Source organism: Hymenobacter arcticus (assembly GCF_054779975.1).
The window spans coordinates 57672-113475 of record NZ_BAAGXF010000007.1; the positions used below are offsets into that span (position 1 = coordinate 57672).

Consider the following 55804-nt stretch of genomic DNA (forward strand, 5'->3'; position numbering starts at 1 on the left):
AGAGAATTTTGGCGGCCTTGTCCTTATTCATGCCCGTGACCTCGATGAGTAGGTTGACTATCTGGCCGGTGGGGGCGCGCACGCGGGCCAGGAAATCGGGCAGGTAGTCATGCTTGCGGCCTTCCTTTAGGTAGGGGATTCGGAGGTCGAGAAAGGCGTTTTTGACGTAGCTCAGCACCTCGGGCAGGTCTTCGAGCACCTTGGCGCAGATTTGCTCCCAGCTCTCGGTATCGGCCACCACGTAGTTGATGTGGCTTTTGGTGGTGGCAAAAACGGGGCGCGTGGTTTGGCCGTGCACGAAGCGCGTGCTGCCCAGTGGGTTGTAGTAGTTGGGCACCGGCCGGATGCGGCGCTCGGCCGCCGGCTGGCCCACCGTAATGGCCTGAAAAATGTGGCTGGCCACGGCCTGCGCATCCCAGTACTTCACCAGCCGCTTGAAGGCCGGGTCGGTTTGGTGCACCAGCGTGAGGCACTGCTGGTACCACTGCGCCACGATGCGCTGCACGGGCCCGAAAAACTCAATTTTGGGCTCGCCCGCCACGTTGGAAAAGTGGTAGCGCAGCACCTCCCGCGTGAGGTAGTACACCACCTCGCCGTCGCGCAGCAGCTCGTGGGCTTGCAGCGTCATCTGCTCGGTGCTGCCCGAAAACGCGGAGGCCAGCTCCGTGTGGGTGGGTATTTTGGAGAAGTCCAGCTCAAACTTGCCCACCGCCGCGAAGTCGGCCACCAGCTCGCCGGGCCCCAGCTCCTCGCGGTAGCCCAGCAGGTTGGGAAAGCTGATTTCCAAGGCACTACGCTCGGGTAGCGCCCGAATAGCCGTCACTTCATCGCCCTCGGGCCCCGCCCCGCCGCTGGCCTTACCGCGCTGAAACGCCTTGAATGGAATGCCGATAATGCGGGCGTACTCGGGCGGAAACTTGTACTCGGTGATGCGCGCTTTGTCGGCCTTGGTGGTGCCGGTTACGGCCTCGCCGTGCTTGTCGTAGGCCACCAGCTCGTAGTAGCGGCGGCGCAGGGCGCGGCCGGCCACCTGCTCGCACAGCAGCTGCGAGCCAAAGGCGCGCAGGCCCACGATGTGGGTCACGGTGTTGGCGTCCCAGCCCTCGGTGAGCATGCTCACCGATACCACGCAGCGGATGTGCGCGCCCAGCTTGCCGGGCCGGCCCACGGTGTTCACCACCTCGCGCAGCAGGTCTGCCTCGGTGAGGTCGTCGGCGGGCCGCTCGGGGTAGAGGCGGCGGTACTCCTGCCGAAACTGCGCGATTTCGTCCTGGAAAACCCGCCGGAACTCCTCGTTCACCTGCCCGCTGTTTTCGAGCGCATCGGAGTCGATGAGCAGGGTGGGGGGCCGCTGCCGGGCCGAGCCATCGGGCAGGTAGTTGGAAAACACGGCGTGGTGGCCCTGCGCCACCCGCCGGCCGTGCTTGGGGTCGTGGTACTCGTAGCCCGCCAGGTGCTTGTACACCTCCTTCGAAACGCCGGTGTTGTTACACACTACAATGAGCACGGGCGGGGTGCTCAGCAGCTCGGGCCGGCGCTCGCCGCGCGCGCGCATGCCCTGGTCATAGTCCTCATAATGAGCTACTAGCTGGTCGAGGGCCGCTACCAGCAGCTGCGGCAGCTCGGGCTTTTTCTCCACGTAGGCCGCGCCCTGCTCCTTGCGCTCGGTGGCCTTGCCCATCTTGGGCAGCTGCGCTTTTACGTGCTCGTAGAGGTTGCGCAGCACCGGCATATCCAGTTGCTGGGTGTCGTCCTTTTCGGGCAGGTAGGGTATCTTAACCAGCCCACTCTCAATGGCTTCCACCAGGCCGAAGTCGGTGGCAATCCACGGAAATAGGGTGTAGGGCTTGTAGCCCGAGCCCTGCAAGTAGTAGGGTGTGGCCGACAAATCGTACACGGCCGTGAGCTGGTAGCGCTGCCCCAATTCGCGCAAGCCGCTGAACCACACGGCGGCGCGGGCGTTTTCGTCGGGGCCGGCCTCGTCGCCGTTGCTGGCTTTGGCTTTTTTGCCAGGACTGGCCTGCGGCAAGTAGCAGTGGTGGGCCTCGTCGTTGAGCACCAGCAGGCGGCTGCCGGGCCGGAAGCTGCTCAGCAAGCGCTTGAAAACCTGCGCGTAGTCTTCGTATTCGTCCTGCTTCTTACCGTCGGCCCCGATTTTGCCGTCGAACACGCCGCGCTTGTTGCCTTGCAGCGTGCGGGGCTCAAACTGGTGGTAGTTGGCGATGGCCAGCCGGGCATTGAGGCCGTCGAGCAGGCTCTCGTAGGCCAGCGGTACCAGCTTGCGCTGGTGGTAGTAGTCCTGGGCATAGTGGCGGTCGGCGGTGGTATCGGCGCGTAGCACGCCCAGCCGGTCGCGGATGGTGACGCCGGGAGCCACCAGCAGAAAGTAGTCGGCAAAGCGCACGTCCTGGCGGTACTGCTGGCGGTTGAGGTAGTGGTAGAGGATGAGGGCAGCCATTACCACGGTTTTGCCCGAGCCGGTGGCCATCTTGAAGGCGATGCGCGGCAGGTGGTCGGCCGGGTGGGGCGATACCGACTGCTGGCCCGCGCGCAACTGGTTGAGGATGTGGCTGCCCGCGTTGGAGCGCCCGGCCACCTCGTTGAGCCAGATGGCGGTTTCGACGGCCTCGCGCTGGGCAAAAAACAGCTTCTTCACCGGCGACTCGTCCTGGTCGGGAAACCAGTGGGCCAGCAGCTCGCGCGTGACGCGGGTGGCGTCGGGGTAGTCCGCGGTGCGCCACTGGCCCACCTCCCGCCGCAGCAGGTTGATTAGGTGCGTGCCGTAGCTGGGGGCCGCCAGCTCGTTGAATTCGAACACCTCCTTCTGGCCCTGGTGCTTGCCGGGCATGGCCTGCACTTCGGGCACGAATAGTCGCCGGCCGGTCGCTATCTTATCATAGTCGAGGTTGCCCAGCAGGTCGGTGGCGTAGTGGCGCGCCGGCGCCTGGTAGGGGTTGTTGAGGATGGGGTTGCTCGGGGGCTGCGCGGTGGGCTGGTCGGCCGGAAAGTCGTTGACTTGCACTTTTTGAGACTGAATCATTACAAAAATGATTCAATAACCCGAAAGTAGGGCTAGAAAAGCCAAAAAACCGGAAATCTTGCCGAGACACAAACGTGCCACTTTTGTCTCACTCCAACTTAGTGCGTTATGGCCAAGCAACACCGGGGCGAAATCGTAGCCGCCGCCATCACCAAAAGCGGCATGAAGCTGGCTAAGCTGCACGCCGCGCTGGGCATCAGCCGCCCCACCCTCTACCGCCGCCTCGAAGACCCCAACCTGGATTTTGACTTCATCAAGCAAGTCGGCCAGCTCATCTACCACGACTTCGGGCAGGACTTCAAGGAGCTGGCCGCGCCCGCCTACCCCGTGGCCGCCGAGCCCACCGCCAGCTACCAGCTCGACTCGCTGGCCGACTGCAAAAACAAGCTCCTGCACGTGTATGGCCTCTACACCGAGCTGCAGGAAAAGTACAACGCCCTGCTGGCCGAGCGCGGGCGGTAGCCACTCCCTTTCTGTCAGCCATGAATTTCTACGTCGGCGTTACGGACTACAACTGGTTTGATTTTTTGCGGCAGGAGCCGCGGGAGGACATTAATTTTTGGAAGCCGCTGGGCGGGGGCACCCGGTTTGGGGCGGTGCCGCCGGGTGCGCCATTTCTGCTCAAGCTCAAGAAGCCGCACCACTGCATTGCGGGCGTTGGCTTTTTTACCAACCAGATTGACCTGCCCATTGCCACGGCCTGGGACATGTTTGGGCCGCGCAATGGGGCCGCCGACTACCCCGCTTTTGCCCACACCATTCAGAAGTACCGGGCGGCCAACGGCAAGCCGCCCGAACCCAATCCGCTCATCAGCTGCCTGGTGCTGAACGCGCCCATTTTTTTCCGCAAGCCCGACTGGATACCCGCCCCCGAAAGCTGGGGTAATTCCATCGTGACGGGCAAAGTGTATAGTACGGCCGAAGCGGTGGGCGGCCAGCTGTGGGCCGCCGTGAGCGCCACCATGCTGCGCTACCAGCAAGATGCCTTCACCCAGGAGCTGGCCACCGACAGTGTGGCGCTGGAGTCGCCGGGCATTTACCGCGAGGCGCTCACCAAGGTGCGCGTGGGCCAGGGGGCTTTTCGGGCAGTTGGTAACGCAGGCGTACGAGAAGAAATGCGCTATTTCGGGCGAGAAAACCCTGCCGGTGCTGGAGGCGGCTCACATTCAGCCCTTCTCGCAGGCTGGCCCCAACTCGGTGGGCAATGGCCTGCTCCTGCGCTCCGACCTGCACAAGCTCTTCGATAAGCACTACATCACCATCGACGCCACCGACCAGGTAGTGCGCATCAGCTCGCGCATTCGCGAGGAGTTTCAGAATGGCAAGGAGTACTACCGCTTCGATGGTAAGCCGCTACAGGTGCTGCCGAAGCTACTCGGCGACCAGCCGGCCAAGCAGTATTTGCAGCACCACAACGGGCTGTTTATGCCGTGATATTTTTAAAAGCACACGCCGCTTGAGTAGCAAAAAGCGCCTTTATAAAAATTTGCGCAGCTTGTCAAGCAACGTCTTGCCGGGGTTTTCGCCAACGCCACTGCCGGGCGGTGGCGGCAGTAACTGCCTGGCTACTAAGTCAAAGCCCGCTTGTTGAAATGCGTTTTGCAACTGCTGCTGAAACCCGGCCAGGGTGGCGGGCAACTGCGTGGCATCCGTGATGTGGGCCGCATCGTCGGTCGTCCCTATCTGGTAGCCGCGGTCGGTGGGTGGCCCGTGCCGCCACCATTGCCACGTGGTAGCCACGGGTTCTTTGGCAAACAGGGGTGCCAGGTCACCGGCCAGCAGCCAGCGCAGGCGGCCTGGGTCGGTGCCGTCGGCGCGGCACTCTTTGCGCAGGGCTTGCAGGGCCTGCTGCTGGGCGGTGGCGGTGAAGTTGGGGTGCCGCACCAAGTGCAGCAGGTCGAACAAGTCTTTGAAGCGGGGGCGCACCAGCGTTTGGTGCAGCTTCCAGGCTACTTGCAGGGCCAGGGGCGTGGTGTGGGCTACCAGAAAGGCATCGCCCTGCAACGGCCGATATTCCAAGAACTGGCTGGGGAGGTCGATGGGCAGGTTGAACGAGATATCAAGCCAGAGGCCATCGAAATGCTCCCCGTTTATCCAGCATTCCACATCGGTGCTCACGGTAGGAAAATCATCGGCCATAGCATAGTCGATGGAGCGCCAAAAGGCGTTTTCCCGAAAGCTGCGAAACACGATGCCATCAGGCATGGGCAGCTCCGTGATTTTGGTTACCCAGTCGTCGAACAAGGCGCGGGCAGTCGCCACGTCCGCAATCGGCTCCAGGTAAACCCAGTCCAAATCGTTTGGCACGCGGTCAGCTGGGTGCTCAAAGTATTGCCGCGTCACGTAGCTGCCCTTGAGCATAAAAGGCTGGTCGAGCTCGGCCGCCCGGCGAATAAAAGCCTCATAGGCCAGTACTTCGAGGCGTTTGTAGGGGCTGATGTTCATGGCGATTTAACGTGCAAGCCAGCCGGCATCCAGGGCTTGGTTGCTATCATACAAGCAGCATTCTGACTCTTGTTTCAGCAGCGGCCAGCGCGTCTGCAGGGCGGCGACGAGGGCGGCCACCCGGCGCTCAAACCCAGCCGCCGGGCCAAACTCGCGCAGCGTAACGAACCGGGTGCCCGACTCGCCACGCAATGCGTTGGCCGACAGGTGCGCCCCGTGCTGCTCGCAAAGCGCCCGCAGCTCGGCCGGCGCGTGGTAGGGCACCTTGCCGTGCCACTCGAAATAGGGGCCGAAGCCCGGCCCGGCCGCTGGCGTGGCCAGCTGCGGGTGGCGGGCGTCGGTTTCAATTTTGGTGCGCGTGGTGGGCAGCCCCTGCTGGCGCAGGTAAGCGGTATCGGCCTTCGCTGCGGCCAGGGCGGCGGCCAGGCTGGGGGCGTGTACCACCTTGCTCAGCATGGGCTGCGTGGGGCAGGCCCCGCGCGCCAGCTCAATCAGCAAGGGCTTGGCGTGCAGCTGCCCGCACGCCGCCACGAATGCGGCCAGCTCGGCGGGGGGCAGCACGGCCGTAGTAAGGTGAATCTCAAATGGATACATAAGGTCTTCAAAGCTACGTTGTTTCCGGGGTGGGCCCTGTGCAGGTGCAGCCTCTAACTTAGCGGCCTTACCACCTATCCGAGCTTCCCATGCCTGCTCCCCGCCCGCGCCAGCTACGCCGCGATAAAACTCTTTTTGCCCTGGCCATGAACGCCGTGCGCTTGCACCTGGAAGAAGCCGACCGGCTGCACCAGCAGCCGGAGCTGCGCGAAACCCCCGATGCTGGCCTGCAGCTCGTGCAGCAGGGCATCGACCAGTGGGTGGGCTTGGCCACGGGCTACGTGATGCGCAAGTTTCGGTGCCCCGCCCCGCAGGCCATGCAACTGCTGGGCGAGCTGCTGGCCGACTTGAAGTCAAGCATTCCGGTGGCCGAGCTGCGGCAGGTGCCGTTTCAGGAGGCGCTGCGCCTGCCGCCCGGGTTGCTGGAGAGCCAGCCGGAGCCGGCGGCGGCGTAACGCTGCTGTTAGAGGCCGGGCCAAGGCTTCTAATGGGGTGGGCTTAACCGAGGCGGGCTGCCGGCTTTTTACCGGCAGCCCGCGCAGAAATACCAACCTGGAAATCGACTAGTACAGCACCCGAAACTTGATGGTGTGCTCGACCTCGCGCAGGGCCTGAATCACTTCCTGGTCGTACTCGCGGTTGATGTCCGTAATTACGTAACCAATTAGCTCATTGGTTTTTAGGTACTGACCCAGGATGTTGACGTGGTGCTTGGCCAGCACGTTGTTGATGTTGGCCAGCACGCCGGGTACGTTGGCGTGAATGTGGATGAGGCGGTGCGCCTGCTGCAACGGCAGCTGAATGTTGGGGAAGTTGACGCTCTGCTGGGTGTTGCCGGTATTGATGTACTCCATGATGCGCTCGGGCACAAACTCGGCGATGTTGCGCTGGGCCTCGGCGGTGCTGCCGCCAATGTGGGGCGTGAGCAGCACATTGGGCAGGCCGCGCAACTCGTTCTCGAAGCTCTCGCTGTTGGTTTTGGGCTCGTACGGGAACACGTCCACGGCCGCGCCGCCGAGCTGGCCGCTGCGCAGGGCGGCCGCCAGGGCCGGCACGTCCACCACATGGCCGCGGGCGTTGTTGAGAAACAGCGCGCCCGGCTTCATGAGCGCAAATTCCTTGGCCCCGAAGAAGTCCAGGTTGTCGGGGCGGCCGTCGATGTGCAGCGTCACCACATCGGCCTGGGGCAGCATTTCCTCAAGGGTTTTGCACTTCACGGCGTTGCCGAGTTGCAGCTTTTCGGCCACATCGTAGTACACCACTTTCATGCCCACGGCCTCGGCCACTACCGACAGCTGCGAGCCGATGTTGCCGTAGCCAATGATGCCCAGTGTTTTACCCCGAATCTCGAACGAGCCGCTGGCTGACTTGTCCCACTCGCCGGCGTGCATCTTGGGGTTTTTAACCGGAATGCGGCGGGCCAGCATAATAATTTCGCCCAAGGCCAGCTCCACCACCGAGCGGGTGTTGCTAAAGGGTGCGTTGAACACAGCCACGCCCTTTTTCATAGCGGCGGGCAGGTCAATCTGGTTGGTGCCGATGCAAAATGCGCCGATGCCGATGAGGCGGTTGGCGGCGTCGAGCACGCGCTGGGTTACCTGCGTTTTCGACCGGATGCCCAGGATGCTCACGCCCTCGATGCGGGCAATGAGCTCGTCTTCGTCGAGGCCGCCCTTCACTTCTTCCACCTGGTAGCCTTCGTGGCGAAACAGCTCGGCGGCGCGGGCGTCGGGGTTTTCCAGCAATAAAACCTTGATGCGGTTTTTGGGGTAGCTCAGCGTCATGGGTAGTTTCAGTTGGTATAAAAACTCGTCGAAAGTGGGCAGCACCTCGTCGGCGTGGGCCACCACGCTGGGGCGGCTCACGTTTTCGGTGTAGGCGTAAAAGCGGTGGGCCAGGCCGGCCTCCCGAATCTGGTAGTCGGTGTAGCCATCGCCGAGCACGTACACCGGCCCGGCCAGGTCGAGCAGCACCAGCTGGCGGATTTTGCCGCCGTCGCGGCTCAGCACGTTGGCCGGGTCGCAGCCCGTGATGTTGCCCTCGGCGTCGAAGGTGAACGTATTGGCCAGCACGTGGTCGGCCCCAATGCCAAACTCGGCCACCACCGGCTCAATAAATTCACGGAAGCCGCTGCTTACCACGTAGATGCGGTCGGCGTGCGCCCGAAAAAAGTCGCCGTTGCGCCGGATGCTCTCGCTCACTTTGGTTTGCAGGTGGGCCACCAGCGGGGACAGGTGCCGCCGGTGGGCACCCAGCAGCGCCAGCCGCTTGGCCAGCGATTCTTGGAAGCCGATTTCGCCGGCCATGCCGCGGTCGGTGAGGGCTTTTATTGCGCCCACGCGCTCGGTGCGGTCGGGCTGGCCTTGCAGGGCAATATCGGCCAGCTCATCGAGGCCTTCGACCTGCGTGAAAGTGGAGTCGAAATCGAAAACGAGGTAGGGTAGGGGGGCGACGGCGTCGGGCATTTTGGGGTAGAGTTACATTGCCGTTACATAAAAAAACGGCTAACGCAGCGAATTAAGAAGGTTTTCTGAGCCACCAGTTACATAGCCGTTACATAAGAATTAACTCAGGACTGGTACATAACGGGCCTGCTTCTTTGACTTGTTATCGGGGTCGTAAGGTTTTATGAGACCTGCTTCCAGCGTATCGGCAATAATTCGGGAAGCCATAGGGTAGTTCTTTTCAGCAATACCCATTCGTTCCCGAAACGACTGGTTTGACATCGCTTCTCCGTTAGCAAACTTGAGGCAAGCATGCTGATAACAGGCCCGTACCTTATCACGGGAACTCATGTCGCGCAACGGTTTAGGGGCATATAAAATGGCTTGCGTGGAATTATCGCCTCGGATGAAGTCTGGAGCTGGTAGAAAGTGCTTCTCACACTCCTCCACGATACGGTCAACCCCGCTTCCGCGACGTTCACAGAAATTCAGCGTTTTCATAATGTCTGCGATATCTTCATTCCGACTGATTGGGGTATGATTTAAGAATTGTAGCACATTTATCAAGGGTGCACCAGGGTTAGTTACTTCAATTCTGTTGTCAAAAACTTCTACCATTGGCGACGAGCCCGAAGTGGTAAAGTCCTGGTGTATCAGCGCATTGGCTACTAGTTCACGAATAGCTTTTACTGGATAAGTAGGCGATTCTTCCCGGCGTGTTGCGGTAATCTCTTCTCGACTTGGTAGGCGCTCATTCAACCAGGTAAGCGCTTTTACAAAACCTATAGCGTAACCTAAGCGGCCCGTCTGTTCGCGCCCGCCATTTGTTCGGCCCGTACCGTTATAAATAATAATTCTTATACCCTTATACTCTAGGTGAGCAAACTGCTTAAGGTCTCTGGCAAAAAGAACAGCACCCATATTAGTAATATGAAATGTTCCTTGTTCGCGCACTACTACTTTGTCTTGTAAGAAATGGGCTACTATCGCTTGCGCATCAATCGGAGCTGGATAATCAAATAGCTTAAAATACTCTTGCCAGTCAAGTAATTCTAATATGTGTGAAGTACTGGCATTAGCAAACGCGATTGCTCGTTCAAAATTGACAATAGGCTGACCTTGGCGTTCAATACGGTGGCGCTCGTCAGTGTTAAGAGGACCGATACTTTCGCCATCGCGGCCGTAATAATGTCCTTTCCACGCAGTTGGTTGACCTAGTGTAGCCGGTGGAATCTCAAACAGTAGCACGCGCTTACCCTCGTGCGCAGCTTCGTGAATATCGCGAAAGGTCAGGCGATTGGAAGCGTGGTCGGCTATTTCTTTCTTAAGATTTTGCAGCTTGACCGGGTCGGTGCGGAAGGAAGTGCCAACCGCTTTTTGAGTGTCGTTGATACCAAAAACAAGCCAGGCCTCATCAGCTCCTTTCAGGTTGGCTTCATTACTCAAGGCACTGAAATATTCCCCCAATTTTTCGCTATCAAAGCTGTTTTTGGCCTCTTTGAATTCTACTAGTTCCGATTCGGCAGGCATTGCTAATAGCTTGCGCAATATCTCTGTCAAATCGTAGGCGGTCATTTGCGTATCAATGAAGAATGCGTAAAGGTATAGGCGAGCGGTAGTGACTGAGAAAAAGGCTAGGAAGCTTTTGGTAATACGGTAGCTGATAAGATGCGAGACCCTAGTGTGGATACACTTAGGTCTCAAAAGTACTTGGGTAGAATACTCTTGCCTCTAACTGAGACAACCAGTTTAATTTTACTTGTTAAAACAATGTGGGTACATGAAATGTATGTACATTTGTAGCGCGCCAGCTAGTAAGTAGCTGAGCGCCTCCAACACTACCCGCATCTCACCGGCCCCGTGGCCACTTCCTTTTTTACGATGAACATTCTCAACGTTATCTCGAGCCCGCGCAAAGGGGCTTCGGCCAGCATTCAGCTCGCCGACGGCATCATCGACAAGCTGCAAGCCGCCAACCCCGGCAGCAACGTAGTGGTGCGCGACTTGGCTACCAACCCATTCCCCCACCTGGAGGAAGCCAAGCTGAACGCCCTCTTCACGCCGGCCGAGAGCCGCACGCCCGAGCAGCACGCCGCCGCCAAGCACTCGGACGACGCCATCCAGGAGATTATGGATGCCGACGTTATCGTGATTGGCGCGCCCCTCTACAACTTCGGTATTCCTTCGACGCTGAAGGCCTGGGTAGACCACATTGCCCGCGCCGGCATCACGTTCAAGTATGTCGATGGCGCTCCGAAGGGCCTCGTTACCGGCAAAAAAGTGTACGTGGCTATGGCCAGCGGCGGCATTTACTCCGAAGGCCCGTCGGCCGGCTACGACTTCGTAGCACCTTACCTGAAGGCCGTTCTAGGCTTCCTGGGTATGACCGACGTGACCGTAGCCCGCGCCGAAGGCCTGGCTATCCCCGGCGTGCAGGACACGGCCGTGCAAAAAGGCCTAGACAGCGTGACTATCACCGCTTAGTTTAGGTAATTATCTGATTTATATCTAGTTATATTATAAAAGCCTTCCGCAAAAAGGGCTGCTGCTGAATGGTAGCAGCCCTTTTTGCGGAAGGCTTTTTGCGTATTATCTAGCTGGGTAGCTTAGCGCGACTTCGCTTCGCGCCAGCTAAACTCAGGCTCGTAGCCCAGCACGCGGCGGGCTTTGTCAATCGAGAGCAGCGTTTCGTGCTCACCCAGTGCCTTCTTCACGGGCACTTGGGGCAAGTATTTCTGCATCAGCTCGGTAGATGATTTTGTCATCACCGTATCGGCATTGGCGATGATGAAGGGGTGCATGCCGGTGGCCTCCCACTCAATGGCCTTGCGGATGGCTTGCGAGCCGTCGCGGGCGTCGATGTAGGCCCACATGTTCCACTTGCGCTCCTCGGGGTCGTCGTCGTAGGCCGGAAACTTGGCGTAGTCGGCCGGCTCCATCACGTTGCTAAAGCGCAGGCCCACGAGCTTCAGGTCGGGCGTTTGGTAGCAAAACTGGCGGGCCATGTCCTCCATCAGCACTTTGGCCAGGGCGTAGGCGCTTTTGGCGCGCAGCGGGTAGTCCTCGTCCACGGGGGCATAGGGCTCGCGGCCATCAAAGGGTTCGCCCAGCGTGGTTTCGCTGCTGGCCCAAATGACGTTGTGAATTCCTAATCGCCGCGCTGCCTCAAACACGTTGTAGGTACCCATGATGTTGTTTTGAAACAAGTGGGCATCGGGGTACTGGCGCGGGGTGGGGAAGGCCGCCAGGTGCACAATGGCGTCGAAGGCCGGGCCGGTGCCCACGCCGGCGTGAATATCGAAGCCCACCGACGAGAAGGCATCGAGCGTTTGGCCAAAATCGGAGAGGTCGGCGATGATGTGCGGAATGCCCTTTTCGGGCGGCACGGTATCGACCACGAACACGCCGTAGCCGTGGGCTTGCAGGTCGGCCACGCAGGCGCGGCCCAGCTTGCCGGTACCGCCAGTCACGAGCACGCGCTTGGCAGAAGGGGAGGTAGTTGGCATAAAGTAGGGCTTACTAAGAAGGGGCGGCCGGGGCCACCTGGCCCGCCGGCTGCGCCCCGTGCCCCTACTACGGCAGAACGTGGAAGGCTGCTACCGTTATTTTGTAAGTAATTACTGGTAAGTCAATAAATTAGCCTATTGTTGAGGTTGGCTCCAGAACTGGCCTTTTCCCCAAGCCCACTTTTGCCGCCACCGGCGCGCTAAAACCGGAAGCCCGCCGATATATACGGGTACACGCCTTCCTCCGAAAAGCCCACTACGGCCTGCACCAGCAGCAGTTGGGCGGGCAGGAAGTAGAGGCCGCCGCCGTAGCCGTTGTGCCACTTCTGCGACTGCTCGCCCGGCGACCACACCCGGCCAATGTCGTGAAACGCCACCACGCCCAGCGTGCCCGGCAGCAGATAGGACGTAAAGTCGAGCAGCTTCAGGCGCAATTCCAAGTTGTTGAACGCCATGCTCTTGCCCGTGAAGCGCCACAGGTAGTAGCCGCGCAGGTTTTGGGCCCCGCCCAGCTTGAGCTGCTGAAAATAAGTGGCGTCGCCGAGCGTGGTGCCGCCCCCGGTGCGGTTGGCAATCACGAGGCTGGAGTCGCGCAGCGGGTTGGCGTAGAACGTAAACTCGGTGAGGGCCTGCCCAAAGGTGTGGCGGTTGGCATCGAGGCGGTTGAGGCCGGTGAGGGTGGTGGCCCAGTACACGCCGCGGTGCGATACCAACTCCTTGTCGCGGGTGTCGAGGGTGGCGCTGGCCACCAGGCCGCCGTAGGCCTGGCGGGCGAATACCTCCTCGGTGGGGTGCTCCTGGGCGTAGAGGCCCAGGTAGCGCCGCTCGTTTTTCTCGTCGTCGGCGTTGTAGTACTGGGCCACCACGCCGGCGCTCACCCGCCACTGCTGGTAGGTGTGGGCTAGGCGCACATCGGCGCTAAGCAGGTTGTACACGCCCCGGTAGTAGCGAATGCGCCGGTCGCCGGAGTTGGCAAACTCGGTTTGGTTGCCCACCCCGAAGAAGTTGTTGTTGTAGTTTGGGCCTTTTGATAATATGTTCACCAGCAAGTCATTACCTGCTACGGCGCGCTTAAAGTCGCCGGTGTAGCCCAGCAGCAGCGAGTTGTTGCCAAAGCCGTAGTTCACCAGCAGGCTCTGGCGGGCGGCATACGGCTCTTTGCGAAAGCCCTGCTTTACATGAATAAAATTGCCAATCAGCTGAAAGCCATAGTCTTTGCTGTAGCCGGCCAGCAGCAGTGGCTGCAAGTAGCCGTAGCGGAAGCTGGTTTTGTTGAATTGGTTGACGGTGGTATCGCGGGAGGTGCGCAGGCGCGCCTGGCTGCCGGCGGGCAGCTGGTTGGGCTCGTCCGAGCGGTCGTACACCGTTAGCTTGCGGCGTTGCGGTACCTCGGGCGCCACCGCAAAGGCGTCGTTGCCGGCGCCCCCAATAAGGCGCACCCGCATGGGCGAGCGCGCCGCGCCCGCTACCGCAAAGCTGTCGGCCCCGCCCAGGCCGTAGAGACGCAGCTCGTGCGTGTCGGCCGGGTCAAAAGTGCGCTGGTAGCGCACATCGCCCAGGCCGCCGTCCTTCTTGCGCTTGCTGATGGTAACCGCGATGCGCCCCTCGGGCTGGCGCACCACGGCCACATTTTCCCGCTTGTCGGAGGCCGGAATATCCACCGTTTTGGCCAGAAAGCGGTAGTATTTCAGCGCCTGCGGCTCCAGGTGGTCGCGGCGGGCGCGCAGGTTTTTGGCCAGCTCGGGGCCGCTGAGCTGGTAGATGTTACGCGGCATGCGGGCCAGCGCGCTAGCAAGGAGGCTGTCGGGCAGGTGCTGCTGCACATAGGCAATCTGGGTGCGCCAGTCGGCCTCGCTCAGCTCATTAAGAAAGTAGCGGTCGAAGTACTTGGCCTTGTCGTTCCAGCGGTTGATGGACCGGATGTGGTCGCCGTAGCCCTGCACATTGGACTTGAATATGTGCCGCGACAAAACCCACGGCAGCGCCCCCGACGGCTTATAAAACACGTGGTCGCGGTCGCGCGGCACGGGCTCATACAGGCTGCCTTTGGCACCCTCGGTGCGCTCCCAGCGCCACTGGTCCTCGTGGCGGTCGTAGTCGCCGAGCAGCATGTCGAGTAGGCGGGCGCGCAGCACCGTCACCTGGTCCACGCGGTTGTCATTGTCTTTTTGCAGCCGGCTCTGGGCTTTCTCGGTGTTGTCAGTCTTATCAGCGTCCAGCGGCTCGCGCTCCTCAAACAGAAATACTTGGTTGGCGAAGTCCTTGCGGTACTCGCCCAGCGCGGGGTCGTCGGGCACGTACACCACCTGGGGGTTGGCGTGGGGCACGCCCAGCGCCTGGGCCAGCGGCGGCACCACCAGCGCGGCGTAGGGGTGGGAAGTCGATACCTGGTCCTGCAAAATATCCTTGGCAATGGTGGGCCGCAGGGCGGGCGGCAGGCCCCGCTCGGGATACTTCTGGATGGTGCGCAGCACCCACTGCTGGCCGCTGGCATCCTTCATGCGCAGCGACTTGGTTTGCAGGCCGCCGCCGCGCTGCACAATGGTGAGCCCGCCCTTGGCAGTGACCAAGTGAAATATGGGCAGCTTGACCGGCGCCGCCCAAAGCGCCCGGTAGCTTTCGCCAAAAATGCGCCGGTGCGCCTTCGATACCTCATTGTAGGTGGGCTCGATGGCCACCGTAATGCTGTCGGCGCGGGCCACGGTTTGGGCCGCCGCCCGCATCGAAACGAATAAAGAAACAGCTAATAGCAGACGGCGTGGCAAGATAGAATAACTGATAATAAAGGACATAAGAACAAGTTGGAAGCCACCAAAGTAGCGCTTATTGCGGAGCGTAATAAGCGGAATATGGGGTAGCCAAACAGGCTAATTTGAAGGCATTATGAAGGAAAACTGTGCAAAATTACTAGCTTCTCCCCACTCCCCAATTTATTATAAGCTCGCCACCGGTCAGGCCGGCCCCCCTGTGCGGCGTAACTTTGGCAGTCGATTGCTAGTGCTTTTGCCCTTCTTATGAAAAACCTGCTGTTCGCCGCTACTGCGCTGCTGCTCACGGCTGCCGCCCCAGCCACTGCTCCGGTTGCGCCGCGTAGCCGCACGTTTCAATTATTGTGCCGGGCCACAGTGCCCGTGCCGGCGGCCGGCACCAAAACGGTGGAGCTATGGATGCCCGTGCCCCACTCCGACAAAAGCCAGGACGTGCGTGACCTCCACATTGAGGCCGGCGCGCCCTACACCGTCGAAACCGACCAGTACGGCAACCAGATGCTGCACCTGCGGCCGGCCGCCGTGCCCACTGCCCCGCTGGTAGTCACGCTCACGGCCCGCGTCACGCGCCGCGAGCACCTCAACCTGCGCGCTACCGATGATCATGCCCCCGCCGAAACCGAGGCCCGCGACCCCAACCTCGCCCGCTGGCTGGCCCCCGACCGCCTCGTGCCCCTCGATTTCAAAATCAAGGCCCAGGCCCAGGAAGTGGTGGACAAGGCCGGGGCTAAAACCGACCTGCAAAAGGCCCGCGCCATCTACGAGCACGTGGTGAGCACCGTCACCTACGACAAAACCGGCCAGGGCTGGGGCCGCGGCGACATCTACTACGCCTGCGATGCCCGCCGGGGTAATTGCACTGATTTTCATGCCATTGTGATTGGCTACTGCCGGGCGCTGGGTATTCCGGCGCGTTTCAGCATTGGGCTGCCGCTACCCACTGAGCGCGGCAAGGGCGAAATAAAAGGCTACCACTGCTGGGCCGAGTTCTTCACCAAGCAAACCGGCTGGGTACCCGTCGATGCTTCTGAGGCCGCCAAAAACCCCGATAAGCGCAACTACTTCTTCGGTGCGCACGACGAAAACCGCGTCGAGTTTACCCGCGGCCGCGACCTGACGCTGGTGCCCAAGCAAGCCGGCCCGCCGCTCAACTACTTCGTGTATCCCTACGCCGAGGCTGACGGTAAACCCATGGACGATGTGGCGCGCACCTACACCTTTGAGGACATAGCCGCCAAGTAAGGCTGCAAGCACAAGGCAAGAAAAGACCGTCAGGCTCAGCCTGACGGTCTTTTCTTGCCTTGCTTCAGTGGTGAGAGGCCTACTGGCTAGCCTTGCAGCTCGGCCACGTCGGCGGTGCTTAGTTGCACGTCCATGGCTTTGGTCAGTTCCTGCACCTGCTGGGCGCTGGTGCCGCTGGCAATGGGCGCCGTGATGCCAGGGGCCTGCATGAGCCACGCCAGCGCCACCTGCGCCTGGCTGATACCATGGCGGTCGGCTACCGCATCGAGGGCTTTCAGGATTTGGAAACCCTTGTCGTTCAGGTACTTCTTGCCGATGCCGCCACCGCGCTGGCTTTTCTTCAAATCGGCTTCGCTGCGGTACTTGCCGGTGAGGAAGCCCGCGGCCAGCCCAAAATACGGGATGACGCCGATGCCGCTGGCCTGCACAATGCCGAGGTCGTCTTTTTCAAAAGTTGCGCGGTCGTAGAGGTTGTACTCGGGCTGGAGGCTTTCGTAGCGCGGCAGGCCGTTTTGGGTGGCATCGAGGGCGGCTTGCAGGCGTGCGGGCTTGAAATTAGACGCGCCGATGGCCCGGATTTTACCTTCTTTCAGCAGCTCGGCGTAGGCTTCGAGCGGCTCGGTTACGGGCAGGGTTTCGTCGTCCTGGTGGCTCTGGTAGAGGTCGATGTAATCGGTGCCCAGGCGCTTGAGTGACGCCTCCACGGCCTGCTTGATGTAGGCTTTCGACAGGCCCTTTTTATCGGGGCCCAGCTCCATGCCCACTTTGGTAAAGATGAGCACGTCGTCGCGCCGGCCGCGCTGGGCGAGCCACTTGCCGATTACGGTTTCCGACTGCCCGCCGCCTTCGTGGCCGGGCGCCCAGGCCGAGTACACGTCGGCCGTGTCGATGGCGTTGCCGCCGCCCGCCACAAAGGCGTCGAGCACGGCGAAGGAAGCCTGTTCGTCGGCCGTCCAGCCAAATACGTTGCCGCCCAGCACGAGCGGGGCGAGGTGCAGGCCCGAGCGGCCGAGTTCACGATGAGTTGCCATTACTTATGGAAAAGGAGTAGTTGAAAAGGCGGCAGCGCACGGCCGCCGCAGTAGTGTATAACTCCCCCATACGGTTTGGGTTAATTACCGCAGCGGGCCGTTAACTCGTATTGGTAAGCTGATAGAAGACAGGGGGCGTACTAAGCGCCTGAACTGTGGTTTGGCAAAAGCCTTATGGCTGGAATGGTCAGCTAGCCCGAAACTGACGTTGGGTTATTCATAACGCATTATTAATCAAAAAGAAAGCTAGCCGCTAAAAGATAACAGCTCATTCCTATGCCCGAAGCTTTTCGCGCGTTTCGCAGCCGCAATTTTTGCTTGTTTTTTGCGGGGCAGTCCTTGTCGCTGCTGGGCACCTGGATGCAGAAAACGGCGGTGAGCTGGGTGGTATATGCCCAAACGCAATCCAAGTTTATGCTGGGCGTGAGCGTGTTTGCCACGCTCTTTCCATCGGCCGTGTTTTCGCTGCTGGGGGGCGTGGTGTCCGACCGCTACTCGCGCTACCGGGTGCTGCTGCTCACGCAGGTGCTGTCGATGGTGCAGGCCGTGTTGCTGACGCTGGCCGTGGTGTGGCAGCACGATGGGGTGGCGGCCATCATTGCCCTGAGCGCGGTATTGGGCATTATCAACGCCTTCGACGTGCCGGCCCGGCAGTCGCTGGTGTACGACCTGGTAGATGACAAGGAGGACGTGCCCAACGCAGTAGCCCTCAACTCGACCATGCTCAACCTGAGCAAGCTGCTGGGGCCGGCCGTGGCGGGCCTGGCCATTGAGCGGTTGGGGGCCGCCGCCTGTTTCGGGCTGAATGCGGTCAGCTTCGTGGCCGTTATCGGGTCGCTGCTAGCGTTGCGGCTGCCGGCCTACGTAGCCGCGCCGCGCACGCAAGCCATGCTGGCCGAGCTGGCCGATGGCTTTCGGTACGTGCGCGACACGCCAGATATTCGGTTTATTATCAGCACGTTGGGGCTCATGGCGCTGCTGGTGCTGCCCTTCACCGCGCTCATGCCGGTGTATGCGAAGGATATTTTTCAAGGCACCGCCACCACGTTCGGTATGCTGGATGGGGCCATTGGGCTGGGCGGCCTCGGGGCGGCGTTGTACCTGACGTCGCTGCCGCCGAGCGCCGATTTAAATAAAGTAATGACCGTCAATACGTTCGTGCTGGGCGTGGGGCTGCTGCTGTTTGCCTACACGCCGTGGTACTGGCTGGCGCTGGCCTTTTTGGTGGGGGGCGCGTTCGGCATGATGGCCCAGATTACCCTCAACGTGACGCTGCTGCAAACTACGGTGCTGCCGGCCATGCGCGGCCGGGTCATCAGCCTCTACGTGCTGGTGTACACCACGGCGCTGCCGCTGGGCAGCCTGGTGGTGGGGGCAGCCGCCGCGCGTTTCGGCGTGCGGGCTACCGTGCTGGCTGAGGGTGTTTTAGCCCTGCTCATTGGCCTGCTCTACCTGCGCCATTTGCGCCAGACGCAGGCGGCCGCGCTGGCCCCTGCCGCTACGCTGGCGGCCCGGTAGGCGGCGCTCAGCGCTCCGTCAGCACTAGCAGCAGGCCTTGCAGCTCTTGGTTGAGCAGGCGCACCGCCGATTGCAGCTCGTTGAGCATGTTGGCGCGCACCGTGAGCTGGTCGGACGAGTACTCGCCACCGGTGCCAAACAGCAGGGCGGCCAGCTGCTGGCCCTCCTTGGAGTCGGGCTGGTCGAGCTGGCCGTAGTGCGTCCAGCGCTGGCGCGTGTTGTGGGCCAGGGCAGTTTGGCCCTGGTTGCTGAAGGCCGGCTCGGTGAGCAGGTACCACACGCTGGGCGGAAACACGGCTGAAGTCGGTTTCTCCTGCCACACCTCGGCCAGTAGGTTGCGCGGGTGGTTGAACTCGGCCGTGTGGTTGCCGGTGAGCGTGAGCAGCCCCAACCCCGCCGCCAGCAGCCCGCCCCCAATGCCAAAGGCATACTGGCCGGGCTGGTTGTCGATAACTGTGGTGCCAATACCGCTGGCCGCCCCCACGCTGATAGACAGCACGTTGAGACGCTGGGTGCGGTGGTCGTCCTGGCTCTTGAGGTAGCCGGCTACCTGGTCGGCGCGCTCGCCCTCGCAGTCGAGCTCGGCAGCTACGCTGGCCACGGTGGTGCTCACCAGCGCCACCTGCGCCAGGATGAGTTGGCGCTGGCGCAGCACGGCCACCTCGGTGGCCGGACCGGGCTGCTGGCGGGCCTGGGCCTCCAGGGCCAGCAGGGTTTGCAGCGCGGGCAAGATGCCGGCCGCGTTGGCAGTGAGTAGGTTGCGGCGCGGGTAGCGCGCCAGCAGCGCCGGCGTGAGGGCCGCCTCAAAATCGACTTTCGGCGTGTAGGCCGGGTCGTAGCGGTAGGGCAGGGGCGGGTCGCAGTAGCCAGCCGTCACGAGCAGGCGCGGGGCGGGGCGGCTGCCTGCGCAGCCGGCCAACGCCAGCGCCACCACCAAGCAGTAATTCTTCAGCATAAGTTAGCCTTCGTAAAGCTCTAGCGGCAGGTCGTCGGGGTCACTGAAAAAAGTGAAGCGCCGACCCGTAAACTCGTCAATCCGAATGGGTTCGCACGTAATCTGGTGTGCCTCCAGGTGTTGAATAGCCTGCGCCACATCGGGCACCGCGAAGGCCAGGTGGCGCAGGCCCGCCGCCTCGGGCCGGCTGGTGCGGGGCGGCGGGTTCGGAAAAGAAAACAGCTCGATAACGTACTGGTCGCCAATGGCTAGGTCGAGCTTGTAGGATTCGCGCTCAGCGCGGTGCACCTCACGGATGATTTTCAGGCCCAGTACCTCGGTATAAAACGCCTTCGACGCGGCGTAATCGGTGCAGATAATGGCGATGTGGTGCACGCCCGCCAGAGAAATAGCCATGGGGCGAATGTAGCGCGAAGCGCTACGTTATTCAGTCATCCAGCGGGTTTTGGACTGTACGGGGCCGCGCTTACCCGCCGAGCCCGGCGTGCGCACGTAGCCTAGGTGGAAGAACCCCAGCAACTTATCGGCCGGCCCGAGGCCAAAAAACGCCTTGGCCTGCTCGGTGTAGGTGACGCCGCCGCTGCTCCAGAAGCCGCCCAGCCCATAGGCGTGGGCCGAGAGCGCCAGGTTTTGCACGGCGCAGGCCACGGCCTCCACTTCCTCGATTTCGGGCAGGCCGTCGTCGCTGCGGTGCATGCCCAGGGCAATGATGTGCGAGCACTGCGGCGGCATGGCCAGCAGCTTCTCGTACTTGCCTTCGTTGAATTTGAAGCCGGCCGTTTCCTTGTACAGATTAGCTTGAAAATCAGCGAGTTTTTGCAGGCCGGTCCCTGTGAACACCGTAAAGCGCCACGGCTCGGTGCGCTTGTGGCTGGGCGCCCAGTTGGCGTTTTCGAGCAGCTGCCAAATAATGTCGTCGGGGATGATTTTGCCGGGCTCAAACTGCGGCACAAATACGCTGCGCCGGGTACGGATAAGCTCGTTGAATTGCTGAGGGTCGAAGGTCATGAAGCGTAATTTTTGGTAATTAACTAGGACTTATGCAAAAGGCGTTGGTCATTGCGAGCATGTTGCGCATTAAGTAAGGTCGCGGTAATCGCCCCAGAACGATGGACGAACGACCGGCGTGGGTGCCGTTCTAGTGCAATTGCTTCGCGCTGCTCGCAGTGACCAACGCCTTTTGTGTAAGTCCTAAACCAGTAAAACGCAGTTTCTTCACCCATACTTTTCGGCGGCTGCCTATTTTTGGCAAATCGCCTTTTCCTTTTTCATGAATAACTTTTCCTTTGCGAAGCTGCTGGCCAGCGCGGCGCTGCTGCTGGGCGCAAACCAGGCCCAGGCTCAGCTCAATGCCCCGCAGCCCCCGGCCAACCTGCCGCCCTACAACGCCCGGGCCCTGTTCAACCCCGATTACCTCAACCAGGTGGGGCCGGCCACCCGCACCGCCGGCGGCAAGCCCAGCGCCACCTACTGGCAAAACGCGGCCGACTACCAGATTGCCGCCAGCCTCGACGACAAGACGGCCCGCGTAACATCCAATGTAACAATAACATACACTAATAATAGCCCCGATGAGCTGCCGTTTGTGTGGGTGCAGCTCGACCAAAATCTGTTTCGGGCCGACTCGCGCGGGGCGGCGGCTACGCCGCTGGCGGGCAGCCGCTTTGGCAACGGGGCGCGCGGCTTTCAGGGCGGCGACTCGCTGCAAACCGTGACCATTGAGCTACACGGTAAGAAAATGAAAGCCACTTATCACGTGTACGATACACGAATGCAGATTGTGCTGCCCGAGCCGATGAAGCCCAAGGGCGACAAGCTCAAAATCAGCATTGCCTACGCCTTCAACATCCCCGAGTACGGGGCCGACCGCCTGGGCCGCCTCAAAACCCAGAACGGCGAAATATTTGAGGTGGCGCAGTGGTATCCGCGCATGGCCGTGTACGACGACGTGGAGGGCTGGAATACGCTGCCCTACATGTCGGCCGAGTTTTACCTCGACTACGGCAACTACGACTACACCCTCAACGTGCCCGCCAACTTTATCGTGGGCGGCTCGGGCGAGCTGGTAAACGGGGCCGAAGTGCTCACGGCCAGCCAAGTAAAGCGCCTCACCCAGGCCGCCGGCTCGGATAAAACCGTGCTGGTGCGCACGCCCGCCGAGGTGACGCAGGCCAGCTCGCGCCCGGCCGGCCGCAACGGCCGCCTTACCTGGCACTTCCGGTGCCAGCAGGCCCGCGACGTGGCCTGGGCTGCTTCGGCCGCCTTCGTGTGGGATGCCGCCAAAATGAACCTGCCCAGCGGCCGCAAGTCGCTGGCCATGTCGCTCTATCCGACTGAAGCTGCGCAGGATACGGCCTGGAACCGCAGCACCGAGTACGTGAAAAAGAGCATCGAATTCAACTCGAAGCAGTGGTACGAGTACAGCTACCCGGTGGCCACCAACGTGGCCGGCGTGGTGGGCGGCATGGAGTACCCGGGCATCGTATTCTGCGGCGCCAAGGCCAAGAAAGGCAGCCTCTGGGGCGTGGCCGACCACGAGTTTGGCCACAACTGGTTTCCGATGATTGTGGGCTCCAACGAGCGCAAGTATCCGTGGATGGATGAGGGTTTCAACACGTTTATCAACATCTTATCCACCAAGGACTTCAACAACGGCGAATACAAGGCGCTGGCCGACGTGGAGGGCCGCACTACGCCGGGCATCATCCGGGCGCTGCTCGACCCCAACGCCGACGTGCCCTACACCGTGCCCGACGTGACGCAGGCCCGCAACCTGGGCTTTGCGGCGTATAGCAAAACGGGCTTTGGCCTGTACCTGCTGCGCCAGGAAATCCTGGGCCCCGAGCGCTTCGACTACGCGTTTCGCAGCTACATCAAGCGCTGGGCCTTTAAGCACCCCACCCCGCGCGACTTTTTCCGCACCATGAACGAGGTGGGCGGCGAAGACCTGACGTGGTTCTACCACGAGTGGTTTTTTGAGAACTGGCTGCTCGACCAGGCCGTGAACTCGGTGGCCTACGTGAACCAGGACGCCAGCAAGGGCGCGCTCATCACCATCGAAAACAAAGGCCAGGCCGCCATGCCCGTAACGGCCGAAATCACGGAAAGCAACGGCAAGAAAACCACCGTGCACCTGCCCGTCGAAATCTGGCAGCGCGGCGGCACCTGGACGTTCCGGGCCAACACCACCACGCCGCTAACCACGGTGGTGCTGAACCCCACCAACATCCTGCCCGACGTGAACCGCTTCAACAACACCTGGCGGGCCATGAAGCTGCCGGAGTAGGCCTCAACCCTTATTCTCAATCCCCCTTCTCCAACGAGAGGGGGGATTTCTTGTGACTCAACTTACAAAACAAGTATGCCGCCTTGCCTGGACGTGTACATCGAAACTGCGCGCAGCCAGGCCTGCCTGGATGATTTTCTAACCCGCTACGCCGACCTGGCAACGAATTCTTTATCTGGTAGTTACGTAGTTTGGCTTTGGGGTACAGAGGAGTACGTCAGTACGGGCAACCTCGCCGCTACTCTGGCCTACGGCCTGGCGGATAGCAGTTGCAGCTTTACGCTCTACTTACGGGGCCGGGCAGCTAGCCACAACCACGTAATGGTGCACTTTGGAGGGACTACGCAGTTGCTGCTGGGGCTGTCGGTTGAAGAAAGTATTTGGGGGATATCGAATACTCCTGCGGCCGAACGGATACTTGCTCAGTTGAAAGCAGAATTTGACGTGCAAAAAGGTTTAGTGGCCTTTGAACTGCCGCCCGTAGATGCTGCCGCACAATTATCGAATTCTTAGCCAGGCAGCTAGGCTACTTAGTGCCAGATTATTCCGAAAAACAGCCGCGGCGCCAGCGCCCCACTACAACGAGCGCACTACCAGCCAACACGCGCCAGCAGGATTACTGCTTGAAATAGAAAAGGCTGTTGCGTCCAGACTATTGCAACCATGCAGCTAATTCTCATACTCTTGTTGGAGAAGTACTTACGCTTACTCCCTGCACTATTATGCGTCGTCGCTACTCTGCCCTGTTCGTAGCCGCTTTGCTATCCCTGGCTTTCGGCTGCCAAAAAACCGCCGAAAATCCCGGCTGCGGCACGCCGGCCACCGTACGCAACCTGCGCCTCGATGGCTGCGGCTTTGTGCTGGAACTGGCCAACGGTAAGCGCCTGGAGCCGCACGGAGACCTGTGGCAGAACTACGCCAAAAAAGACGGTACCAAGGTGACCATCAGCTACGTTGATGAGCCAGGCTTCAGCATTTGCATGGCCGGCGATGGCGTGCGGCTGACCTGCATTCAGGAGTAGCCGCCGGCCCCGGCGGCCCAGCCCTCAGTGTGTCACCGTTTTAGAAAACAGCTGCATCACCAGCACGCCCGTCACGATGAGCGCGATGCCCGCCAGCGCGGGTAAATCGAGCCGCTGCTTGAAGTAGAAAAAGCCGATGAGCGTAACCAGCACAATGCCCACGCCGCCCCAAATGGCGTAGGCCACCCCCACCGGAATGGCCTTGAGTGAAAAGCTGAAAAAGTAGAACGCCAGCCCGTAGCCCGCCACGGTTATCAGGCTGGGCACCAGCTTGGAAAACTGGCCGGAAGCCGTGAGCGCCGTAGTGCCAATTACCTCACTGATAATGGCTAAGAACAAGAATAAGTAGGGCATGATGAGGTAGAAAAGTAGCTTGGACTTTGTAGTCCGAGCGTGAGCGCAGCGAGCATCTTACGTTTGCACAGACCGAAATAGCCAGCTCAGTGCCAACTGCCAGATGCTCGCCGCGCTCACGCTCGGACTACAAAGTCCAAGCTACTTTCTTTTAGTCGCGGGTGCGCAGCACGCGCCAGCCGTGGGCGGGTACCCGCCGCGTCTTGGCCTGCGCAAGGGTGAGAGCCTCGCCGCTGAACACGTCGAATAAGCCTTTTTGGGGCGATACCAGCATTTTTTGCCCCGGTAATTCCAGCGGCTCGGCGGTGGCATTTATCACCACGATTACCGCCGAGCCATTTTTCTCCCGCACGAAGCCGTAGAGGCCGGCTGGTGTGGTGAGGCGCTGGAAGTTGCTGGCCGGGTCGCCATTGCGCAATGCGGGGTGGCGCTTTTTTAGCTGCAACAGTTTGGTGTAGAAGTCTTGCAGCGGCAACGCGGCCCAGGTTATCGTATCGCGGTCGAAGAAAGCCAGGCGGCGATTTAGGCCGGCTTCCTGGCCGCTGTAGAGCAGGGGCATGCCGGGCAGCAGGGCCGTGAGCACGGCAAAGGGCTGGGCCAGTGGGCCCAGGCGCTCGGTTTCGGTGCCGTCCCAGCTGTTCACGTCGTGGTTGCTGGTGAAGTGCATGAGGTACACGCTGGGCGGGTACTTTGCGCGCTCGGCGGCCAGGTAGGTGTCGATGTCGGCCAGCGCGGCTTTGCCCTCAGCAATGTGGTCGAGTAGGTAGTGCAGGCGCAGGCCGAAGCTCATGTCGAACGCCCGTTCGAGCAGGTGCGTGTCGGCGTTGAATTCCTCCCAGGTCAGCCCGCCCGAGGGATACAGCTCATCCCACTCGGCGAGCATGAACACGGGCTTGATGGCCTCCAGCGCCGGGCGCGCCTCGTCCCAAAAGTCGGTGGGCACCAGGCCGGCCACGTCGCAGCGGTAGCCATCGATGTTGGCCTCGCGCACCCAGTAGCTGAGCGCTTCTACCATGTAGGCGCGCAGGGCGGGGTTGGTGTAGTCGAGGGCTACCACGTCGGTCCAGTCGGCCACGGGCGGCACCAGCTGGCCTTGCGCATCATGCTGGTACCAAGCGGGGTGCTGGGTGATGAGGGCGTTGTCGCGGCTGGTGTGGTTGGCCACCCAATCGAGTAACACCCTGAGGCCCAGCTCGTGGGCGGTTTGCACGAGGTGGCGCAGGTCGTCGAGCGTGCCAAACTCCTCATTCACTGCAAAGTAGTCCTGCACCGCGTAGGGCGAGCCCAGCGAGCCCTTGCGGCCCACCATGCCAATGGGGTGCACCGGCATCAGCCACACGATGACAACGCCCATTTTGGCCAGGCGCGGCAGGTGCGCCTCAAAGGCTTGAAAGGTGCCCTCGGGCGTGTAGTTGCGCACATTTACCTCGTAAATGGTGGCGTTGGCGGCCCACTCGGGGTGGTGCACGGTAAAGAGGTCAGACATAAAAGAAAAATGTAGCGTAAGCTTCAGCTTGCGAGTGAGCGCAGCGAGCAGGCGGGAACGGGCCAGGCGACCCGACCGCGAGCTGCCCGCTGGCGCTCGCTCGCAAGCTAAAGCTTACGCTACTTGCTACGGTTTGAGGGTGCTGAGCACGCGCCAGCCGTGGGCGGGCACCGTCACCAGGGTATCGGTCACGGGCGCGCCCACGTCGGCGAAGGCATCCGTGACGGTTTCGAGGGGGTGGGCCAGGGTTTGGGACCGGGTGCCCAGGTTGATGGCCACCCAGGTTTTGGCCTTGTCGTCGCCGCTGGCGCGCTCAAATACGAAGCAGTCGGCCGGGGCGGGCACGATGGTGAATTTGGCGCAGGCATCGCCGTTGCGCAGGGCCGGGCTGTTTTGCTTGAGGTGCAGCAGGGCCGCGTAAAAAGCGTTCAGCGGGTAGCCGTTCCACCGAATAGTATCCTTGTCAAAAAACCGCAGCTTCTTGGTGGAGGCTGCCTCCTGGCCACTGTAAACCAGCGGAATACCCGGCACCAGCGCCGTGAGCACGGCCATAGCCTGGGCATTGGCCCCGAGGCGCACGCCCTCGGGGTTGTCCCAGGAGTTGACGTCGTGGCTGCTGGTAAAATTCATCAGGTACACGCCGGCCGGGTACATCCGGCGCTCGGCGGCGAAGTAGCCCGGCAGCGCCGCCACGGGGCGCTTGCCCTGCGCCACGCTGTCGAGCAGGTAGTGCAGCTTGAGGGCGTAGGTGGCGTCAAAGGCCTTTTCGAGCAAATGGGTATTGGGGGTGAATTCGCCCTTTTTGAGGAAGGGCGGGTTATGTAATTCGTCCCACTCGGCGAGCATAAACACGGGCTTGATTTTTTCCAGCGAAGCCCGCGTGTCGTTCCAAAACTCGGTGGGCACCAGGCCCGCCACGTCGCAGCGGAAGCCGTCGAAACCTACTTCTTTGACCCAGTAGGCCATGCTCGCGGTCATGTACTGGCGCAGGTCGGGCTTGCTGTAATCGAGGTCAATGACGTCCTGCCAATCGGCTACGGGAGGCTGGAAGCCGCCCTGCGCATTCTTGGTAAACCAGTCGGGGTGCTCCTTGCTCAGGGTGCTGTCCCAGCTGGTGTGGTTGGCCACCCAGTCGAGGATAACGTGCATACCCAGCTTATGCGCCTCCGCGATAAGGTGCTGCAAATCAGCCACCGAGCCAAACTCGGCGTTCACGCCCCGGTAGTCGCGCACCGAGTATTGGCTGCCCAGCGTGCCCTTGCGCTTCACTTCGCCAATGGGCTGCACCGGCATCAGCCACAGCACGGTTACGCCCATTTTTTGCAGGCGCGGCAGGTGCTTCTCAAACGCCCGGAACGTGCCCTCGGGCGTGTACTGGCGCACGTTTACCTGGTAGAGGCTGGCGTTGGTAACCCAGGCGGGGTGCTGCACGGTGAAGGACGCGGGCGGGCGGCACGCAGCCGCAAGGGGAGTAGCGGCTTGGGTAGATGGGTCGGTGGGCGAGCAGGCAGCGAGCCCGAGCAGGCCCACTAGTAAGCTGCCAGGCAGCTGGCAAGGACGAAAACAGCGCATGGCGCAAGGTACTAGCCGGCCCGGCATGCAACTTCGGTAGCCCGCAAATACCCCGGTCGGTAGCCTCCGTACAACCAGCCAATGAGCGGGCCGCCCGGTGGATGAAGGTACCCCTGGCCTGCCCCCGCCAAAAGTAAGCTCCGCTATTACCAGATTATTTAATAATAAAGCCGAAATCTTACACGCTTATTGGCTAACAAGCGATGAGGTAAGGAGTTAATAAGCCACATCTTCACCTCCACCTTTCCTTACCCACCATGGCAGAATCCACCAGTCAACTCGATGCCACCCTGCAAGCGCTGCAAGGCGGCCTCACCAGCGCCGCCGGCGCGGCCGGCCCCAACATTCAGGGCTGGATTACCACGCTCCAAGGCAATCCGCAGCTCGCGGGCATCAGCTCGGAACTCAAAAAGTTGAACGATGCCATCGGCAGCGGCGACAGCAGCGCCATCGGCAGCAGCCTGCAAACCCTGGGCGAGCACACCACCAAAGCCGCCTCGTCGGCCACCGCCGACAGCAAGGACAAGCTGATGCAGCTTGGCCAGGCACTTAGCTCGGCCGCTAGCCAGCTAAAGGGCTAACTAACAATAAGCTGCCGGTAATAACCTGGTAGTTTATGTCAGGCTTTGCTAAGCCAGGGCCGCCGGCCCAAAAGTTAGCGACCAACAAAAAAGGACTGTTCGACTACCCTTGGGTAGCCAAACAGTCCTTTTTTTGCTTTCAAGAGAAGGTAAAAATCTACGGTGCAGCCAGTTCGTACCACATGCAAGCCGTGCCGCTTTCCTCAAACGTGGCCCCTGGCACCAGCCCAATCTTCTTCAGAATGCGGCGCGAGCCCGCGTTTTCCACGTCGGCGTAGGCGCAGATGCGCGGCAGGCCCAGCGTAGCGAAGCCGTAGGTCAGCCACGCCTGGGCGGCCTCGTAGCCGTAGCCCTGGCCCCAGTAGCGTGGCAAAAAGCGGTAGCCGATGTCGTAGAAATCGTGCTGGCCGTTGATGGGCCCGGCCACCAGCTTCAACCCGGCCCAGCCCATAAACTCGCCGGTGGCGCGCAGCACTACCGCCCAGCGCCCCAGGCCACCGGCCGCCGCGTAGTGCGCCTCGATGCGCAGGATAGCGGCCTCACTATCAGCCAGGCTAGCCGGGCGCGGGCCGCCAATGCCGCCCAGGTAGCGCTGCACGGCGGGGTCGCTGTCGAGCTCAAATAAGCCGGGCGCATCGCCGGCCCGCAGGGGGCGTAGCAGCAGGCGATTGGTGGTGAAAGGGAGCATAAGGCACGGCAGTACTTAGCATAAGGCACGGCAGTACTTAGGAGGGGCGAAGCTAGGCACGGGCACCCCACGCCCGGCTTTGCCGTATCTGGGCCTGCAACCTTGCTTTTCGTGTTATGGCAGCTATTTCGTTTGGTGCGCGCCGCTTGTGGCTGCCGGCCGCGCTGGCCTGGGGCGTGTTTGGTGCCATGGGCGCGCTGGTGGCCCGCTCCGGCCAGGCACCGTTCGACGACCCCGTGCTGCTGGCCCTGCACCGCCACGCCACCCCGGCGCTCGACGGGCTCGCCGTCTTTTTTACCATCGTGGGCAACACCGGGCCAATGCTAGCGGCCGGCGTGCTTACTGCCGCCGCCCTGGGTTGGGTGGGCCGCCGGCGCGATTCCCGCCTGTTTGTGGCCGGCCTGGGGGGCTCCATGCTGCTCACCCAGGCCATTAAGTTTTTCGCCACCCGGCCTCGGCCTAGCCTGTGGGTCAGCCTGCGGCCCGAGCACACGTTCAGCTTCCCTAGCGGCCACGCCATGGACACGGCGGCGCTGGCGGCGGCGCTGTTTTTTGTGCTGCCGCGCCACCGCCGGGCCTGGGCGCTGGCCCCGCTGTTTGCGCTGGGCGTGGGCTGGGCGCGCCTGTACTTAGGCGTGCACTACCCCTCCGATGTGCTGGCCGGCTGGGGTGCCGCCGTGGGCTGGGTGCTGCTGGTGCAGCTAGTGGCCGCCGCTGCGTTGCCCAGCCCCGATGTAGGGTAAGCTTTAGCTTGCCAGTAGCGGGAGCAGCTATTGCGTATCTAGCTGCTAACTAGTAATTTGCTCTCGACTCGGTGGCAAGCTAAAGCTTACCTTACCTCTCTGTTGCCTGAACCTTGTTTCAATGAAAATCCTGAATAAAAGCCTGTTGCTGGGGATGCTGCTGGGCCTGCTGGCCTGCACTCAAAATACTGCCCACCAAGTTGTTGTCAAAGAGCGCACAACTCAAGGAGGTAATTCATATGCAGTGTTTTATCCTCAAAACCTGGCTATTCAGGTAGTAACCGCACGCCCTAGCGCGGAGGATGAAAATTGCGCGCTAAGCGTAGCCGCCGCTTACACCGATTTGGAAACCAGCCAGCCGCTCGACCTGCTGGTAGCCAATGGCCGCCTGCGGCAAACGAAGGCCACGGTAGGATTTCTGAATGGTGTATTGACTATTATCGGTAATAAGCTCACTATCAACAAGATTGATAGAGGGAAGTCGCCGCCCAGCGCGCAGCTGGCGCGCGTGCAAAGTCAACAGGGCACCTTGCTCTTGCAGGAATTACTGGTGTTGGATAGCAAAAACCAGAAGCCCGCCGGTGGCAGCCTGTTCCAGCGCCGCGCCCTGGTCGAGTTTGCCGACCACCGGTTTGCCGTGGTAGAAAGCGCATCAGATGCTATTGGAATGCAGCAGTTTGGCGACGACTTGGTGGAGCTGGGGGCTAAAAACGCCCTGTACCTCGACATGGGCGACTGGGACGCCGGCTGGTACAAGCGCGGCAGCCAGGTAGTGACGCTGGGCCACCGCCGCACCGAAACGCCCCGGCAGTCCAACTGGCTGGTGTTTGCGCAGCCTGCTTCTTCGCCTAAGTAGCCCGGTAGCTAACCCAAGTTGCGCGCCAGCGCGCCGCCCAGGAAAGTTTCAGTTTGAGGGGCCAATTGGCCGGTCCGCCGGCGCGAGCCGGCCGACCGGTTGTCGTTGGCCGGCGCGGGCTGCGCAACGACAACCGGTCGGCCGGCTTGCGTCGGCGGACCGGGGAGCATGGCGCGCAACTTGAGTTAGCTAGAGCTTTACGCCAAACTTAGCCCCGGTTGTTACAAGGTCCTGTACCACGGCGTCGAGCAAGGGCAGGCCTTCGAGGAGGCGGTGGGCGGCCATGTGGCGCTCGGGGTCGCCGGGGATGAGCACCTGCTTGCCTTCCACCGCCTTGGCGTTGCGGAAGGTGGTTATCCAGTTGTCCATGTGGGCTTTAAACTCGTCGGCGGGCCGGAAGGCATCCACGCGCATGGCCCCAAAAAAGTGCCCGATGCCCTGACCCACCGGGTCGGCCGGCGGCTGCAAAAACGCCACGAACGGCGGCACCCACGGCCCGTAATTAGCCCCGCTGAGCACGGCCGAAAAAATATCAACCACCGCGCCCAGCCCGTAGCCCTTGTGCGAGCCCGTAGCGCCGCCCAGCGGCTGCAACGCGCCCCCGTTTTTCACGGCGTTGGCATCGGTGCTGGGCTGGCCGGCGGCGTCCTGGGCCCAGCCTTCGGGGATGGGCAGGTTTTTGCGCTGCGCAATTTCGAGCTTGCCGTTGGCGGCCGTGGTGGTGGCCATGTCGAGCACGAAGTCGGGCTGCTCGCCGGCGGGTACGGCCACGGCTATGGGGTTGGTACCCAGTAGCCTATCGAGCGAGTGCGTGGGCGCTACCAGCGGCGAGGCGTTGGTCATAGCAATGCCAATCATGTCCTGGGCCAGGGGCAGCATGGCGTGGTAGCCGGCAATGCCAAAGTGGTTGGAGTTGCGCACCGATACCCAGCCGGTGCCCACCAGCGCGGCCTTTTGCATGGCAATGCGCATGGCCTGGGGGCCCACCACCAAACCCAGGCCGCCGTCGCCATCGACCACGGCGGTGCTGGGCGTTTCGTAGGTGACGCCCACGCGGGGCCGGGCGTTGATGCGGCCTGCCTCCCAGAGGCGCACGTAGCCACTTAGCCGCGCCACGCCGTGCGAGTCCACGCCCCGCAGGTCGGCCGAGAGCAGGGTTTCGGTGGCCAAGGTGGCATCGGCGGGCGGGCAGCCCATGGCTAGGAATACCTGCTCGGCGAAAGCGAAAAGCTGTTGGTAGGAGAACGTCATGGCGGTTAGGGGAGTGGCGCGAGCCACAAACCTACGCCTACGGCTGCAAGTAGCGCGAAGCCTCCGTTTCGTGCGCGAGCGCAGCGAGCGGCTAGTATTTGGCGCGGTACCGGCTGCTTGCTGCGCTCACGCACGAAGCGGAGGCTTCGCGCTATTGGAAAACCGTACTAATAATAATTAGCACATTATCAATGTTTTATCTATTTTCAACGTAAATATTAGTTATGAACTAAGATTTACGTTGAAAAGCTACGTACTTCGCATTATCAACTCAGCCAATTAGTTATGCAGCCGCCATTTCCCGAACTCACCCGCGCTGAAGAGCAGTTGATGCAGCTGCTGTGGCAGCGCGGCCCCAGCTACGTGAAGGACCTGCGCGAGGCGCTGCCCACGCCGCTGCCGGCTCTCACCACGGTGAGCACCATCGTGCGCATTCTGGAGCAAAAGGGCTTCGTGGGCTACGAGCCGGTGGGCCGCGGCTACCAATACCACGCCCTGGTGGCCCAGGACGACTACCGGCGCTTTTCGCTGCGCAAGCTGCTGCGGGGCTACTTCGGCGGCTCGTTCGGCCAGCTGGTTTCCTTCTTTGCCCAAGACGAAAACCTTGATGCCGCCCAGCTCGATGCCCTGCTACGCCACGCCCAAGCCGAGGAGCCACCCGCCGAAAATGCTGCCGATGAAAGCCAGCCCCCAGTTTAGCAGCAGCGTGTGAGGTATGCGTAATACACTGTCAGTAATTGTCTTAGCTTCAGCTGTAGCGGCCTGCACCGCCACGCGGCCCGCCGACCGCCTGGGGCAGCGCCAGGGCCGCCACCGCGCGTACTACGACGATGCGCACACGCAGCTGCTCACGCGGGGCCGCTACCGGCACGGCCGCCCGGTGGGGCGCTGGCGCTACTACGCGCTGGCCGGCGAGCTGCAACGCCAGGAGCGCTATCGCCGCCACGGCTTCAGCGACATCAGCTACTACTACCCCGGCGGGCAAGTGGCGCGCCGGGGCCGGGCGCGGGTGGTAGCCGAGCCCGGTGGCCCGCACTTTTTCTGGCTGGGCTAGTGGCAACACTACTCGCCGGCCGGCACCCTCGACAGCGTGCAGCTTTATTAGTTTGGTAAGCACGTAAGCACCCGCTACCCGACTAAGAAGTAATAAAGTATTGACTAATAGATAATTATTTGCTACCAGTTTCACCCTTCAAGCCGATTGCGTATGGATGCGTTCTTTCTTTTGCCCTGGCTGGCGGGCACGCTGCTGCCGCTGGGCGGCCTGTGGCTGCTGTTTCGGGTGGCGCTGCGCGGCGAGCGGTGCTTTGGCTACAACCGCGCGCTGCTGCTGGCCCCAGTGCTGGCTGCCGGGTTGCCACTACTGCCGCAGGTGGCGCTGCCCAGCTGGCTGGCCGCCAGCCGCGAGCCGGGCGCGGTGCTGGCCGTGGTGTTGCCCGCCCTGCAAAGCGCCGCGCCGGCTCCGGCTGCTAGCGTGAGTTGGAGCTGGCTGACCTGGCTCTACGCCGCTGGGGTGGGGGTGGGGCTGGCCCGGCTGGCTTACCGCGGCTGGCAGCTGCGCCGCACCACGCGCCGGCTGCCGCGCGCAGCGCGGCCCGGCTACGCGCTGGCCTACACCGGCGGGCGGCTGCCCACCAGCTCCTTCGGCCGTACCGTTTTTTGGGATGAAACCGCGGCCCTCACGCCCGCCGAGGCTACGGCGGTGCTGGCCCACGAGCTGGCCCACGTGCGCCAGGGCCACAGCTACGACGTGCTCTGGCTCGAAGCGTGGCGCATTGTGCTCTGGCCCAACCCATTCGCCCACCTGCTGCTGCCGGCCCTGCGCCTCACTCACGAACTGCTGGCCGACCAGGCTGCCAGCCCCGCCGTGGCAGTGCAGCCCTACGCTACGCTGCTGGCCCGGCTGGCCCTAGGCCAGTCGCCCCGGCTGGGCTATTCAGCCTTGATTCAGTCGTTTACTTTTTCTTTCATACTCACCCGCATTGCCATGTTGCAGACCCAAACCCCCGTGCGCCGCTGGAAGTAGTGGCTGGTCCTGCCTGTGCTGGGTGGGCTATTTCTAGCGGCGTGCCAGACTGCTCCCGTTGATAAGCTGGCCCCGCCGCCTCCACCGCCGCCGCCCGTGCTCGGCACCGACCCCAAGCAACCGGCTGCTGACGCTGGCGAAAAAGTGTACACCTATGTGGAGCAGATGCCCAGCCTACCCGGCCAGCCCGGCATGGGAGCCATCGTGATGGCTATTCAGCAAAATCTGCTGCGCACGGTGGCCAATATCACCCCCATGCCCGAAGGGAAAATATTCGCCAGCTTCATCGTGGGGGCCGATGGTAGCGTGCGCGACACCAAAATAGTGAAGGGCCTCGACCCGGCCTACGACGCGGCCGTGCTGGCCGCCATCCAGCAGCTGCCGCGTTTCGTGCCTGGCAAGCAAAGCGGTACAAATGTGGCCGTCAGCTTCACGGTGCCTATTCAGCTCAAGCCGCAGTAGGGTCGGTAGTTGCTCCAAAGGCCGACGTTCCTCTCAGGTGAGGAGCGTCGGCTTTTGGGGTTGTAACGGCTGGTATGCTGGCCGCTCCGACGGGCAGGCAACCGGCTGGCTTGAGGCTGTTATTGCTGCTGCTGCTGCTGCTGCTGCTCCCAGTCCACGTACTTACGGTAGGAGTTGGTGGGCGCGGCGGGGGCGGGGGCCTGCTGCACGTACACGGGCACATCGGGCAGGTTGTCGGTGGGCAGGGGCTGGCCGTTTTCGATGTGCACCGACACCTCCAGGGTGTGCGCGCCGGTGCCTTTGTAGGTGCCCTTTACGGGGGTGCAATCGGCAAAATTGCGGCCGATGGCCACCCGCACGTGCCCGTCGTTGACGATGCAATTGTTGGTGGGGTCGAGGCCCAGCCAGCCGTAGAATGGCACGTATACCTCGACCCAGGCGTGGGTGGCGCCTGCTCCGCGCACGCCTTCTTCGCGGGGGCACACGTAGCCGCTCACGTAGCGGGCGGGCAGGCCGTTGAGGCGCAGCAGGTGCAGTAGCAGGTGGGCAAAGTCCTGGCACACGCCCGCCCGCAGCCGCCAAATGGCCTCCAGCGGCGTTTCGATGCTCGTTACGCCCTGCTGATACTGAAAGTTATCGTGCACATATTCAGATAGTTCGAGGGCGTGCTTGAGTGGCTTGGCCCCGTAGGTAACGATGCCGCCCAGCGCCTGCCGCAGCTCGGCTTCTACCTCGGAGTGCGGTAGGCGCAGGAAGTCCATAAAAGCTACATCCTGGCGCAGGCTGGCCAGGTTGCTCCACTGCGCCTCGGCCGATTCCTCATCCATCGGAAACTGAATGGCGTGGGTTTCTACCTCGGCCTGCGACTCAATCACGAGCTCGGTATGCGGCTGAATGAGCGAGAACACGCCCACCTGGTTGCCAAAGCAGTCGGTAAACAGGGCCACCTCGGGGTGCTGCGAAATGCGCACGGCGTGGCTCTTCACCGTCAGCCGCTCATCGGGCAACGGGTACACCATCAGTTGATTAGCACAGTCGATAACCGGCGCGGCGTACACGTAGCGCGTGCGGTGCTGAATTTTATAAGAAGCCATTTTTATCAGTTATCAGTTAGCAATGAACAGTGAGCAATTATACTGAAGCCAGCAGAACGTCATGCTTATCTGGCGTCCGCTTGCCGAAGCATCTCGCTCGCCTCGCCTCGTCGAACGAACTCACAACGATGCGAGCGAGATGCTTCCCTACGGTCTGCATGACGTTTCAATTGCTCCCTGTTCATTGCTCATTACTAATTGAAATACGCGCTGCTGAGGGCGGCCGTGATGGCCACCAACTCGCTGCGTACCTGGGCCAGGAAGGGGGCCAGCGCGCCCGCTTGCTGGCCGCGCAAGTTGCTGTAGGCCACCGTAGTGCGCGCCTTGCCGATGAGGAAGCGCAGGTGCTCGTAGCTTTCGGGGCGGCTTTTGTCTTTGAGGCGCTCGCAGTAGCGCAGCAGCTGGCCCAGGCTATAGAGCAGCGAGTGCGGGAAGTCAAGGTTGTAGAGCACCAATTCCAGCACGCTGCCCGCCTCGAGGTTGCCCTGGTAGGTTTTCACGTAGAGCTCATACCCTAGTAGGCCGTAGAGCAGGTAGCGCAGCTGGTGGCTATCGGGGCCGCCCGCGTTTTCGGGCTCGAAGAGGTGCCGGTTGAGGCGCAGCAAATCAACCGTTTGCAGGGCACGCTCCAAAAACTTGCCCAGCTTGAGGAAGATGTAGCCTTCGTCGCGGGGCATGGTGTTTTGCACCGTACCTACGTATAATACGCTTTGCTGCAACAGGTTATCCATGCCCGAAACGGGGTCTTCGCCCAGCGTCTGGTGGGCCAGCGCATCGTGCCGAATGAGGTGGTAGTAGTCGTTCAGGCTCTGCCACACTTCTTTGGTGATGTGGTCTTGCACGGCGCGGGCATTCTCGCGGCCCTGCACAATATTGCGGTATGCCGAGGCCGCGTTTTCGCGGTCGAACAGCAGGTGGTAGAGCACCTGCGGCGTGTGCGGCGCGCGCTTGGCCAGTTCCGCTTCGCTGAGGTCGCCGTAGGTTTCGAGCAGTGGCTGCCAGCCCCGGTACTGCGGCTCATCTTGCGAAGCAATATACTGAATGCGAATAACTTGCAGCATGGCCTGGGTACGCTCCATGTAGCGGCCCAGCCAGTAGATAGTGTCGGCAACGCGGCTTAACATATAGTAATTAACAGTGAGCAGTGAGCAATTAGGCTCGGCCGCTAGTGCGGAGGGTGGCGAAAAGGATTTTACAGAGTTCCTGGCATTCACCGTGTAAAGAATCAAAGAGCCGTTCATCTAGGCAGTCGGCGGCGCGTAGGAGACGTAGCCAATAGCTGGTTTCGCGGGCCTTTTTGTAGGCGATGGAGATTTTGGCACTGAAATCGGCACGAGAAATAGCCCCGGCGGCTTCTTCAGCATTAGCCCAATGGCTGTGCCACTGCGAACGACTTGCTTCGACACGACAAACTCGCGCCGATGTTGCAAGTAAGAACCCAGTTTGAACATCCGCACACCGAGGGCAAACGATTTTTCCAGGAGCACATTAGAGCTAGAAGACATGAGCTAATCTGAAGTCTTTCATAAGGTCCTCAAGGTAATTGCTCATTGCTAACTGCTCACTGTTAATTACCTAAAACCCACGTATCCTTGCTGCCCCCGCCCTGCGACGAGTTTACAATCAGCGAGCCCTCGCGCAGGGCCACCCGCGTGAGGCCGCCCGGTACAATGTCGATGCCGCTGGGCCCGCACAACGCAAACGGCCGCAGGTCGATGCGGCGGGGTTGCAGCTTGCCGTCGATGTAGCAGGGCGTCGACGACAGGCTGATGATGGGCTGGGCAATGAAGCTGCGCGGGTCGGCGGTGATGGCCGCGCGGAAGTCATCCATTTCCTGCTCGGTGGCGGCGCTGCCGATGAGCATGCCGTAGCCGCCGCTTTCGTTGGTGCGCTTAATCACCATCTTCTCCATCTGGCTGAATACCAGCTCGCGGTGCTCGGCATTGCCGAGCTGGTAGGTGGGCACGTTCTTGAGAATGGGCTCCTCGTTGAGGTAGTAGCGAATCATGTCGGGCACGTAGCAATACACGGCCTTGTCGTCGGCCACGCCGTTACCCATAGCGTTTACAATGGCCACGTTGCCCTTGCGGTAGGCCCAGTACAGGCCCGGCACGCCCAGCGCGCTGTCGGGCCGGAACACCAGCGGGTCCAGAAACTCATCGTCCACGCGGCGGTAAATGACGTCCACTTTCTCCAGGCCGCGGGTGGTTTTCATGTACACAAAGTGGTTGTGCACAATGAGGTCGCGGCCCTCCACCAGCTGAATACCCATGAGCCGGGCCAGCGTGCTGTGCTCAAAATAAGCCGAGTTGTAGATGCCCGGCGAGAGCAGCACCACCGTGGGGTCGCTGGTTTGGCGGTCGGCCAGGGCCAGCAGGTTGCGGTACAGCAAATCGGGGTAGTCCTTCACGGGCAGCACGTTGCTCTTGGGCAGCAGGTCGGGGAAGATGCGGTACGTGATGCTCCGGTTCTCCAGCATGTACGACACGCCGGAGGGCGTGCGCAGGTTGTCTTCGAGCACGTAAAACTCGCCGTCGTGGTCGCGTATCAGGTCCACGCCCGCCACGTGCGTGTACACGTCGTGGGGCACGTCCACGTTCATCATCTCGCGCAAGAACTGCGGGCACGAGTATATCAGCGCTGCCGGCACCACGCCATCTTTGATGATAAACTGCTGGTGGTAAATGTCTTTGAGAAAGATATTGAGCGCCTTCAGCCGCTGCTTAATGCCCGCCTCAATGCGCAGCCACTCGCTATTAGAGATGATGCGCGGAATAATATCGAACGGAAAAATCTTCTCAATACCCTCGCCGCTGCTGTACACGGTGAACGTAATACCCTGGCTCATAAAGAGTTTCTTGGCCAGCTCGTCTTTGCGGGTCATCTCTGAGCCCGCCAGGCCCTCAATGGCCGCCACAAAGTGCTGGTACTCGGCCCGCACGCCCTCAGCCCGAAACATCTCATCCCACACCTGGGGCTGATTCTGGTAGGAAGTCAGGAGCGGATTGGCCATAAAATAGTCGGGTAAGAAAATTAGGGGGTAAATCAGCTTAGCTAGTAGATTGACTAGTTATTGGGGCTAAATAAACAACCAAAAAAACTAAATTATCCATCTTTTTTATAAAATACCCTTCAATTTGATAGGCTTACCGATTTATAATTGTTTTGGGTAAAGAGCTGCCTGCGCCAACCCCGCGGCCCGTCGGCCCGTTGAGTGAAGCTGATTTTACACCTACTTCCGTGAAGCTATTTTCTTGCACGCATTGCGGCCAGGTGCTGTATTTTGAAAACAGCCGCTGCGAAAAATGCCAGTATCTGCTAGGATTTGAACCCACCCGGCGGCAATTGCTGCCGCTGGTGGCCGAGGCCGACGACCGCACCTACCGCCTCTACGGCGAGCCGGAATGTACTACCTATGCCTACTGCGCCAATCATGCGCACGGCGTTTGCAACTGGTTGGTAACCAGTAATATTGATACAATATTCTGCGCCGCCTGCACCCTCAACCGCACCATTCCAGACCTGGGCCACCCCGGCTACCTCAGCCGCTGGCGCAACCTGGAGGTGGCCAAGCACCGGCTGGTGTACAGCCTGCTGTGCCTGCACCTGCCCGTGGTGAGCAAAAGCGTGTACCCCAAGGAAGGCCTGCAATTTGATTTCAAGGCCGATGAGGGAACCAGCGATGAGCAACGCGTGCTCACGGGCCACGACAACGGCCTGATAACCATTAATATAGCCGAGGCCGATGACATTGAGCGCGAGCAGGCCCGGCAGTCGATGAACGAGGTGTACCGCACGCTGCTGGGCCACTTCCGGCACGAGGTAGGCCATTATTACTGGGACCGCCTTATCGACGACGCCCCGCCCCTGGCCGAGTTTCGGCGGCTCTTTGGCGACGACCGCGCCGACTATAGCGAGGCGCTCCAAAACCACTACGCCCACGGCGCGCCGCCCGACTGGCCGCAGCACTACATCAGCTCCTACGCCAGCAGCCACCCCTGGGAGGACTGGGCCGAAACCTGGGCCCACTACCTGCACATCCTCGATACCCTGCAAACCGCCCACGCCTTCGGCCTGCGCCTCAACCCCCTCGATGCCGCCCCCGAGCAGGGCCTGCGCGCCGCCATGCAAGACCCTTATCAAGTAGCTGACTTCAACCAAGTTATTGCCATGTGGCTGCCGCTCACGTTTGCTATGAACAGCCTCAACCGCAGTATGGGTCAGCCCGACCCGTACCCTTTCATCATCAGCCCCGAAGTAGCTGGCAAGCTGGCATTTATCCACCGCGTAGCGGGCGGCCGGGCCGGCGTGGCCTCAAAGGAGAGGTAGCGTGGACTCTGTGAGTCCGCGCGTGGTAACGTTGTTCAACGAACCCACGCGCGGACTCGCAGAGTCCACGCTACCTCAGGCTACTGCGCTAGCAGCTCGGCCAATAAGCCTTCTTTCAGCGCGAAAGCCGAAGTCGTAATCTGCGTTAACTCGTAGGTAGTCAGCACATACTTGATAATGACGCTGGCTACCACCAGCATGTCGGCGCGCATCGGGAACATGCCCGGTAGCGCCACGCGCCCATCATGGTCGAGTAGTAGCAGCTGCGCGAAATGCTGCTCAAACTCGGCCACGGGCAGGGCGGTGCTGGGCGGCAGGTCGGCCTCGCGGCGCACCTGGCCCACGCTCAGGTCGGCCAGTGTGTCGAAGCTGCCCGAGCTACCCACCATCCCAGCCAATGGCGCGTGCGCTGCCACGGCCTTCGTGAGCGGGACCAGTATATCCGCCAGGTATTCCAGCTCGGCGGCCATCTGCTCGCGGGGGAAAACGCCGCTGGGCTCCGCGAAAAACTTGTCGAGCAGGCGCTGGGCGCCGATTTCGAAGCTGTGCTTCCAGAAAATAGTGTCCTCGTTGGCAATAATAAACTCGACCGAGCCGCCGCCGATGTCCATCAGCAAGTGCTTGGCCTGGCCCAGCGGCACGGCCTGCCGAATGCCCTTGGCAATGAGCTCGGCCTCGCGGTTGCCGGCAATTACTTCCACCTGAATGCCGGTGGTGGCCAGGATATCGCGCACCAAATCGGGGCCGTTGCGCGATACGCGCATGGCGCTGGTGGCCGTAGCGCGCACCTCCGTCACTTGGTGCAATTCTATTTCTTCCTTAAAGCCACGCACCGTTTGCAGGGCGCGGGCGTAGGGCGCGGCCGCAATTTCGCCCTGGCTGATGCCGCCCTCGCCCAGGCGCACGCCTACCTTGGTGCGCACCAATATGTGCGGCGGCTGGCCCGGCCGGTCCTCCACTATCAGCAGGTGGAAGGTATTGGTACCCATGTCGATAAGGGCCAGGCGGCGATGGTGTACGGGGGCGTGCATAGTGTTTTAAATACTTGTTGTTATAAATCGTTTGTCCTTGCGAGCGCAACGCAGTGGAGCGTGGCAATCGCATCTGAACGACCGGTGTGGGTATCGTTCAGGTGCGATTGCCGCGCTCCACTGCGTTGCGCTCGCAAGGACAAATAGAAACTAGTTGGCAAACCGGCAGAACGTGCCCAGCGGCAGCTTGCGCTGGCCGGCGTCGTGCAGGTAAATTTCGCCCAACTCGCGCACGGCCTTTGGGCCGGGAAAAATGGCCTGCGTGAGGTTATCCAGTATCAGCGCCGAGAAGCCCAGCGAATACAGGTTCACCACAAAAAAATGGTCCTCCGGGTCGAGCAGCTGCTGGCTGAGCTTGAGCAGCTCATTCAGCTCATCTTCGAGCTGCCACTTTTCGCCGTTGGGGCCGCGGCCGTAGGCGGGCGGGTCCAGGATGAGGCCCTGGTACTTGCTGCCGCGCTTCACCTCGCGGCGCACGTATTTCATGGCGTCTTCCACCAGCCAGCGCACGCCGTCGAGCTGGCTGGCTTCCATGTTGTCGCGGGCCCAGAAATTGACTTGCTTCACCGAGTCGAGGTGCGTGACGTCGGCCCCGGCGGCGCGGGCGGCCAGGGTGGCCGCGCCGGTATAGGCAAACAGGTTGAGCACCCGCGGCAGCTTGGCGCGGCGCTTACGGGTCTGGTTATAAATAAATTGCCAGTTGGGGTCCTGCTCCGGAAACAGCCCCACGTGCTTGAACGACGAGAGGCCCAGCCGGAAGCGCAGCTTGAGGCCGTCGGGCCGCTCGTAGGCAATTACCCACTGCTCGGGCATGCCCTTTTTGAGGCTCCACTGGCCTTTTTCGGTGCTGCCGGGGGCGCGGGCAAAGGTGGCATCGGCGCGGGCCCACTCGCTGGCGGGCAGGTGCGCATCCCAGATGGCCTGGGGCTCGGGGCGCGCCAGCACGTGGGGCCCGAAGCGCTCCAGCTTCTGAAAATTGCCGCTGTCGAGCAGCTCGTAGTCGGGCCAGGGGGAGGTGGTGAGAAAGTCGTACACGAAGGAAAAAAGCAAATGAGCGGCCCCGCAGCCAGCGCCGCGGCGGGCAAAGGTCGGGCTACCCGCCGAAAGATGCGGAATAATGCCTGGTTTTTAAACCAGCCCCACCCGATTGCGTAAACAGGTAAGGATGCCAAGCTTGCTCAGCAAGCAATTGATTGTCAAAAACTTAATCTAACATTCATTTTATGCCTATCACCGCCAAAGACCAGCCTACTTTGCTGCACACGCCCTCGGACCTCGACGAGCAGGGCCGCGCCAAGCTCAGCGACAGCCTCAACCTGCTGGTAGCCGACTACTTCGCCCTGTACATCAAGTCGAAAAACTACCACTGGCACATGAGCGGCCGCCATTTCCGCGACTATCACTTGCTGCTGGATGAGCAGGCCGACCAGATTTTTGCCGTAATCGACCCCATTGCTGAGCGCGTGCGCAAGCTGGGCTTCCCCACCATCCACTCAGTGGGCGAAATCGGCCGCAAGCAGCGGGTAAAAGACAACGATGACATCTACGAGAATCCCCTCGACATGCTCATCGACCTGCAAAACGAGAACCGCGAGCTGGTGAAAAACCTGCGCGCCTCGCACGAAATTGCCGACGACGTGAACGACGTAGCCACCGCCAGCCTACTCGAAAACTACATCGACGAGGCCGAGCGTCGCGCCTGGTTCCTGTTTGAAGCCACCCGCGACGTAAACTAAGCGGTTGCTTGAGTAAATAAAAAAGGAACGCCCTGCGCAGGGCGTTCCTTTTTTATTTAAGTGACAGTTAATAAGCTGGTTATCTAGCCCCAGCGGGGCGCTATGGCACTAGAAAACCCACTCGGCTGCTACCAAGCTCCGGAGAAGCTACACGCCCGCAAGCGCAGGCGGTGGGTATCGCCCCTCCGGGGCTGGGTGACGTTCGGCCGAGTCTTTCTAGTGACGTGCCGCCGCGCTGGGGCTATTTAATAAGCTGATAATCTGATGTGTAGGTTAATGCTTACTATTATTTCTTGCTGGTTTTCAACTGAAGCTCGCCGGCTTTCAGCCCATCGGCGGTGGCTTGCAGCTTGAGCGTGCCCGCCGCCTCACCGGCTTGCACAATGGCCACGAGCTGGCCCTGAAACGCGTGCATCTGCGGCTCCTGAAAGGGCTCCAGGCAGGTGGGGTCGCCGTTGCTCACGGCCCGGAACTTGCCCGCGCCGCTCACCGTGAAGCGCAGCTGCTGGGCGGCGTTGGGGCAGAGATTGCCCTGCGCGTCTTCCACGCGGGCGGTTACGTAGGCCAGGTCTTCGCCATCGGCGGTGAGCTGGGGGCGGTCGGCCACGAGCCGGATGTGGTGGGGCGCACCAGCGGTGCGCACTTCTTCGGTGCCGGCGGGCTTGCCCTGGGCGTCGTAGGCCACAACCTTGATACTACCGGGCTGATACACAACGTCTTTCCACTCCAGGCGGTAACGGGTTTGCGGGTCGGTGGTGGTGGCTTTGGTGCGGCGGCCCTGGCTTTTGCCATTCACAAATAGCTCAGCCGAAGGCGAGTTAGTGTAACAGAACACGGGCGTTACCTGGCCCTCGCGGCCGGGCCAGGTCCAGTGCGGCAGCAGGTGCACGGTGGGCTGGCTGGGGTTCCAGCGGGCGCGGTAGAGGTAATAGCGGTCCTTGGGCTGGCCGGCCAGGTCAAACAGGCCAAACAGCGAGCTGTGCGAAGGCCACTTCTCGTCGTAGGGCGTGGGCTCGCCGAGGTAGTCGGAGCCAGTCCACACAAACTCGCCGGCCACGGCCGCGATATCGTCCTGGGCCGCAAACTCGATATCCGGAATCTGCGACCAGTTGCAGGCCTCCAGGTCGTAGGAAGATGACTGATTATCAGCATATTTCACGTCTTTGCCCAGCACCGCTGGAAACTTATACACGCCCCGCGAGCTAACCGTGGAAGCGGTTTCGGTGCCCAGCAAAAAGCCCTGCGGCAGCTTGGCCAGCGCCTCGGGGTAGCGGTGGGGCTTGTAGTTGAAGCCCGGAATATCGAGCACCGCCGCGAAGCCATACTTAAAGTCGTCGTCGAAGCGGTCCATGCCCGCCGTAACGGGGCGCGTAGGGTCTTCGCGGTGCACAATGTCCTGCAGGCGCTTGGCAATGGCGGGGCCTTCGGGCGTGCTTTGGTCGGGCACCTCGTTGCCGATGCTCCACATAATGGCCGAGGGGTGGTTGCGGTCGCGGTGCACCATGTTCACCAGGTCCTTCTCCACCCACTGGTCGAAGTACTGGCTGTAGCCGTTCTTCACCTTGGGGGCCTTCCACTCGTCAAACGACTCCACCATCACCATAAAGCCCATCTCGTCGCAGAGCGTCATCAGCTCGGGGGCGGGCATGTTGTGCGAGGTGCGGATGGCGTCGCAGCCCGCCGCCTTCAGCAGCGTAAGCTGGTGGCGCAGGGCCGCCACGTTGATGGCCGCGCCCAGCGGCCCGAGGTCGTGGTGGTTGCACACGCCCTTAAACTTGCGCGGCTGCCCATTCAGCGAGAAGCCTTTGCCCTTCTCAAACTTGAAAGTGCGAATGCCAAACGGCGTTTTGTAGGTGTCCTGCACCGCCTTGCCAGCCAGCAGCTTCGACTCGGCCGAGTACATAGCCGGCGTTTCGGGCGACCATAGCTTGGGCGACTTCACCACGAAGCTTTGCTCCGTTACCTGGCCCGCCGTTACGGCGGTGGTGGCAGTGGCCACCACGCGGCCGGCGGCATCGCGCAGGTCGGTTTGCAGGGTGAGGCCGGTGGTGCCGGCGGGTGCCTCCACCTGGGTTCTGAGTTTCACCGTGGCCGCCGCGGCCGACACCTCGGGCGTGGTGAGGTAGGTGCCCCACACCGGCACGTGCGCGCCCTGCGTAGTGATGAGGTGCACGTTGCGATACAAGCCCGCGCCGGGGTACCAGCGCGAAGCTTCGGGCTGGTTTTCGAGGCGCACGGCCAGGGTATTGGGCCCGCTGGCGCGCAGAAAGGGCGTGATATCGACCGAAAACGAGTTGTAGCCGTAGGGCCAGAACATGGCTTCCTTGCCGTTGATGAACACCCGGGCGTTGCTCATGGCCCCGTCGAATAGCAGCACGGCCTGGCCGCCCGTGCCCAGCGTGGGCACGGCCAGCGGGCGCCGGTACCAGCCCACGCCCACAAAGGGCAGCCCGCCGGTGCGGCCCGCTTTCAGGGTCGCTTCCTTCTCGTTATTCTGCTCAATCTTAACGGCTTGCAAATCATTCTTGCCATCAAACGGCCCGCTGATGGCCCAGTCGTGCGGAATGCGCACGGTCTGCCACTTAGCATCGTTCAGCTCGGGCTTGGCCCCGTCGGGCTGGTCACCTTTGGTGAATTTCCAGTCGGTATTGAGCAGGGTTTCCTGGCGGCTTTGGGCCGCGGCGGGCAGGCTGGCGGCCAGCAGCAGGGCAGTGGCGAGGGAAGGGGTGAGGCGCATAAAGGAGGAGGTGAGCCGCTAAAAAGGGCTCTTCATAAGGGTAGGCAAGTTACGGCAACTGGGCCGAGGCTGACCCCGGCGGGCCGGGGCAGCCATTGGGCTAGCCAGGCCCGGGGTTGGGCGGGTGGCCCAGGCTAGCTGCACAATTAAGGACTTATTTTTACACAATGCCCGACTCGTTACGAAGAAAAATTATCGGTTTAGTAAGTGGTCTGCTGGCCGCGGGGCTGGCGGCGTGCTCGTCGCCCAGTGGCCCCACCGCACGGGCCGAAAACTACTTGCAGTGCCGCGAAGTGTACCGGCCCGTGCGGGGCAACCTCTACGACCGAAAAGATAAATTATTGGTAGACAATAACTTATCGAACACGCTCAGCTTGCCCCACCTGGCCGTGTTCGATACCATGGCCTTCAACCAGCTGATGGGCTGGCCCACGGGCGCGTTGCAGGCGCGGGTGTTTGCCGCCCGGCTGCCGGCGGGCCCGCCGCCCCGCCGCCCGGCCCCGGTGGCCGACTCGGCGGGCGTCATCGCCCCCGACACCGCCCGGCCCAAGCCCGCCCCGCCCCGCGTGCAGCGCTGGCCCATCGAGCTGGCCCTCACCCGGTCCGAGGCCGACAGCCTGCGCCGCCACGCCCGCGAGTGGCCGGGCCTAGTGGTGCGCCGCCGCCGCGCGCGCACCTACCTCACCGCCGTAGCCGCCCCGATACTGGGCTACCAGCCCGCCGCTGCGCAGGAGTTTCTGTACCTGGCCCAAAAAATGGACCGTGGTCGCTACTACCGCTTGCGCAACAACGGGGTGGAGGGCTACTACAACACCCTGCTGGCTGGCCACCGCGGGGCCTACCACCCCCTCACCGACGGCCACGGCCGGGTGCACGGCCGCTGGGCCGCCGATACCACCTTTCAGCAGGGCCAGAGCTTGCACCTGAGCATCGACGCCGACCTGCAAGCCTACGCCGAGCGCCTACTGGGCGAGCGCCGCGGCTACCTCGTGGCTCTCGACCCCACCACCGGCGAAATCCTGGCCTGCGTGTCGGCCCCCACCTACGACCCCGCCGTGCTCACGGCCCCCGGCCGCACCGCCGCGCGCCGCGCCCTGCTGCGCGACGACGAGAACCGCCCGCTACTCAACCGCCCCGCCGTGGCCGCCAACCCGCCCGGCTCGGTGTTCAAGCTCGTGAATGCCGCCGTGGCGTTGCAACTAGGTGCGGTGCAGGCTACTACCTCGTTTCGCTGTGACCAGTCGCTCATCACCTGCGCGCACCCGCACCCCCAGGCCCGCAACCTGACCATGGCCCTGAAATACAGCTGCAACCCCTACTTCTACCAAGTGCTGCGGGCCGTGGTGGAGCCCCGGCCCGATTCGGCGGCCACGCTGGCCGACACCGTGGCGGCCCGCCACGCCCACCTGGCGGCCTGGCGGCGGCAGGTAAAGTCGTTTGGCCTCGACACGCTGCTGGGCGTGGATATTGCCCGCGAGCAGCCCGGCTTTTTGCCCACGCCCGCTTACTACGACAAGGTGCGCCGCACCAAAAACTGGACGTTTGCCTCCATTTACTCGCTCAGCATCGGGCAGGGTGAAATCAATATGACGGGCCTGCAAACAGCTAACGTGCTGGCTACTATTGCTAACCGGGGCTGGTACATCACGCCGCATTTTGTGCGGGCCATTGGCAAAGGGGGGCCGCTGGCACGCTTCACCACCCGGCACCGCACGCTGGTGGACAGCGCCAACTTTGCGGCCCTGGTGCCCGGCATGGTGGCCGCCATGCAGCCCGGCGGCACCGCCGAGCTGGCCAGCCTCGCCGACGTGGGCATCACGGTGGCCGGCAAAACCGGCACGGTGCAAAACGACGAGGGCGACGACCACGCCACCTTTGCCGGCTTCGCGCCCGCCACCAAGCCCAAGATAGTGGTGGCCGTGTACCTCGAAAACGCCGGCTTCGGGGGCCTCTCGGCCGCGCCCTGCGCCGCGCTCGTCATGGAGAAATACCTGAAGGGCCACATCGCGCCCAAGCGCAAGCGTTGGGAAAAATGGCTGCGCTGCGGCGACCTGGCCAGCCAGGGGCATTAGTTGAAATGGGGTGGCCGGCCCGAACTTTACGGCCCGGGTTACCCGCCCGGCCTTCCAACCCGCATTCGCATGACTTTTCATAAATACCAGGGTACCGGCAACGACTTCGTTATCATCGACGACCGCGCCGCGCAATTTGATACTGCTGACCACGAGCGCATTGCGCACCTCTGCAACCGCCGCTTTGGCATCGGGGCCGATGGCCTGATGCTGCTGCGCAACCGCGCCGGCTACGACTTCGAGATGGTGTACTTCAACGCCGACGGTCACCCCAGCAGCATGTGCGGCAACGGGGGGCGCTGCCTGGTAGCCTTTGCTAAGTACTTGAACATCATTGAGAATAAAGCGTATTTCCTGGCCGTGGATGGCCCGCACGAGGCCCGCGTGGACGCCGACGGCACCGTGCGCCTCAAGATGATTGACGTGGATGCCGCCCAGCCGGCCGGGGTGGGGGAGGAGGACATTTTTCTGCACACCGGCTCGCCCCACCACGTGCATTTTATTGACCCCGAGGAGCATCCTAACCTGGCCGAGTTCGACGTGTATGGCGTGGGCCACGACATTCGCTACGACCCGGCCTACGACCCCGGCGGCATCAACGTCAACTTCGTGGAAGTGCCCGCCGACCCCACCCACCCCTGGCCGGTGCGCACCTACGAGCGCGGCGTGGAGGCCGAAACCCTGAGCTGCGGCACGGGCGTCACGGCCGTAGCGCTGGCCGCCTCGGCGCGCGGCGCGGTGTCGCCGGTGCAGCTGCAAGCCGCCGGCGGCCTGCTCGAAGTATCCTTCGACCACCGCCCCGATGGCGGCTTTGCCAACGTGTGGCTGAGTGGCCCCGCCGAGCGCGTGTTTGGCGGTGAAATCTAGAGCTGGCTAACTGGTTAACGTTCTGACGAAGTGATAATTGTATACGATAGCCCAGCGCTGGCGTGGCCTTGCCCGGCAACCGGCCGGGCAAGGCCGCAGTAGAGTAGTTATAGAGGCCAGCGTATCTTGGGGGCTTTCTATTGCGTTGCTTCTATGTCATTTTACGCGCAGCTACTCGTTCAGGACGAGCTATTTACCCTCCGGCAATTTAGTTGGGCTATCAGCCAGCAGGCCGATATGCTAGGGCGGCCCAGTGCCCGCATGCAGGGCGGCACCCTGGAGCTGGAGCTGGAGCTGGAGCTGGACGCGCAGCCGAGTGATGCACAATTGGGCCATCGACGATACCAAGCGCTATAACGGGGTAGTGAGCGTGTTGGAGGCCGACAGCGAAACCGTGCGTGATAAGCTGGCGTTTTTCGATGCGCAGTGCGTGCACCTGGGCAAGCACCTGCAGCCCGGCAGCTCGGCCGGGAGCATGACCATGCGGCTGACTTTATCGGCCAATAAGCTGCAGTTTGGGGAAGCAGAGGTGCATAATCACTGGCCCGACGCGGCGGAGTAATCTTGGTTTCCATCTGGCCTGCGGGCTACGCTCTTTTCTGTTTGTCTTTTCCTATCAACGGCTTCCTTTTCCGCCGAATTGCGCGTGGCCGGCCGCGTGTATCCCCTGCTGCGCTGCGACTACCGGGCCTACCAGTCTACCGACGCCCGGGGCCGGGTCAATGCCAATGTTTGCCACAGCCCCGTCGAGCTGCTGCTGACGGCACCCCGCGACGGTTTCCTGGCCGCCTGGGCGGCCAACGCCTACAAGCAGTGCGCCGTCGACATCGTATTTAGCAATGCCAACGGCGGGCAGGCCATCGAAACCCTGCACATGGCCGGCGCGCACTGCGTGAGCTACAACCAGGTATTCCGGCAAGGCGATGCGCGCGCGGGTAGCTACGTGGCCCACGTGAAGTTAACCGACCCGGCCGGCTTCACCTGGAAGGCGGGCGGCCCAGGGGCCTACGCCACCCTGGCCGCCGGGGAGCACGGGGCGCCGGCGGCCGTGCCGCTGGCTACCCCCAACCCAGCCGCGGTGGCGGCCACCGAGCTGGCCGCCAAAAAGCAGCGCTATGCCAAGCGCCTGGACCTGCTCAGCCGCTCGCGCACGCAGCTGGCGGCCACGGCCCCCGTGGCGGCCGGCCGCTCGCTGGCGCCGGCCGATGCCACAGCCGTGGCTACCGGCACGGCCCCCCGCATAGCCGAGCAGCGCCACCGGGCGCAGGAGGCCGTTGACCGGCTCGCCTGCAACAACGTGGCCGTGGAGCGCGCCCGCCTCAGCGAGCACGTGTACCATAGCGATAGGGTGCCGCCCCTGCCCGAACCCGTGGGCTGGCACATGCTCACTGACAAGGAACTGGCCCGCAAAGGCATTACGAAGGCCATGCTGAACGACCCGAAGTCGGGCTTTAAGGCGGCGCTCTATGAGTCTAGCTTTGAGCGCCCGCCCAAAACGGTTGTTGCCTACGCCGGTACGGAGGATGGGGCGGACTGGAGCACTAATCTCCAGCAGGGGATTGGCATTGAAACAAAGCAGTACAACAGCGCGATGCAACTGGCTAAAAAAGTCACGAAGAACTTTGCCAAGGGCACAGTAGATATTACAGGGCACTCTTTGGGTGGGGGCCTGGCCTCGGCGGCTGTAGTCGTGACAGGGGCCAAGGGCTATACCTTCAACGCGGCGGGCCTGCATCTGGCTACCGTAGGGCGCTCGCCCTACAACGTAACGGCCGCTAGCATGTCGGCAATGGGTGCGCGCATTGATGCCCTCCATTCTACCTCCGACCCCTTGACGTTTATTCAAACTAATATGCGAAATACCCCGGCCGGGGTACTGGGCGATGCCGTGAAGTGGCCTTTAGGGCCTGAGGCGCTGGGTATTCCCCGCCCACTGGCCCCGGCCGCGGACTGGCAGCACGGGTGGGATGAGTTGGTTAAGCGTAATCCCTTCCGTTCAGCCCCGCGTATGGCTCTGGAAGGCCACGGTGTAGACCCTGAGATGGTTGACAACATCGAGGCGCAGAAAGACGAAGACACCGCCACCCTTACCCGGTTTGCCGGCCCCGGACAATGAGCCCGGCCCTGACTGCCCCGCGCCGGCTTGCGCGCGCGCTTGTACTCTCTTGTTTTTTTGCCCTCTTAGTAGCCAGTTGCCACATGCCCGACCCGACGAATCCTGTTTACCGCGAAGCGCCCGAGACGTACTTCCCCGCTGGGCCCGCCCTGGCCGTGGCCTAGGCCATTCGGGCCGAGGACGTGGCCGCGCTGGATAAGGTCTTCGCCCAGCACCCCGGCCTGAACCCCAACCAGCCGGGCAACAAGGGCGTGACCTTCCTGTTCTGGGCTTACGCTCACCACAGCGTGCCGCTGTTGCAGGCGCTGGTGCGGCACGGGGCCAGTGTGAACCAGGTGCTGCACCTGCCCCACGAGCGGCCGCAAAACCAGGGCGGGCCGTGGCTGGAGAACACGCACCTGCTCAATATCGCCACCGAGGGCCCGCAGGACGATTTGCTCGTGGCCCTGCTTGACCTCGGCGCCGACCCCAGCGTGAAAGATTACCGCGATATTCCAGCGGTGCAGAACGCTATTTACATCAACAAGTACGAGCGCATGAAGCTGCTGCTCGACCGTGGGGCCGACATCGACGGTACCGATAGTGCCGGGGCCACGGCGGCCAGTTTGCTGGCCAACCCCAACTATTTCGAGCTGGTGTACTACCTGCTGGAGCGCGGGGCCGACTGGCGGGCGGAAGATGGGTCAATTGCTTTCCATGTGCAGGAGAGCGAGGTAGGTAGTGAGGACTCTATCCGGTGGCAAATTAAGGTCAAGCACTGGCTGATGGCCCACGGGGTCAAGTTTCCCGTGCCCACGGGGGGGGCTAAGCGCTATCAAGCTATCACCGACCGCTGGGAGCGTACGCCGGAGGGCCACGCCTGGCGCGTTAAGCTCGATGCCCTGGGCAGCCAGCCCGACGTGGTAGGCGAGCGCTGGGTGCAGCAGGAAACCGAGGAATTTGCAGCAATGCAGGCGTGGATGGAACGTGAGGGTATCGCCGCGCCGCCGCTCTAGCTGCTATTTATACCGTTTGCTTGCATTTTTGGCGCGGCCGGGCGGCCCGCTCCTCTCGCCCGCGGTTGCTAATTTGCGCGCTATGCTTCCCGCTACCCTAGCCAAGCCCCCTTTAATTAGATTGCGGGCGCTGGAGCCCAGCGACCTCGATTTTCTCTACGCCCTCGAAAACGACCCCGTCATCTGGGCCGTGTCCGACACGCTGGCCCCGGTGTCGCGCCACGTACTGCGCGAATATTTGAAGCACGCGGCGGCCGACTTTTTTGAGGTGCGGCAGCTGCGGTTAGTGGTCGATTCGTACGACTGGGGGCAGCAAGTAGGGGTGGTCGACTTATTTAATTTTGAGCCCCTGCACCAGCGGGCGGCCGTGGGCATCACCATTTTGGCCACCGAGCGGCGGCGGGGCTACGCCGCGCAAGCCCTCGAATGGCTGGTGGCCCACGCCCGCAACGTGCTGCACCTGCACCAGTTATACTGCACCGTAGCCCAAAGTAACCGTGCCAGTATCAAGCTATTCAAAAAAATGGGTTTTCGGCAGGTGGGCGTGCGCCACCAGTGGCTGCGCGCCAATACCCCCTTAGGCTGGGAAAATGCCGTAGAAATGCAATTGCTCCTGTGAAAGTGAATGGCCCACGCGCCAAAAGCCTGATTTTAAGCCCAACCATATCCTTTCTGCGAGGCTTTTCGTAGAAGTATGCGGTTGCCGCCCACCGGAAGGTTTTGCCCGGTGGCAGAGGCGCTCAAAAGCTCTTTCCTGTCTTTATTTCATGCCGCTTTTTACTCCGGCGGAGGCCACCTTGCGTGCCTCTGCCACCGCCCCGGCCGCGGACCAAGCCGATGCTACTACCCTAACGTATTCGTTGCCCGACCTGGTCTGCTTTGCACACCTGCACTGGGATTTTGTGTGGCAGCGGCCCCAGCATTTGCTATCGCGCTTTGCCCAGCACGGCCGCGTTTTTTACGTGGAAGATGCCTTTTTTCACGCCGACAACCTTGTTGAGCCGCACCTCGAAGTGAAGGAGCGCCAAAACGGCGTAAAAGTATTGGTAGTGCACCTGCCCCACCGCCTGCGGGCCGACGAGGCCGCCGCCGACCAGGCGCAGTTTGGTGTGCTGAGCAAGTTTTTCAACGAGAGCGGCGTGGAGCAGTTCGTGGCGTGGTACTACACGCCGATGGCCCTGGGCAAATCACGGCTCTTCACACCCGCCCTCACCGTGTACGACTGCATGGATGAGCTCGCCCAGTTTAAGGGTGCGCCGCCCGAATTGCGCCAGCGTGAGCAGGAGCTTTTCCAGAAGGCTGACCTGGTATACACTGGCGGCCAGCGCCTATATGAGGCTAAGCGCGAGCAACATAGTGATGCCCACTCGTTTCCGAGTAGCATCGATAAAGCCCACTTTGGCCAGGCCCGCGACCCCAAGCTGGCCGAGCCCGCCGACCAGGCCGGCATTGCCCACCCGCGCGTTGGGTTCTTCGGCGTGGTCGATGAGCGGCTCGATATTGAGTTGCTGGGGCAGTTGGCAACGAACCATCCTGCTTGGCAATTTGTCATAATCGGACCAGTAGTTAAAATTGACCCGGCCACTTTGCCTCAGAATAAGAATATTCATTACCTCGGTGGCAAAAACTACCAGGAACTACCCGCTTACCTACGGGGTTGGGATGTGGCAACGCTGCTCTTCGCCCGTAACGAGAGCACCGAGTTCATTTCGCCCACCAAAACGCCAGAGTACCTGGCCGCCGGCCGGCCGGTAGTGAGTACCAGCATCCGCGATGTGGTGCGCCCCTACGGCGACCTCAACCTGGTGCAGATTGCCGACGACCCCAAGGAGTTCGGCCAGGCCATTACCATTGCCCTGGAGCAAGGCAAGGATGCCGACTGGCGCACCCGCACCGACGATTACTTGGCTACTATTTCCTGGGACCTCACCTGGCAAAACATGGTGAACCTGATGCAGGAGCGCTTGGCTGCCAAGCCCGTAGCTACCGCCGGTACTGCCAAAGCCTAGCGTCGCATCTGCCTGCCTACCAATAAGATACCAAACACGCATTAATTTCTAATTCCTACTTCTCCTCCTATGTTTGACTACCTCATCGTTGGGGCCGGCTTCGCTGGCAGCGTGCTAGCTGAGCGCCTAGCCACCCGCAGCAACAAAAAAGTACTTGTTATCGACAAGCGTAGTCACATTGCGGGTAATGCGTATGACCATTATAATGAGGACGGTATCTTGATTCACAAGTACGGCCCCCACATTTTCCACACCAACTCGAAGGACGTTTTTGACTACCTCGGCAACTTCACCGACTGGCGCCCCTACGAGCACCGCGTGCTCGCCTCGGTAGATGGCCAATTGGTACCGATGCCCATCAACCTGGACACGATTAATAAGCTGTATGGCTTGAGCTTGACCAGCTTTGAGGTAGAGGAGTTTTTTGCGTCGGTAGCGGAGGAAGTACCAGTTATCAAAACGTCGGAAGACGTGGTAGTGAGCAAGGTAGGCCGTGAGCTGTACAACAAATTCTTCAAGAACTACACCAACAAGCAGTGGGGCCTCGACCCCTCGCAGTTGGATAAGTCGGTGACGAGCCGGGTACCCACCCGCACCAATCGCGACGACCGGTACTTTACCGATACCTACCAGGCGATGCCGCTGCACGGCTACACCCGCATGTTTGAAAAGATGCTCGACCACCCGAACATCAAGGTAATGCTAAACACTGACTACCACGAGATTATGGATTTCATTCCCTTCAAGGAAATGATTTTCTCTGGCCCGGTAGATGAGTATTTCGACTTCAAATTCGGCAAGCTGCCCTACCGCTCGCTGGAGTTCAAGCACGACACGCTGAGCGAAGAAAAGCACCTGGCCGCGCCAGTGGTGAACTTCCCCAACGAGCACCCCTACACCCGCATTACGGAGTTTAAGGCCCTCACCGGCCAGCAGCACCCCAAAACGGCCATCGTGTACGAGTACCCGCAGGCGGAAGGTGACCCGTACTACCCCATCCCGATGCCAGAAAACGCCGAGTTGTACGCCAAGTACAAGAAGCTGGCCGATGAAACGCCGAACGTGCACTTCGTGGGTCGCCTGGCTACCTACAAGTACTATAACATGGACCAGGTAGTGGCCCAGGCCCTAACCCTTTACAAGCGCCTGACCGAGAAAGAGGAAGCCGCCAAGCCGGCCCGCCCCGTTATCTCGGGCAGCCCAGCACTGGTGGAGAAGCTGGTGAGCCGTTCGCCCGCCAAAGAGTAACCGGCTCACCCCTTGGTTCCGTATAGCAATGCCCCGCCCACCCGGCGGGGCATTGTTGGTTTAAACCCATTACTCAACCGCGTATGAATCGTTTAATCGTCATGTTGTTAACATTGGGCCTGCTGCTGGGCGGGGCCACTGCGCCCGCGCAAGCCCAGCGCGGCTACTACGGCCGGCCCGGCCGGGTGATAGTAGTGCCCCAGCGGCCCGTGTACCGCCAGCCCTACTACGGCTCGCGCTACTACCACGCCGCCCCCTACCGCAGCTACCAGGGCCGCAGCTACTACCGGCCCCGCGCCGCGTATGGTCGGCCGGGCTATTACCGCGGGTCTGGCCGCCGGGGCCGCGGGCGCTACTAGAGCCGGAGTCACCGAGGTGTACTGCCACTTTTTCCGCCTACCAAAACCCCGCACTCTTTTTGAGAGGGTGGGGTTTTATAGTTTAGGCCAATCGTTTGGTTCAGCGGGTAGGCCTTAAATTTGCTTTATTCGCGCTGTCTTTTTCAGTCAATTTGTTTACCCAATGTTAGATTTCTTCGGCAAAACCGTCGCCAAGCTGTTTGGCTCCAAAGCAGAAAAGGACCTCAAGGACGTGGTGCCCTATGTTGCCCTCATCAATGCGGAATATGCCAAACTGACCGGCCTGACCGACGACCAGTTGCGCCAGCGCACCCAGGAAGTCCGCCAGCAGATTGATGGCAAGCTCGCCGGCCTCGACGGGCAAATTGCCGGCCTGCAAGGGCAAATTGACTCGCAGCCGCAGCTCGACGTGGCCAAGAAGGAGCAGATTTTTGACCAGATTGACGTGCTGGAAAAGCAGCGCAACAAAGACCTCGAAGCCGCCCTCACCGACGCGCTGCCCCAAGCCTTTGCCATTGTGAAGGAAACCGCCCGCCGCTACGCTCAAAACGGCCAGCTGGTAGTAACGGCCACCGAAATGGACCGCGAAATCTCGCGCACCAAGGGCAACGTCACCATCCAAGGTGACCAAGCTACCTGGAGCAACAAGTGGCTGGCGGCCGGCGCCGAAATCACTTGGGACATGGTGCACTACGACGTGCAGCTCATCGGCGGCGTGGTGCTGCACCAAGGCAAAATCGCCGAAATGGCCACGGGCGAGGGTAAAACGCTTGTGTCGACCCTGCCGGCCTTCCTCAATGCGCTGGGCGGGCGCGGCGTGCATCTGGTAACGGTGAACGACTACCTGGCCAAGCGTGACTCAGAGTGGAACGCGCCGCTGTTTGAGTTTCACGGCCTCACCGTGGACTGCATCGACAAGCACCAGCCCAACACCGATGCCCGCCGCAACGCCTATTTGGCCGACGTGACCTACGGCACCAACAACGAATTTGGCTTCGACTACCTGCGCGACAACATGGCCCGCGACCCCGCCGAGCTGGTGCAGCGCAAGCACCACTACGCCATGGTCGACGAAGTGGACTCCGTACTGATTGACGATGCGCGTACGCCGCTCATCATCTCGGGCCCCGTGCCCAAGGGCGACGTGCACGAGTTTTTGCAGCTCAAGCCGCGCATTCAGCGCCTGGTAGATGAGCAGAAGAAGCTGGTACAGGGTTACCTGGTGCAGGCCCGCAAGGCCATTGCCGAAGGCAAAACCGGTGCCGAGGAAGGTGGCAAAAACGGCGACGGCGGCCTGGCTCTGTTCCGCGCCTACCGCGGCCTGCCTAAGAGCAAGCCCCT

53 protein-coding genes (2 of these 53 only partly in view) are annotated in these 55804 nt (G+C 61.7%); 30 read left to right on the plus strand and 23 right to left on the minus strand.

Features of this window, described 5'->3' with window-relative positions; genetic code table 11:
• Positions 1-3040: the 5' portion of a DEAD/DEAH box helicase gene (locus ACYVGC_RS13315; protein ID WP_460584324.1), read on the minus strand. Its footprint begins 146 nt before the window's first position; only the first 3040 of its 3186 coding nucleotides appear in the window; the start codon lies at positions 3038-3040; its stop codon lies beyond the left edge, outside the window.
• Between the two features lie 108 nt (positions 3041-3148).
• On the opposite strand from ACYVGC_RS13315, the gene ACYVGC_RS13320 reads away from it, so the two are divergent.
• From ACYVGC_RS13320 to ACYVGC_RS13330, 3 genes are read left to right on the plus strand one after another with little or no spacing between them, the layout of a single operon-like run.
• Positions 3149-3502, plus strand: a complete 354-nt coding sequence (locus ACYVGC_RS13320) for a helix-turn-helix domain-containing protein (protein WP_460584325.1) — start codon at positions 3149-3151, stop codon at positions 3500-3502.
• 20 nt (positions 3503-3522) lie between these two features.
• Positions 3523-4287 (plus strand): hypothetical protein, encoded by a 765-nt coding sequence (locus tag ACYVGC_RS13325; RefSeq protein WP_460584326.1) that lies wholly within the window; start codon positions 3523-3525, stop codon positions 4285-4287.
• The gene (locus ACYVGC_RS13330) at positions 4187-4474 is read left to right on the plus strand and encodes an HNH endonuclease (protein WP_460584327.1); all 288 of its coding nucleotides are present in this window, start codon (positions 4187-4189) and stop codon (positions 4472-4474) included. The genes ACYVGC_RS13325 and ACYVGC_RS13330 overlap by 101 nt, the downstream gene beginning before the upstream one ends.
• Positions 4475-4516: 42 nt before the next feature.
• On the opposite strand, the gene ACYVGC_RS13335 is transcribed toward ACYVGC_RS13330, so the two are convergent.
• Positions 4517-5485, minus strand: a complete 969-nt coding sequence (locus ACYVGC_RS13335; RefSeq protein ID WP_460584328.1) for a nucleotidyl transferase AbiEii/AbiGii toxin family protein — start codon at positions 5483-5485, stop codon at positions 4517-4519.
• 6 nt (positions 5486-5491) lie between these two features.
• Complete coding sequence (locus tag ACYVGC_RS13340) at positions 5492-6079, minus strand: hypothetical protein (protein WP_460584329.1); 588 nt, start codon at positions 6077-6079, stop codon at positions 5492-5494.
• 89 nt (positions 6080-6168) lie between these two features.
• On the opposite strand from ACYVGC_RS13340, the gene ACYVGC_RS13345 reads away from it, so the two are divergent.
• Positions 6169-6534, plus strand: a complete 366-nt coding sequence (locus tag ACYVGC_RS13345; protein ID WP_460584330.1) for a hypothetical protein — start codon at positions 6169-6171, stop codon at positions 6532-6534.
• 108 nt (positions 6535-6642) lie between these two features.
• Here ACYVGC_RS13345 and serA read toward each other — a convergent pair whose 3' ends face one another.
• The gene (gene serA / locus ACYVGC_RS13350) at positions 6643-8544 is read right to left on the minus strand and encodes a phosphoglycerate dehydrogenase (RefSeq protein ID WP_460584331.1); all 1902 of its coding nucleotides are present in this window, start codon (positions 8542-8544) and stop codon (positions 6643-6645) included.
• A gap of 99 nt (positions 8545-8643) precedes the next feature.
• A complete protein-coding gene (locus ACYVGC_RS13355) occupies positions 8644-10098 on the minus strand; it encodes an ATP-binding protein (RefSeq protein WP_460584332.1) in 1455 nt (484 codons plus the stop codon).
• Positions 10099-10404: 306 nt separating this feature from the next.
• On the opposite strand from ACYVGC_RS13355, the gene ACYVGC_RS13360 reads away from it, so the two are divergent.
• Complete coding sequence (locus ACYVGC_RS13360; protein ID WP_460584333.1) at positions 10405-11007, plus strand: FMN-dependent NADH-azoreductase; 603 nt, start codon at positions 10405-10407, stop codon at positions 11005-11007.
• A gap of 122 nt (positions 11008-11129) precedes the next feature.
• On the opposite strand, the gene ACYVGC_RS13365 is transcribed toward ACYVGC_RS13360, so the two are convergent.
• Together ACYVGC_RS13365 and ACYVGC_RS13370 are read right to left on the minus strand one after the other, a co-directional pair.
• Positions 11130-12029 (minus strand): NAD-dependent epimerase/dehydratase family protein, encoded by a 900-nt coding sequence (locus ACYVGC_RS13365; protein ID WP_460584334.1) that lies wholly within the window; start codon positions 12027-12029, stop codon positions 11130-11132.
• Between the two features lie 200 nt (positions 12030-12229).
• Positions 12230-14821, minus strand: coding sequence for a BamA/TamA family outer membrane protein (locus ACYVGC_RS13370; RefSeq protein ID WP_460584335.1), 2592 nt, complete (start codon positions 14819-14821; stop codon positions 12230-12232).
• A gap of 222 nt (positions 14822-15043) precedes the next feature.
• Here ACYVGC_RS13370 and ACYVGC_RS13375 point away from each other — a divergent pair, with 222 nt between their 5' ends.
• A complete protein-coding gene (locus tag ACYVGC_RS13375) occupies positions 15044-16039 on the plus strand; it encodes a transglutaminase-like domain-containing protein (protein ID WP_460584336.1) in 996 nt (331 codons plus the stop codon).
• Positions 16040-16125: 86 nt separating this feature from the next.
• On the opposite strand, the gene ACYVGC_RS13380 is transcribed toward ACYVGC_RS13375, so the two are convergent.
• Positions 16126-17070, minus strand: coding sequence for an aldo/keto reductase (locus ACYVGC_RS13380; RefSeq protein WP_460584337.1), 945 nt, complete (start codon positions 17068-17070; stop codon positions 16126-16128).
• 276 nt (positions 17071-17346) lie between these two features.
• Here ACYVGC_RS13380 and ACYVGC_RS13385 point away from each other — a divergent pair, with 276 nt between their 5' ends.
• Complete coding sequence (locus ACYVGC_RS13385; RefSeq protein WP_460584338.1) at positions 17347-18588, plus strand: MFS transporter; 1242 nt, start codon at positions 17347-17349, stop codon at positions 18586-18588.
• 7 nt (positions 18589-18595) lie between these two features.
• On the opposite strand, the gene ACYVGC_RS13390 is transcribed toward ACYVGC_RS13385, so the two are convergent.
• Genes ACYVGC_RS13390 through ACYVGC_RS13400 form a run of 3 tightly spaced genes read right to left on the minus strand, consistent with a single transcriptional unit; the run spans position 18596 to position 20551 of the window.
• On the minus strand, positions 18596-19543 hold the full coding sequence (locus tag ACYVGC_RS13390) for a hypothetical protein (RefSeq protein WP_460584339.1): 948 nt from the start codon (positions 19541-19543) through the stop codon (positions 18596-18598).
• A gap of 3 nt (positions 19544-19546) precedes the next feature.
• The gene (gloA2, locus tag ACYVGC_RS13395) at positions 19547-19939 is read right to left on the minus strand and encodes a VOC family protein (protein WP_460584340.1); all 393 of its coding nucleotides are present in this window, start codon (positions 19937-19939) and stop codon (positions 19547-19549) included.
• A 27-nt stretch (positions 19940-19966) separates the two neighbouring features.
• Positions 19967-20551 (minus strand): nitroreductase family protein, encoded by a 585-nt coding sequence (locus tag ACYVGC_RS13400; protein WP_460584341.1) that lies wholly within the window; start codon positions 20549-20551, stop codon positions 19967-19969.
• Between the two features lie 262 nt (positions 20552-20813).
• On the opposite strand from ACYVGC_RS13400, the gene ACYVGC_RS13405 reads away from it, so the two are divergent.
• The 3 genes from ACYVGC_RS13405 (at position 20814) to ACYVGC_RS13415 (ending at position 23851) form a co-directional block, all read left to right on the plus strand.
• Positions 20814-22829 carry a M1 family metallopeptidase gene (locus tag ACYVGC_RS13405; protein WP_460584342.1) on the plus strand — a complete coding sequence of 672 codons (2016 nt, stop codon included), beginning with the start codon at positions 20814-20816 and terminating at the stop codon, positions 22827-22829.
• Positions 22830-22922: 93 nt separating this feature from the next.
• Positions 22923-23342: a hypothetical protein gene (locus tag ACYVGC_RS13410; RefSeq protein ID WP_460584343.1), complete on the plus strand. Its 420-nt coding sequence runs from the start codon at positions 22923-22925 to the stop codon at positions 23340-23342.
• 209 nt (positions 23343-23551) lie between these two features.
• Entirely contained in the window at positions 23552-23851 is a 300-nt protein-coding gene (locus ACYVGC_RS13415) for a hypothetical protein (protein ID WP_460584344.1), read from the plus strand.
• 24 nt (positions 23852-23875) lie between these two features.
• Here ACYVGC_RS13415 and ACYVGC_RS13420 read toward each other — a convergent pair whose 3' ends face one another.
• The 3 genes from ACYVGC_RS13420 to ACYVGC_RS13430 all read right to left on the minus strand — a co-directional run bounded on the left by ACYVGC_RS13420 (position 23876) and on the right by ACYVGC_RS13430 (position 27263).
• Positions 23876-24205 carry a DMT family transporter gene (locus ACYVGC_RS13420; protein ID WP_460584345.1) on the minus strand — a complete coding sequence of 110 codons (330 nt, stop codon included), beginning with the start codon at positions 24203-24205 and terminating at the stop codon, positions 23876-23878.
• Between the two features lie 151 nt (positions 24206-24356).
• Complete coding sequence (locus ACYVGC_RS13425) at positions 24357-25691, minus strand: alpha-amylase family glycosyl hydrolase (RefSeq protein ID WP_460584346.1); 1335 nt, start codon at positions 25689-25691, stop codon at positions 24357-24359.
• Between the two features lie 126 nt (positions 25692-25817).
• The gene (locus ACYVGC_RS13430; protein ID WP_460584347.1) at positions 25818-27263 is read right to left on the minus strand and encodes an alpha-amylase family glycosyl hydrolase; all 1446 of its coding nucleotides are present in this window, start codon (positions 27261-27263) and stop codon (positions 25818-25820) included.
• Positions 27264-27520: 257 nt separating this feature from the next.
• Here ACYVGC_RS13430 and ACYVGC_RS13435 point away from each other — a divergent pair, with 257 nt between their 5' ends.
• A complete protein-coding gene (locus ACYVGC_RS13435) occupies positions 27521-27844 on the plus strand; it encodes a hypothetical protein (RefSeq protein WP_460584348.1) in 324 nt (107 codons plus the stop codon).
• 157 nt (positions 27845-28001) lie between these two features.
• Here the strand turns inward: ACYVGC_RS13435 and ACYVGC_RS13440 are convergent, their stop codons facing one another.
• Positions 28002-28532, minus strand: a complete 531-nt coding sequence (locus ACYVGC_RS13440; protein WP_460584349.1) for a GNAT family N-acetyltransferase — start codon at positions 28530-28532, stop codon at positions 28002-28004.
• Positions 28533-28648: 116 nt separating this feature from the next.
• On the opposite strand from ACYVGC_RS13440, the gene ACYVGC_RS13445 reads away from it, so the two are divergent.
• Complete coding sequence (locus ACYVGC_RS13445) at positions 28649-29275, plus strand: phosphatase PAP2 family protein (protein WP_460584350.1); 627 nt, start codon at positions 28649-28651, stop codon at positions 29273-29275.
• Between the two features lie 121 nt (positions 29276-29396).
• Positions 29397-30131, plus strand: coding sequence for a hypothetical protein (locus tag ACYVGC_RS13450; protein WP_460584351.1), 735 nt, complete (start codon positions 29397-29399; stop codon positions 30129-30131).
• A gap of 189 nt (positions 30132-30320) precedes the next feature.
• Here the strand turns inward: ACYVGC_RS13450 and ACYVGC_RS13455 are convergent, their stop codons facing one another.
• Positions 30321-31382, minus strand: coding sequence for an Ldh family oxidoreductase (locus ACYVGC_RS13455; RefSeq protein ID WP_460584352.1), 1062 nt, complete (start codon positions 31380-31382; stop codon positions 30321-30323).
• A 285-nt stretch (positions 31383-31667) separates the two neighbouring features.
• On the opposite strand from ACYVGC_RS13455, the gene ACYVGC_RS13460 reads away from it, so the two are divergent.
• From ACYVGC_RS13460 to ACYVGC_RS13475, 4 genes are all read left to right on the plus strand, one after another.
• Positions 31668-32081, plus strand: a complete 414-nt coding sequence (locus ACYVGC_RS13460) for a BlaI/MecI/CopY family transcriptional regulator (protein ID WP_460584353.1) — start codon at positions 31668-31670, stop codon at positions 32079-32081.
• Positions 32082-32097: 16 nt separating this feature from the next.
• A complete protein-coding gene (locus tag ACYVGC_RS13465) occupies positions 32098-32436 on the plus strand; it encodes a toxin-antitoxin system YwqK family antitoxin (protein ID WP_460584354.1) in 339 nt (112 codons plus the stop codon).
• Between the two features lie 153 nt (positions 32437-32589).
• Entirely contained in the window at positions 32590-33408 is an 819-nt protein-coding gene (locus tag ACYVGC_RS13470) for a M48 family metalloprotease (RefSeq protein WP_460584355.1), read from the plus strand.
• A gap of 15 nt (positions 33409-33423) precedes the next feature.
• Positions 33424-33870 carry an energy transducer TonB gene (locus ACYVGC_RS13475; protein WP_460584356.1) on the plus strand — a complete coding sequence of 149 codons (447 nt, stop codon included), beginning with the start codon at positions 33424-33426 and terminating at the stop codon, positions 33868-33870.
• A gap of 119 nt (positions 33871-33989) precedes the next feature.
• Here the strand turns inward: ACYVGC_RS13475 and ACYVGC_RS13480 are convergent, their stop codons facing one another.
• The 4 genes from ACYVGC_RS13480 to ACYVGC_RS13495 form a co-directional block, all read right to left on the minus strand.
• Positions 33990-34964, minus strand: coding sequence for a transglutaminase family protein (locus ACYVGC_RS13480; RefSeq protein ID WP_460584357.1), 975 nt, complete (start codon positions 34962-34964; stop codon positions 33990-33992).
• Between the two features lie 194 nt (positions 34965-35158).
• Complete coding sequence (locus ACYVGC_RS13485) at positions 35159-36088, minus strand: alpha-E domain-containing protein (protein ID WP_460584358.1); 930 nt, start codon at positions 36086-36088, stop codon at positions 35159-35161.
• Between the two features lie 28 nt (positions 36089-36116).
• Positions 36117-36437: a four helix bundle protein gene (locus ACYVGC_RS13490; protein WP_460584513.1), complete on the minus strand. Its 321-nt coding sequence runs from the start codon at positions 36435-36437 to the stop codon at positions 36117-36119.
• 94 nt (positions 36438-36531) lie between these two features.
• Positions 36532-37977 carry a circularly permuted type 2 ATP-grasp protein gene (locus tag ACYVGC_RS13495; RefSeq protein WP_460584359.1) on the minus strand — a complete coding sequence of 482 codons (1446 nt, stop codon included), beginning with the start codon at positions 37975-37977 and terminating at the stop codon, positions 36532-36534.
• Between the two features lie 227 nt (positions 37978-38204).
• On the opposite strand from ACYVGC_RS13495, the gene ACYVGC_RS13500 reads away from it, so the two are divergent.
• Positions 38205-39293 (plus strand): zinc-binding metallopeptidase family protein, encoded by a 1089-nt coding sequence (locus tag ACYVGC_RS13500; RefSeq protein WP_460584360.1) that lies wholly within the window; start codon positions 38205-38207, stop codon positions 39291-39293.
• Between the two features lie 80 nt (positions 39294-39373).
• Here the strand turns inward: ACYVGC_RS13500 and ACYVGC_RS13505 are convergent, their stop codons facing one another.
• Together ACYVGC_RS13505 and ACYVGC_RS13510 are read right to left on the minus strand one after the other, a co-directional pair.
• Positions 39374-40324 carry a Ppx/GppA phosphatase family protein gene (locus tag ACYVGC_RS13505; RefSeq protein WP_460584361.1) on the minus strand — a complete coding sequence of 317 codons (951 nt, stop codon included), beginning with the start codon at positions 40322-40324 and terminating at the stop codon, positions 39374-39376.
• Positions 40325-40474: 150 nt separating this feature from the next.
• Complete coding sequence (locus ACYVGC_RS13510; protein WP_460584362.1) at positions 40475-41359, minus strand: class I SAM-dependent methyltransferase; 885 nt, start codon at positions 41357-41359, stop codon at positions 40475-40477.
• 188 nt (positions 41360-41547) lie between these two features.
• Between ACYVGC_RS13510 and ACYVGC_RS13515 the strand changes: the two genes are divergently transcribed.
• Positions 41548-42060 carry a Dps family protein gene (locus ACYVGC_RS13515; RefSeq protein WP_460584363.1) on the plus strand — a complete coding sequence of 171 codons (513 nt, stop codon included), beginning with the start codon at positions 41548-41550 and terminating at the stop codon, positions 42058-42060.
• Between the two features lie 286 nt (positions 42061-42346).
• Here the strand turns inward: ACYVGC_RS13515 and galB are convergent, their stop codons facing one another.
• Positions 42347-44797 carry a beta-galactosidase GalB gene (gene galB / locus ACYVGC_RS13520; protein ID WP_460584364.1) on the minus strand — a complete coding sequence of 817 codons (2451 nt, stop codon included), beginning with the start codon at positions 44795-44797 and terminating at the stop codon, positions 42347-42349.
• A gap of 167 nt (positions 44798-44964) precedes the next feature.
• Between galB and ACYVGC_RS13525 the strand changes: the two genes are divergently transcribed.
• The 11 genes from ACYVGC_RS13525 to secA form a co-directional block, all read left to right on the plus strand.
• Positions 44965-46869, plus strand: a complete 1905-nt coding sequence (locus ACYVGC_RS13525) for a peptidoglycan D,D-transpeptidase FtsI family protein (RefSeq protein WP_460584365.1) — start codon at positions 44965-44967, stop codon at positions 46867-46869.
• Positions 46870-46938: 69 nt separating this feature from the next.
• Positions 46939-47736 carry a diaminopimelate epimerase gene (gene dapF / locus ACYVGC_RS13530; protein WP_460584366.1) on the plus strand — a complete coding sequence of 266 codons (798 nt, stop codon included), beginning with the start codon at positions 46939-46941 and terminating at the stop codon, positions 47734-47736.
• Positions 47737-47889: 153 nt separating this feature from the next.
• Entirely contained in the window at positions 47890-48093 is a 204-nt protein-coding gene (tssD, locus tag ACYVGC_RS13535; RefSeq protein ID WP_460584367.1) for a type VI secretion system tube protein TssD, read from the plus strand.
• Entirely contained in the window at positions 48056-48298 is a 243-nt protein-coding gene (gene tssD, locus ACYVGC_RS13540) for a type VI secretion system tube protein TssD (protein ID WP_460584368.1), read from the plus strand. Before tssD (ACYVGC_RS13535) ends, tssD (ACYVGC_RS13540) begins: the two co-directional genes overlap by 38 nt.
• Positions 48299-48316: 18 nt before the next feature.
• A complete protein-coding gene (gene tssD, locus ACYVGC_RS13545) occupies positions 48317-49852 on the plus strand; it encodes a type VI secretion system tube protein TssD (RefSeq protein ID WP_460584514.1) in 1536 nt (511 codons plus the stop codon).
• A gap of 182 nt (positions 49853-50034) precedes the next feature.
• Entirely contained in the window at positions 50035-50847 is an 813-nt protein-coding gene (locus ACYVGC_RS13550) for an ankyrin repeat domain-containing protein (RefSeq protein WP_460584369.1), read from the plus strand.
• An 82-nt stretch (positions 50848-50929) separates the two neighbouring features.
• Positions 50930-51466, plus strand: a complete 537-nt coding sequence (locus ACYVGC_RS13555) for a GNAT family N-acetyltransferase (protein WP_460584370.1) — start codon at positions 50930-50932, stop codon at positions 51464-51466.
• A 148-nt stretch (positions 51467-51614) separates the two neighbouring features.
• Positions 51615-52856, plus strand: coding sequence for a glycosyltransferase family 1 protein (locus ACYVGC_RS13560; RefSeq protein ID WP_460584371.1), 1242 nt, complete (start codon positions 51615-51617; stop codon positions 52854-52856).
• A 69-nt stretch (positions 52857-52925) separates the two neighbouring features.
• Positions 52926-54104 carry a UDP-galactopyranose/dTDP-fucopyranose mutase family protein gene (gene glf / locus ACYVGC_RS13565; protein WP_460584372.1) on the plus strand — a complete coding sequence of 393 codons (1179 nt, stop codon included), beginning with the start codon at positions 52926-52928 and terminating at the stop codon, positions 54102-54104.
• Between the two features lie 83 nt (positions 54105-54187).
• Complete coding sequence (locus ACYVGC_RS13570) at positions 54188-54463, plus strand: hypothetical protein (RefSeq protein ID WP_460584373.1); 276 nt, start codon at positions 54188-54190, stop codon at positions 54461-54463.
• A gap of 163 nt (positions 54464-54626) precedes the next feature.
• Positions 54627-55804, plus strand: the beginning of a protein-coding gene (secA, locus tag ACYVGC_RS13575) for a preprotein translocase subunit SecA (protein ID WP_460584374.1). 2236 nt of this gene lie beyond the right edge of the window; 1178 of the gene's 3414 nt are visible here — the first part of the coding sequence; it begins with the start codon at positions 54627-54629; the stop codon falls past the right edge of the window.

Bases quoted from the DNA above. Each gene is read 5' to 3' on its own strand.
- ACYVGC_RS13320 (WP_460584325.1), top strand. From the start codon at position 3,149: ATGGCCAAGCAACACCGGGGCGAAATCGTAGCCGCCGCCATCACCAAA.
- ACYVGC_RS13325 (WP_460584326.1), top strand. From the start codon at position 3,523: ATGAATTTCTACGTCGGCGTTACGGACTACAACTGGTTTGATTTTTTG.
- ACYVGC_RS13335 (WP_460584328.1), bottom strand. From the start codon at position 5,485: ATGAACATCAGCCCCTACAAACGCCTCGAAGTACTGGCCTATGAGGCT.
- ACYVGC_RS13340 (WP_460584329.1), bottom strand. From the start codon at position 6,079: ATGTATCCATTTGAGATTCACCTTACTACGGCCGTGCTGCCCCCCGCC.
- ACYVGC_RS13345 (WP_460584330.1), top strand. From the start codon at position 6,169: ATGCCTGCTCCCCGCCCGCGCCAGCTACGCCGCGATAAAACTCTTTTT.
- serA (WP_460584331.1), bottom strand. From the start codon at position 8,544: ATGCCCGACGCCGTCGCCCCCCTACCCTACCTCGTTTTCGATTTCGAC.
- ACYVGC_RS13355 (WP_460584332.1), bottom strand. From the start codon at position 10,098: ATGACCGCCTACGATTTGACAGAGATATTGCGCAAGCTATTAGCAATG.
- ACYVGC_RS13360 (WP_460584333.1), top strand. From the start codon at position 10,405: ATGAACATTCTCAACGTTATCTCGAGCCCGCGCAAAGGGGCTTCGGCC.
- ACYVGC_RS13365 (WP_460584334.1), bottom strand. From the start codon at position 12,029: ATGCCAACTACCTCCCCTTCTGCCAAGCGCGTGCTCGTGACTGGCGGT.
- ACYVGC_RS13370 (WP_460584335.1), bottom strand. From the start codon at position 14,821: ATGTCCTTTATTATCAGTTATTCTATCTTGCCACGCCGTCTGCTATTA.
- ACYVGC_RS13375 (WP_460584336.1), top strand. From the start codon at position 15,044: ATGAAAAACCTGCTGTTCGCCGCTACTGCGCTGCTGCTCACGGCTGCC.
- ACYVGC_RS13380 (WP_460584337.1), bottom strand. From the start codon at position 17,070: ATGGCAACTCATCGTGAACTCGGCCGCTCGGGCCTGCACCTCGCCCCG.
- ACYVGC_RS13385 (WP_460584338.1), top strand. From the start codon at position 17,347: ATGCCCGAAGCTTTTCGCGCGTTTCGCAGCCGCAATTTTTGCTTGTTT.
- ACYVGC_RS13390 (WP_460584339.1), bottom strand. From the start codon at position 19,543: ATGCTGAAGAATTACTGCTTGGTGGTGGCGCTGGCGTTGGCCGGCTGC.
- gloA2 (WP_460584340.1), bottom strand. From the start codon at position 19,939: ATGGCTATTTCTCTGGCGGGCGTGCACCACATCGCCATTATCTGCACC.
- ACYVGC_RS13400 (WP_460584341.1), bottom strand. From the start codon at position 20,551: ATGACCTTCGACCCTCAGCAATTCAACGAGCTTATCCGTACCCGGCGC.
- ACYVGC_RS13405 (WP_460584342.1), top strand. From the start codon at position 20,814: ATGAATAACTTTTCCTTTGCGAAGCTGCTGGCCAGCGCGGCGCTGCTG.
- ACYVGC_RS13415 (WP_460584344.1), top strand. From the start codon at position 23,552: ATGCGTCGTCGCTACTCTGCCCTGTTCGTAGCCGCTTTGCTATCCCTG.
- ACYVGC_RS13420 (WP_460584345.1), bottom strand. From the start codon at position 24,205: ATGCCCTACTTATTCTTGTTCTTAGCCATTATCAGTGAGGTAATTGGC.
- ACYVGC_RS13425 (WP_460584346.1), bottom strand. From the start codon at position 25,691: ATGTCTGACCTCTTTACCGTGCACCACCCCGAGTGGGCCGCCAACGCC.
- ACYVGC_RS13430 (WP_460584347.1), bottom strand. From the start codon at position 27,263: ATGCGCTGTTTTCGTCCTTGCCAGCTGCCTGGCAGCTTACTAGTGGGC.
- ACYVGC_RS13435 (WP_460584348.1), top strand. From the start codon at position 27,521: ATGGCAGAATCCACCAGTCAACTCGATGCCACCCTGCAAGCGCTGCAA.
- ACYVGC_RS13440 (WP_460584349.1), bottom strand. From the start codon at position 28,532: ATGCTCCCTTTCACCACCAATCGCCTGCTGCTACGCCCCCTGCGGGCC.
- ACYVGC_RS13445 (WP_460584350.1), top strand. From the start codon at position 28,649: ATGGCAGCTATTTCGTTTGGTGCGCGCCGCTTGTGGCTGCCGGCCGCG.
- ACYVGC_RS13450 (WP_460584351.1), top strand. From the start codon at position 29,397: ATGAAAATCCTGAATAAAAGCCTGTTGCTGGGGATGCTGCTGGGCCTG.
- ACYVGC_RS13455 (WP_460584352.1), bottom strand. From the start codon at position 31,382: ATGACGTTCTCCTACCAACAGCTTTTCGCTTTCGCCGAGCAGGTATTC.
- ACYVGC_RS13460 (WP_460584353.1), top strand. From the start codon at position 31,668: ATGCAGCCGCCATTTCCCGAACTCACCCGCGCTGAAGAGCAGTTGATG.
- ACYVGC_RS13465 (WP_460584354.1), top strand. From the start codon at position 32,098: ATGCGTAATACACTGTCAGTAATTGTCTTAGCTTCAGCTGTAGCGGCC.
- ACYVGC_RS13470 (WP_460584355.1), top strand. From the start codon at position 32,590: ATGGATGCGTTCTTTCTTTTGCCCTGGCTGGCGGGCACGCTGCTGCCG.
- ACYVGC_RS13480 (WP_460584357.1), bottom strand. From the start codon at position 34,964: ATGGCTTCTTATAAAATTCAGCACCGCACGCGCTACGTGTACGCCGCG.
- ACYVGC_RS13485 (WP_460584358.1), bottom strand. From the start codon at position 36,088: ATGTTAAGCCGCGTTGCCGACACTATCTACTGGCTGGGCCGCTACATG.
- ACYVGC_RS13495 (WP_460584359.1), bottom strand. From the start codon at position 37,977: ATGGCCAATCCGCTCCTGACTTCCTACCAGAATCAGCCCCAGGTGTGG.
- ACYVGC_RS13505 (WP_460584361.1), bottom strand. From the start codon at position 40,324: ATGCACGCCCCCGTACACCATCGCCGCCTGGCCCTTATCGACATGGGT.
- ACYVGC_RS13515 (WP_460584363.1), top strand. From the start codon at position 41,548: ATGCCTATCACCGCCAAAGACCAGCCTACTTTGCTGCACACGCCCTCG.
- galB (WP_460584364.1), bottom strand. From the start codon at position 44,797: ATGCGCCTCACCCCTTCCCTCGCCACTGCCCTGCTGCTGGCCGCCAGC.
- ACYVGC_RS13525 (WP_460584365.1), top strand. From the start codon at position 44,965: ATGCCCGACTCGTTACGAAGAAAAATTATCGGTTTAGTAAGTGGTCTG.
- dapF (WP_460584366.1), top strand. From the start codon at position 46,939: ATGACTTTTCATAAATACCAGGGTACCGGCAACGACTTCGTTATCATC.
- tssD (WP_460584367.1), top strand. From the start codon at position 47,890: ATGTCATTTTACGCGCAGCTACTCGTTCAGGACGAGCTATTTACCCTC.
- tssD (WP_460584368.1), top strand. From the start codon at position 48,056: ATGCACAATTGGGCCATCGACGATACCAAGCGCTATAACGGGGTAGTG.
- ACYVGC_RS13555 (WP_460584370.1), top strand. From the start codon at position 50,930: ATGCTTCCCGCTACCCTAGCCAAGCCCCCTTTAATTAGATTGCGGGCG.
- ACYVGC_RS13560 (WP_460584371.1), top strand. From the start codon at position 51,615: ATGCCGCTTTTTACTCCGGCGGAGGCCACCTTGCGTGCCTCTGCCACC.
- glf (WP_460584372.1), top strand. From the start codon at position 52,926: ATGTTTGACTACCTCATCGTTGGGGCCGGCTTCGCTGGCAGCGTGCTA.
- ACYVGC_RS13570 (WP_460584373.1), top strand. From the start codon at position 54,188: ATGAATCGTTTAATCGTCATGTTGTTAACATTGGGCCTGCTGCTGGGC.